The 49,164-nt window shown below is 45.2% G+C and carries 41 protein-coding genes; 13 read left to right on the plus strand and 28 right to left on the minus strand.

From position 1 onward, the window contains the following. The 13 genes from uvrB to ABS362_RS18425 all read right to left on the minus strand — a co-directional run. Positions 1–1,507 (minus strand): excinuclease ABC subunit UvrB (gene uvrB / locus ABS362_RS18365; protein WP_350414373.1); only part of this gene is annotated, 1,507 nt, incomplete at its 3' end. Between the two features lie 203 nt (positions 1,508–1,710). Further along, positions 1,711–2,082 (minus strand): hypothetical protein, encoded by a 372-nt coding sequence (locus ABS362_RS18370; protein WP_350414375.1) that lies wholly within the window; start codon positions 2,080–2,082, stop codon positions 1,711–1,713. 37 nt (positions 2,083–2,119) lie between these two features. Beyond that, positions 2,120–2,569, minus strand: coding sequence for a hypothetical protein (locus tag ABS362_RS18375; protein WP_350414377.1), 450 nt, complete (start codon positions 2,567–2,569; stop codon positions 2,120–2,122). A 22-nt stretch (positions 2,570–2,591) separates the two neighbouring features. Then, positions 2,592–3,041 (minus strand): hypothetical protein, encoded by a 450-nt coding sequence (locus ABS362_RS18380; RefSeq protein ID WP_350414378.1) that lies wholly within the window; start codon positions 3,039–3,041, stop codon positions 2,592–2,594. A gap of 120 nt (positions 3,042–3,161) precedes the next feature. Continuing rightward, positions 3,162–4,859, minus strand: coding sequence for a hypothetical protein (locus ABS362_RS18385; protein ID WP_350414379.1), 1,698 nt, complete (start codon positions 4,857–4,859; stop codon positions 3,162–3,164). Then, complete coding sequence (locus ABS362_RS18390; protein WP_350414381.1) at positions 4,843–5,349, minus strand: RNA polymerase sigma factor; 507 nt, start codon at positions 5,347–5,349, stop codon at positions 4,843–4,845. Before ABS362_RS18390 ends, ABS362_RS18385 begins: the two co-directional genes overlap by 17 nt. 329 nt (positions 5,350–5,678) lie before the next feature. Next, positions 5,679–6,083: a YkvA family protein gene (locus ABS362_RS18395; protein WP_350414382.1), complete on the minus strand. Its 405-nt coding sequence runs from the start codon at positions 6,081–6,083 to the stop codon at positions 5,679–5,681. A gap of 109 nt (positions 6,084–6,192) precedes the next feature. After that, the gene (locus tag ABS362_RS18400; protein ID WP_350414383.1) at positions 6,193–6,930 is read right to left on the minus strand and encodes a shikimate dehydrogenase family protein; all 738 of its coding nucleotides are present in this window, start codon (positions 6,928–6,930) and stop codon (positions 6,193–6,195) included. 6 nt (positions 6,931–6,936) lie between these two features. Continuing rightward, positions 6,937–7,881 carry a polyprenyl-phosphate transporter gene (locus ABS362_RS18405; RefSeq protein ID WP_350414384.1) on the minus strand — a complete coding sequence of 315 codons (945 nt, stop codon included), beginning with the start codon at positions 7,879–7,881 and terminating at the stop codon, positions 6,937–6,939. A gap of 100 nt (positions 7,882–7,981) precedes the next feature. Continuing rightward, positions 7,982–8,764: a phosphosulfolactate synthase gene (locus ABS362_RS18410; RefSeq protein WP_350414386.1), complete on the minus strand. Its 783-nt coding sequence runs from the start codon at positions 8,762–8,764 to the stop codon at positions 7,982–7,984. A gap of 6 nt (positions 8,765–8,770) precedes the next feature. Then, the gene (locus ABS362_RS18415) at positions 8,771–10,168 is read right to left on the minus strand and encodes a tetratricopeptide repeat protein (RefSeq protein ID WP_350414387.1); all 1,398 of its coding nucleotides are present in this window, start codon (positions 10,166–10,168) and stop codon (positions 8,771–8,773) included. An 88-nt stretch (positions 10,169–10,256) separates the two neighbouring features. After that, on the minus strand, positions 10,257–11,231 hold the full coding sequence (locus ABS362_RS18420; RefSeq protein WP_350414389.1) for an NAD-dependent epimerase/dehydratase family protein: 975 nt from the start codon (positions 11,229–11,231) through the stop codon (positions 10,257–10,259). A 26-nt stretch (positions 11,232–11,257) separates the two neighbouring features. Then, on the minus strand, positions 11,258–12,004 hold the full coding sequence (locus tag ABS362_RS18425) for a tyrosine-protein phosphatase (RefSeq protein WP_350414391.1): 747 nt from the start codon (positions 12,002–12,004) through the stop codon (positions 11,258–11,260). A 255-nt stretch (positions 12,005–12,259) separates the two neighbouring features. On the opposite strand from ABS362_RS18425, the gene ABS362_RS18430 reads away from it, so the two are divergent. The 4 genes from ABS362_RS18430 to hpf all read left to right on the plus strand — a co-directional run bounded on the left by ABS362_RS18430 (position 12,260) and on the right by hpf (position 15,015). Then, positions 12,260–13,399, plus strand: a complete 1,140-nt coding sequence (locus ABS362_RS18430) for an acyl-CoA dehydrogenase family protein (RefSeq protein WP_350414392.1) — start codon at positions 12,260–12,262, stop codon at positions 13,397–13,399. Positions 13,400–13,548: 149 nt separating this feature from the next. Then, positions 13,549–13,743, plus strand: coding sequence for a 30S ribosomal protein S21 (gene rpsU, locus ABS362_RS18435; protein WP_199108675.1), 195 nt, complete (start codon positions 13,549–13,551; stop codon positions 13,741–13,743). A 69-nt stretch (positions 13,744–13,812) separates the two neighbouring features. After that, the gene (locus tag ABS362_RS18440) at positions 13,813–14,691 is read left to right on the plus strand and encodes a tyrosine-type recombinase/integrase (protein WP_350414394.1); all 879 of its coding nucleotides are present in this window, start codon (positions 13,813–13,815) and stop codon (positions 14,689–14,691) included. Between the two features lie 24 nt (positions 14,692–14,715). After that, positions 14,716–15,015, plus strand: coding sequence for a ribosome hibernation-promoting factor, HPF/YfiA family (hpf, locus tag ABS362_RS18445; protein ID WP_350414396.1), 300 nt, complete (start codon positions 14,716–14,718; stop codon positions 15,013–15,015). Positions 15,016–15,135: 120 nt separating this feature from the next. Here hpf and metK read toward each other — a convergent pair whose 3' ends face one another. Beyond that, positions 15,136–16,440 carry a methionine adenosyltransferase gene (metK, locus tag ABS362_RS18450; RefSeq protein ID WP_350414398.1) on the minus strand — a complete coding sequence of 435 codons (1,305 nt, stop codon included), beginning with the start codon at positions 16,438–16,440 and terminating at the stop codon, positions 15,136–15,138. A gap of 288 nt (positions 16,441–16,728) precedes the next feature. Here metK and ABS362_RS18455 point away from each other — a divergent pair, with 288 nt between their 5' ends. Continuing rightward, on the plus strand, positions 16,729–17,550 hold the full coding sequence (locus ABS362_RS18455) for a phosphatase PAP2 family protein (protein WP_350414399.1): 822 nt from the start codon (positions 16,729–16,731) through the stop codon (positions 17,548–17,550). Between the two features lie 86 nt (positions 17,551–17,636). Here the strand turns inward: ABS362_RS18455 and ABS362_RS18460 are convergent, their stop codons facing one another. The 8 genes from ABS362_RS18460 to ABS362_RS18495 all read right to left on the minus strand — a co-directional run bounded on the left by ABS362_RS18460 (position 17,637) and on the right by ABS362_RS18495 (position 34,071). Beyond that, entirely contained in the window at positions 17,637–19,148 is a 1,512-nt protein-coding gene (locus tag ABS362_RS18460) for a RagB/SusD family nutrient uptake outer membrane protein (protein WP_350414401.1), read from the minus strand. An 11-nt stretch (positions 19,149–19,159) separates the two neighbouring features. After that, the gene (locus ABS362_RS18465; RefSeq protein ID WP_350414402.1) at positions 19,160–22,300 is read right to left on the minus strand and encodes a SusC/RagA family TonB-linked outer membrane protein; all 3,141 of its coding nucleotides are present in this window, start codon (positions 22,298–22,300) and stop codon (positions 19,160–19,162) included. Between the two features lie 433 nt (positions 22,301–22,733). Further along, entirely contained in the window at positions 22,734–25,139 is a 2,406-nt protein-coding gene (locus ABS362_RS18470; RefSeq protein ID WP_350414404.1) for a prolyl oligopeptidase family serine peptidase, read from the minus strand. A 111-nt stretch (positions 25,140–25,250) separates the two neighbouring features. Then, complete coding sequence (locus ABS362_RS18475; protein ID WP_350414405.1) at positions 25,251–26,918, minus strand: amidase; 1,668 nt, start codon at positions 26,916–26,918, stop codon at positions 25,251–25,253. Between the two features lie 187 nt (positions 26,919–27,105). Further along, entirely contained in the window at positions 27,106–28,662 is a 1,557-nt protein-coding gene (locus tag ABS362_RS18480) for a RagB/SusD family nutrient uptake outer membrane protein (RefSeq protein WP_350414406.1), read from the minus strand. 12 nt (positions 28,663–28,674) lie between these two features. Then, positions 28,675–31,902, minus strand: coding sequence for a SusC/RagA family TonB-linked outer membrane protein (locus tag ABS362_RS18485; protein ID WP_350414408.1), 3,228 nt, complete (start codon positions 31,900–31,902; stop codon positions 28,675–28,677). A gap of 655 nt (positions 31,903–32,557) precedes the next feature. Continuing rightward, complete coding sequence (locus tag ABS362_RS18490) at positions 32,558–33,268, minus strand: hypothetical protein (RefSeq protein WP_350414409.1); 711 nt, start codon at positions 33,266–33,268, stop codon at positions 32,558–32,560. Next, positions 33,259–34,071, minus strand: a complete 813-nt coding sequence (locus tag ABS362_RS18495) for an MOSC domain-containing protein (protein ID WP_350414411.1) — start codon at positions 34,069–34,071, stop codon at positions 33,259–33,261. The genes ABS362_RS18490 and ABS362_RS18495 overlap by 10 nt, the downstream gene beginning before the upstream one ends. Positions 34,072–34,198: 127 nt before the next feature. On the opposite strand from ABS362_RS18495, the gene ABS362_RS18500 reads away from it, so the two are divergent. Both ABS362_RS18500 and ABS362_RS18505 read left to right on the plus strand, forming a co-directional pair. Next, on the plus strand, positions 34,199–35,089 hold the full coding sequence (locus ABS362_RS18500; protein ID WP_350414412.1) for a TraB/GumN family protein: 891 nt from the start codon (positions 34,199–34,201) through the stop codon (positions 35,087–35,089). A 20-nt stretch (positions 35,090–35,109) separates the two neighbouring features. Continuing rightward, complete coding sequence (locus ABS362_RS18505) at positions 35,110–37,068, plus strand: M1 family metallopeptidase (protein WP_350414414.1); 1,959 nt, start codon at positions 35,110–35,112, stop codon at positions 37,066–37,068. Positions 37,069–37,823: 755 nt separating this feature from the next. Here the strand turns inward: ABS362_RS18505 and ABS362_RS18510 are convergent. Beyond that, positions 37,824–38,171, minus strand: a complete 348-nt coding sequence (locus tag ABS362_RS18510) for a TM2 domain-containing protein (RefSeq protein WP_350414416.1) — start codon at positions 38,169–38,171, stop codon at positions 37,824–37,826. A gap of 17 nt (positions 38,172–38,188) precedes the next feature. Continuing rightward, on the minus strand, positions 38,189–38,530 hold the full coding sequence (locus tag ABS362_RS18515; protein WP_350414417.1) for a DUF2752 domain-containing protein: 342 nt from the start codon (positions 38,528–38,530) through the stop codon (positions 38,189–38,191). A gap of 76 nt (positions 38,531–38,606) precedes the next feature. Here ABS362_RS18515 and ABS362_RS18520 point away from each other — a divergent pair, with 76 nt between their 5' ends. The 6 genes from ABS362_RS18520 to ABS362_RS18545 all read left to right on the plus strand — a co-directional run bounded on the left by ABS362_RS18520 (position 38,607) and on the right by ABS362_RS18545 (position 43,345). Further along, positions 38,607–40,061, plus strand: coding sequence for a PQQ-dependent sugar dehydrogenase (locus ABS362_RS18520; protein WP_350414419.1), 1,455 nt, complete (start codon positions 38,607–38,609; stop codon positions 40,059–40,061). A gap of 10 nt (positions 40,062–40,071) precedes the next feature. Further along, positions 40,072–40,431, plus strand: coding sequence for a c-type cytochrome (locus tag ABS362_RS18525; protein WP_350414420.1), 360 nt, complete (start codon positions 40,072–40,074; stop codon positions 40,429–40,431). A 31-nt stretch (positions 40,432–40,462) separates the two neighbouring features. Next, positions 40,463–40,669 (plus strand): YgaP family membrane protein, encoded by a 207-nt coding sequence (locus tag ABS362_RS18530; RefSeq protein ID WP_350414421.1) that lies wholly within the window; start codon positions 40,463–40,465, stop codon positions 40,667–40,669. Positions 40,670–40,737: 68 nt separating this feature from the next. Beyond that, entirely contained in the window at positions 40,738–42,039 is a 1,302-nt protein-coding gene (locus ABS362_RS18535; protein WP_350414423.1) for a hemolysin family protein, read from the plus strand. 70 nt (positions 42,040–42,109) lie between these two features. Continuing rightward, positions 42,110–42,775, plus strand: coding sequence for an energy transducer TonB (locus ABS362_RS18540; protein WP_350414424.1), 666 nt, complete (start codon positions 42,110–42,112; stop codon positions 42,773–42,775). Positions 42,776–42,796: 21 nt separating this feature from the next. Then, the gene (locus tag ABS362_RS18545) at positions 42,797–43,345 is read left to right on the plus strand and encodes a dihydrofolate reductase family protein (RefSeq protein ID WP_350414426.1); all 549 of its coding nucleotides are present in this window, start codon (positions 42,797–42,799) and stop codon (positions 43,343–43,345) included. A gap of 93 nt (positions 43,346–43,438) precedes the next feature. Here ABS362_RS18545 and ABS362_RS18550 read toward each other — a convergent pair whose 3' ends face one another. The 4 genes from ABS362_RS18550 to ABS362_RS18565 form a co-directional block, all read right to left on the minus strand. After that, positions 43,439–43,636: a hypothetical protein gene (locus tag ABS362_RS18550; protein ID WP_350414427.1), complete on the minus strand. Its 198-nt coding sequence runs from the start codon at positions 43,634–43,636 to the stop codon at positions 43,439–43,441. Between the two features lie 301 nt (positions 43,637–43,937). Next, entirely contained in the window at positions 43,938–45,203 is a 1,266-nt protein-coding gene (locus tag ABS362_RS18555) for a DEAD/DEAH box helicase (protein ID WP_350414428.1), read from the minus strand. 122 nt (positions 45,204–45,325) lie between these two features. Continuing rightward, positions 45,326–46,147 (minus strand): sulfite exporter TauE/SafE family protein, encoded by an 822-nt coding sequence (locus tag ABS362_RS18560; protein WP_350414429.1) that lies wholly within the window; start codon positions 46,145–46,147, stop codon positions 45,326–45,328. Positions 46,148–46,349: 202 nt separating this feature from the next. Then, complete coding sequence (locus ABS362_RS18565; protein ID WP_350414430.1) at positions 46,350–48,908, minus strand: lamin tail domain-containing protein; 2,559 nt, start codon at positions 48,906–48,908, stop codon at positions 46,350–46,352. Positions 48,909–49,164: the final 256 nt, after the last annotated feature.

Consider the following 49,164-nt stretch of genomic DNA (forward strand, 5'->3'; position numbering starts at 1 on the left):
GGTTTACCCCGATCAGTACATCAATTATTCCTAAGCGCAACTCACGTAAGATCTCCACACGGTCCAGGGTTTTTACTTCGGAGTGCAGGTATTTTACTTTTATGTTCAGTCTTTCGAGGTACTTGGCCAGCTCTTCCGACATACGTTTGGTAAGCGTAGTTACCAGTACGCGGGCTCCTTCTTTTACACGCTCATCTATTTCATCCAGCAAATCATCTACCTGGTTAGTGCTTGGGCGAACTTCAATAACAGGATCCAACAAGCCGGTTGGGCGGATGATCTGTTCAACTATAACACCCTCCGATTTCTGGATCTCATAGTCGCCGGGCGTTGCACTTACAAACACCACCTGTTTCATCATACTTTCGAACTCATTGAACGTAAGCGGGCGGTTGTCCATGGCAGCCGGTAACCGGAAACCATACTCTACCAGCGCTACTTTCCGGGAACGGTCACCACCCCACATAGCGCGTACCTGTGGCACAGTTACGTGGCTCTCATCTATCACCATCAGGAAATCATCCGGAAAATAATCCAGCAGACAGAACGGGCGTGCCCCTGGCGAACGACGGTCGAAGTAGCGGGAATAGTTCTCGATTCCGGAACAGTAGCCCAGTTCACGGATCATCTCCAGGTCAAATTCGGTTCGCTCTTTTATGCGCTTGGCTTCTACCGGCCGGTCTTCTTTAAGGAAATAATCGTGCTGCGCTACCATATCGTACTGGATTTCGGAAATGGCCTGCTGTAGTGTGTCTTTACCAGTTACGAAAAGATTTGCCGGGTAAAGTGTGATGGCTTTTTCGTCGGCCAGCTTTTTACCACTTGCAGGGTCGATGCGGTGTATCTGCTCCAGCTCATCTCCAAAAAAATAAAAACGGTAAGCAAAGTCAGCGTAAGCCGGGAAAATATCAACCGTATCGCCTTTTACACGGAATGTTCCACGTGTGAACTCAGCTTCGGTGCGACTGTAAAGTATCTGAACAAAGGTATAAAGCAGGTTATTCCGGCTGTAACGCTGCCCCGGTGCTAAATGCAGTACATTCTTACCAAACTCCTCCGGATTACCAATACCATAGATACACGACACAGATGCCACCACGATCACATCCCGACGACCAGATAGCAGTGCAGACGTTGTATGCAAACGTAGTTTCTCGATCTCCTCGTTTATTTGAAGGTCTTTCTCAATAAACACATCGGATGAAGCAATGTATGCTTCAGGCTGGTAGTAGTCGTAGTAAGATATAAAATATTCGACAGCGTTATCCGGGAAGAACTGCTTGAACTCGCCGTATAGCTGGGCGGCCAGTGTTTTGTTGTGGCAAAGCACCAGGGTTGGCTTGCCTGTATTTTTGATAACGTTAGCCATGGTAAACGTTTTACCGGTACCAGTGGCACCAAGCAAAACCTGTACAGGTTCTCCGTTATTTACTCCTTCTGTGAGTTTTGCAATGGCCTTGGGCTGGTCGCCGGTCGGCTGAAACTCTGATGTTAGCTTAAAATCCATTCGTCGGTTTTACGAAATTAACGATAAAGTATAACATCTGAAACTGTACGTAAGTTTAGCTTTTGCAAACATATTCAGGTAAGTTTAAGTATAAAATCACAAGCACAAAAAAAAGCCTGCCGCAGAGCAACAGGCATTTCCAAGTCAGTCAGTTTTAATAATTCAAATCAATATGTAACCTGCTTGTTAAGTATAGTTTATACTTAGTCTTGTATGCTGAATGTCTGGCATACGCGGGTTACTTTTACAGAAGGGTACATAACGTTTATAGCTACGCATCTTGGTCCGTATGCCCCGTTTAACTCGAGGGCCGCATTTATTTTGCGCCCTGGTTGCTTGTATTCTGCCGGCAGGTTATCAGTAGTTACATAGCCATTCTGCAGTTGGCCCAGGTAGTTGTTGCGCTGCCCGCTTTCTTCACTGCTTTCTATTTTCAGGATATACCAGCCTGTTTCACAATCCTCCCCGATCACTTCGACTTTGAGACATGCCGGAGCCGGGGCATCTTCCTGGCAACTTACAGTAAGGGTGGCTAAAAAAAGGTAAAGGAAAACAATGCGTAATGTGTTCTTCATGTTTTAAGTTGTACTAACGGGTTGCGTCTATTGTTACTTATCGGTACAGGTAATAGGTATCGGTAAACCTGGCGTAAGGGTCGTTGCCGGTATAGGTGCAGATCAATACCAGCTTATCAGCCTTACACTCATTTACTATATATTTAGCTGACCAGAATTGCTGGGAAAGTATAAAAGCCCCCGGCAATGTATATTCAGCTTTAAAAGCACTATAGTTGTTGATGCTGCTTGCTGCATCCTGCATCAGAAAAGCGCTGTCGCTCCTGAATTCAAAGTAATCGTTGGCTTTACCGGTATAGTAAGTTGTGTTGCAGTTACTGTTGCGGCAAAGCCTGTAATCTATTTTTTCTACCTTCCATTTTCCCATCAAAGCATTTCGCGTCTGGTCTGCTGAAAGGTTAAGCATTAACTCATCGTCGGTCTGGCAGCTTGCACTCAGCACAGCCAGCAGAAGGACTAAAGCAGCCCCGCAACTGTATATTTTCATAGCCCTGGTACAACTACAAATATCAGATACCAGAGTTAACAACCTGTTGCAGACAGGTAAGCTTTACGATCTTAGCTTTAGGTAGCGCAGCCTGGCAGATGTAAAGATCATTGTACCGGCCATCTTTCTGCACTTCCATATACCCGAACCTGTATTTCTGGCCTACCATAAGGTGCTGTACCGCAGTGGCATTTACCCATGGCTGTATGTAAGTGGTGTCGTTTACCTGTAGCCAGGTATCTTCAAAAGCACCGTAGCCACATGTTACCTTCACTGCAGTTGCTTCAAAAATACAGTCCTGTACCGGAAAGCAGCCACCCATAGTTTCTAACTCTTCTTCCTTATTATCGCAGCCCGACATAAAGATTGAAAAAAGAAGGAGGGCCAACAGTATATACCAACCGGATAAATTTGCTTTCACTATAGCTGCAGTATCCTGAAGGACTGCAGGGGTTAGGCGCATTTTCTTCATAGTTTTATGTAGTGTATAGGTTTGGTTAGAACAGACGGCTATAGTTGCTGCTGGCCTCCTTTCACTATCATGATTCTGAATAGATGCAGATGGTTGCACCGCTTCTAAAAAAAACATGAATTATTTGCCGTCGTGGCCAAGGATATAGTTTACACCCATATTTAAGCCGAGGGTATAGGGCCTGCCCTGGGTGGCTACCGCTTTGTCGTCGGTTAGCATGGAGTTAAAGAAGCTGCGATACTCAGGGCCTACAGACACTGTTACAGCATTAGAGATGCGCTTGCCTACACCCATGCCCAAATTGCCCGAAAACTGAACCTTACGGAAAGGAGAATCATCGGTGGCACTGTAGGTAACGCTTTCTATTTCAGGGACAGATGATTTTATAGTTGTCTGCATCAGGAAATTCACAGCCATGCTGCCTGTTGCGTACCAATACCATTTCTGGCCTAAATTACCTTCTACCTGCATGCCTAATGGCACAGAAAGCATCTGGTAACTATAGTCTACATCAAATGGCTGTTTAGTTTTTACAACGCTTACAGAGTCGGTCGTAAAAGTATCAAGAGATGGCAGGAAAACCGTGGTCGGTTTAAGCTTGGAGCGCTCATTTGTACGCGGATTGAACAGGAACTGCTCTACAATATAGCTCGATCTGGTTTTGCTGGAATTCTGACTATAGCCTAGCCCGGTCAGCATTTTCAACCGCTTCCCGATCCTGAAACCAGCTTTGGCATCCACGTTAAACGACATGGCCGCCTGCGTATTTTCCTTAAACTCGATGCGTGCATCGCGCATATTCTCTTCCGACTCCACAGACATAGAGGGCTTCGGCGGCTCCGGAGGACCAAACGAAGGCACTTTCAATATCTGCTGGGGGGTTACTGTATAGCCCGGAATGTTGATGTTCTGCGTAAAATAAGTAGAACCATAACCCATTCCTACATTCCAGCGGCTGGCAGTAACGGCGGCCTCTTTTTTATCGCTCTCCTCTGTTTTGTTTAGCGCAAGCGCCAGCCCGGTTTGTGTATGCGGGGCTTCCGGGTCATCTGATTTGCTTTCCGGAGTAGTAGTTCCGAGCACGGCATTTCTGCGCAACAAAGGGTTTATAGTTGCTGGGCTTGTATAGTCTGCCGGTACGTTGGCAATAGCCTGGCCGGCCGGCATATAACTTCTTTCCTGCGTTTCAGTCTCAGTTTTATTTTCATTAACTATAGTTGCTGCTACAAGTCCTGTAGTTTCAGTTGTTCCGGCTTTTATAGTTGCTGACGTGTTATTTTCAGCGTTATAGTTGCTCTGAGCTATGGCATATGATCTTTCAGACCGCGGAGCTGCGTTGGTTTCATTGAGATCACGGCTATAGTTCTGAGTTTGGGCCTGGGCTATAGTTGGTGTTTCCTGAGTTTCATATCCTGGCAAGCTATTGTTCGCAGCTGGCTCTAGTAAACTATAGTTACCTGGTTTAGGAGATGTTGATGATGAAGCGCTGTTGTCAGCTATAGTTGCATTACCTGTTTCTGTTGGCTCGGCTATAGTTTTGTTTTGCTGCTGCGTGGTAGTGGCAAGTAATGCAGCCTCCTGATCTTGTTTAAAGTGCAGCACCAACGCAGATCCGGCAAGCAAGAAAAGTATAAAGCATGCTGCCGACAGTTGTCTGTAAAACAACACGCGCTTTTTGTACTTCGCATTCTCCTGCATGGCAAGGGCATGATCTATACGCGACCAGACTTCCGGACCCGGCGTTGCTTCCGCATCCTGGAAGCGTTGCCACATGCTCTGCTCCAGTTCCCCGTAATCTTTTTTATCTGTTGATGACATGCTCCTTGTATGGTTTATCCTGTTGCGCCAGTATACTTTGCAGTATAGCTCTTGCTCTTGAATACTGAGATTTAGAGGTACCTTCCGAGATATCCAGCATCTCGCCGATCTCTTTGTGGTTGTACCCCTCTATAGCATAGAGGTTGAATACCATACGGTACCTTGGCGCCAGGCTCTGGATAATACTTAGTAGTTCATCCATACTATAATCGTTTAGGTTATAGTCGCCGGAGCTTAGGTTCTCCACTTCCTCTGATTCGTGCGATACGGTAAGCAGCGATTTTTGCCGCAAATGTTTCAGGGCCGTATTTACGATGATCTTCCGGATCCAGTATTCCAGCGGGCAATCCCTTTTAAAATTCTGGATATTCGAAAACACCTTTACAAACCCTTCCTGCACAATGTCTTCAGCCTCAAATGTTGTGGGAGCGTAGCGCAGGCAGACCATCATCATCTTTTTGGCATACAGGTCGTACAGGAGCCGCTGCATGTCCCGTTTGCCGGCTATGCAACCCTCAATGAGTTTCTCCTCCTCTGACTTGTTACTGCTTAAAAGTTTCAACTGCTGACCTGATTACGGCCCTCACTCACATGAGCCTAAAAGTATCGCTATGGTTGCAAGGCCGGGTAAATATTTCTTACAGGATATTCGGTTTTACCTAAGTATAAAGCTATCAGTATACTTACAAGTGGTAAATGTAAGAAATTGCAGTGAAAGTAGTGCTATACAAAGAAGTAGAAAGTGCTCAGAATTTAGTGTAAAAAAAGAGCGTACCCCGTTTGAGGTACGCTCCTGAATCTATAACTATAGCAAAACTGTTAGGCAACTCCAAGAAAAAGCAATTTATAAACCAGCACGGCAACTATAGTCGCAAACAGCATCCACACATACCCAATGATACGGTAAGCTATTGTAGCACCGGCAGTTGCACCGCTCAGGGTGTCATAAGCCTCTATGCGTGCATGGTCTAAAACACTTTTAGTAAGTAAATGATAAGAGAACCCAATACCAAGCGTCACAGCCACCACATCATCCAGGAAACCAAACACAGGTACCAGGTCAGGCACCAGGTCTATCGGGCTGATAGCGTAGCCAATGGCAACAGCTAACAGTAAACGCACATACCACTTCACACGCGCATCGCGGTACGATAAGTATAAAGCGTAGATCTCTGCGTTTAAAGCGTTTGTTTTCTGCTTCAGGGTGGTTAGCTGCGTAGTCATAAGGGTGGCGGTTAAAGTGGCTCTCGTTTTCAGGCTTTTACGTGAACCGGCACAGCTTATGTTACAGCATTTGCCAACTATTTTCCAGAAAAATAAATTGCATTTCGTTTCAGGCGTTTTGCCAGATGTGCCAGGCGGCTTCAGCCTGTCCAAATAGCATCGGGAGACCATTTATAGTTTGTGCGCCTGCTGCTTTACCTTTCTCCAGGAACTGTGTCTGCTCCGGGTTATACACCAGGTCGTACAGGTAATGCTGGGCAGAAAGGGCTTCGTAGGGCAATTCCGGGTAATTTTCAGCATCCGGATACATGCCCAGTGGTGTTGTGTTGATGATAAGTAGATATTGCTGCAGAAGTTCAGGTGTAAGGTCGGCGTAAGTTAGCTGACCCTGTTTTGGCTGCCGTGATAAAATTGTATAATATATCTTCAGATCCTGGAGTGCTGCAGCTACAGCTTTGGATGCTCCACCACTGCCCAACACTAAAGCTCTGCTGTTTTGCGTTGCCGGGTAAAACTGCTCCAAAGTATTTCTGAAACCAATGTAATCTGTATTATAGCCTTTGGTTAGGCCGGCTGTTATTTTTATGGTATTTACGGCACCAATGCGTTCGGCGGCATCATCCAGCTCATCCAGGAAAGGAATCACCGTTTGTTTGTAAGGCACGGTTACATTCAGGCCAACCAGGTTGGGTTGGCGTTGCAGTAATTGGGGCAGTTCGGCTATGGTTGGCAGTTCGTATAGTTCATATGCGGCATCGCTTATCCCCTCCCGTTCAAACTTCTCTGTAAAGTAGCGCTTCGAGAAAGAGTGTCCCAGCTTTTTACCGATCAGGCCGTAGCGTCGCATCTTTCCTTATACTGTGGTTGTGTGGTCGTCGGTAACATAATCAATGAAGTAAACCAGCGCAAAACCGAAAACAGCCAGCAGGGTGCCGTACAGCAAATAAGGCTCTTCGCCTGTAAGTTGCAGGTAATCGGTTGGCAGTACATTGGCCTGTACCAGAGGTTTTATTTCTCCATGACGATCGGTATATGTTTCCAGCGTTTGTTTCCAGGGCCATACTTTGTTCAGCGAACCCAGCATAAAACCAGTAAGCAGAGCTATTGTTAAGTTATGATAGCGCTTCAGCATAAAATTAAGCACATGCGAAAAGCTCAGGATACCCACCACACAGCCCAAACCGAAAGTAAGTATAGTTGCTATTTTCAGGTCCTTTACGGCATTCAGAATAAATTCATACTTGGCCAGCAGCACCAGAATAAAACTCCCCGAAATACCCGGCAAGATCATAGCGCAAATGGCAATAGCCCCAGACAGGAAAATAAACCAATACGATTCCGGGGTTTGAGTGGGCGTAGCTATAGTTACCCAATAAGCAACGGCTGCTCCAACTATAAAAGCCAGCACAACCATGGGTGTCCACTTCGTTATCTTTTTGCCTACCACTACCGTAGATGCCACGATCAGACCAAAAAAGAAGGACCACAGCAGTTCCGGATAAAACTCCAGCAGGTACAACACCAGCCTCGAAAGCAGCAGAATAGAGAAACCGATACCAGATAGCAGCCCCACCAGGAAGTTACCGTTGATGTGTTTCCAGAAACCAGCAATGTTAAATCGGAGCAGTAGTTTTACAGCCTCACCATTCACCGACCGGATAGAGTTAAGCAATTCTTCGTAAATGCCGGTAATAAAAGCTATAGTTCCGCCAGATACGCCCGGCACCACATCGGCAGCCCCCATGGCTACACCTTTCGAGAAAAGCAGGAGATATTCTTTAAGTGATCTGCGTTGCATAAATCTGTTTCTGAGCTTTTAAGAGTAAATTTAAACTTGCTCTAACAAAATTGCCCGTTCGGGTACACCGACGGGCAATTTATAGTTTATGTTCTTATAGTTAACCTTTCAGGGCAGTGTCGTCCATGTTCAGGAAATGATGGAAGGTATCACCACGTAAACCTAAACGAATTGTTTCCAGCGGAATAACTTCGCTTGGAGCTATGTTACCAAGGTTTACGTTAGCACCCAGCAATTTAATAAACCATACCTGCTGAGCTTTTTGCGGTGCTTCCCACAATATCTTCTCAAACGGGATCTTCGTCAGGATCTCTTCAACCAGACCACTACGAACCTCACCTGTAGAACGGAACAGACCAACGTTACCACCTTCACGGGCTTCACCGATCACTTTCCAGGCACCGGCATCCAGTTCAGTCTGCATTAGCTGTATCCATTTATAAGGCGGAATGATCTTTTCAGCATCTTTAGAACCTACTTCCGACAAAACAGTTACCTGCTCGGCCAGCGTCTGAATGTACTGCAGCTTTTCGTCGTGGTTCATCTCCAGCGAGCCATCCGAAACTTCTGCAAAGGTCATCTGGTACTTGTCCAGAATGCGGCGGTAGTCTTCAAACTGGTTACGGGCTACAAAAGCCTCAAACAAGGTACCTCCAAAATAAACCGGTATACCGGCAGCACGGTAAGCATCCAGCTTTCGGTCTAGATTAGGCACCACATATGATGTGGCCCACCCCAGCTTTACGATATCTACATATTCACCGGCTACATCCAGAAAGTCTTCCACTTCCCGCACACTCAGCCCTTTGTCCATGGCCATGGTAAAACCCCGCTCGCGTGGCTTAAGCTCGCGCTCCGGCAGGTTATTCAGCGTATAGTTCATCTGATATTATTTGCGATACTGATCTATTAATCTGGCTAATGCCCGCTGCGACTCCAGTTCCGGGAAGAACTCAAATAACAGCTTATGTTTTTCGAAGTCCAAAATTAAGGCATTTTCAAGATAATTGTAAGCTTCGCGGTATTTTCCTGCAGAAAGAAGATAGGCGCAGGCCCTATAATATAGTTCTGCTTCGTCTGGCTGCAGTTCTATGGCATTTAAAATAATATCCGTAGCCTCATCATAATTGCCCTGTTCGTACAAAATGATAGACCAGTTAAGGTAAATATCCTTATCGTTCGGCTGTATCTCAGCGGCACGCGCATAACTTTCCAGCGCCGATACCACATGGCCCACATGATATTCCGCGGCAGCAAGTGCCACCCAGTAATCAGCACTATCATCGTAAAGCTCTACTGCCTTCTTAAAGAAGTGAACAGCCTCGTACCACTTGCCCTGCGCATCCAGTATCACACCGATACCAAACCAGGCCTCGTCCATATCCGGATCCAGGTCCACTGACTTCTGGTAATATCTCCTGGAAAGGTCCCACTGTTGTAGCTTTTCGTAGCACTCGCCAATATTACAGAACACCTCTGCTGATGGCTCGCCGTGTTCCAGCATAGCGTTGAATGCTTCGATCGCCTTGGTATATTCCCCTATAAATACATAAGCATTGGCCATGTTATTATAAGCAGTAATAAAATCAGGCTTAATGATGGTGGAGTAATCGTAAGCGGCAATAGCTTTGTCGTAAGAGCCCATTTTGTTGAGCACATTACCCAGGTTAAACCACGCTACATACGAGTAAGGGTCATCGTCCACGAACTTCTGGAAGAAAGGCAGGTGCTCGCGCAGGCTACCGGTCACTTCCATACAGTAAACTATCTCCTGCATGGCTGCTTCGTTCTCCACGTTCAGCTCAATACACTTTTTATAGTATTTGATAGCCGAGCCAAACTTGCCCCAACTTTGGTATGCCAACCCGATGTTAAAGAAAATATCATCGCGATCTTCGGCAAAGGCCAGGGCTTTCTTAAAGTAATCGATGGCATCGCGGTACTCGCCACGCTGCGAATATATGATACCACGCGTCAGGTGTATATCCGGGTTACCCGATTCTACTTCGGCTACTTCGTTTATCAAAGCAAGGGCATCATCCAGACTGCCGGCCATGGCCAGCAACTGTGCCTTATCTATCTGTAATTCTGATGAAAAAGGGTATTGCGCGATAGCTGCATCGCAGGCCACCAGTGCTTTCTTGTATTCGAAGTTAGCAGTATAGTGGTCTATTATTGTTTCAAAGTCGTTGATGTCAAAAAAAGCAGTGCCATTGTTTCCGAGTGTCTGCTCGAAACGTTGTATCAAATCCAGCTCTTCGCTGTTATCTTCAAAATTATCTTTCATCTCAAATCCCAACCGGCTGCCCAACTGCAGCCTTTGTTACATTACATTTTATACCGGCAAATAGTTTATTGATTGGTATCCCAAAAAGTTACTTTGTGGCCTGCTGCTGCAGTAATTCAGAACAGGTCCAAGCTATAGTTTCGTCTAACTTCCTGAACTCCAACCCAATGGCTTTCTGCACCTTTGCGTTGCTGAAGAAATGACTTTTTGCTGATACACGCGCCGTATCTTTTGTAATAAGCGGTCGCGCACCTGTCAGCCAGCTTCTCAGGCGTTCGGCACGCCATACAAACTCAGCCAATAACGGGTTTACCCTGCGTGAAGGAGCTTTTTTACCCATACAGCCGGCTACCTGTTCAAAAAAGTCTTTGTAAGCCAGCTGCTCTGAATTCAATATAAATCTTTCGCCGGATATTTCCGAGAAGGTGAGCCGTAACATCGCTTCCACTACATCCCGGACATCTACAAAATTGGCTTTACCGCCTGTATAAAAAGAATTGTTGTTGTAAACATATTTAAACAGCCGGGTGCTGCTGCGGTTCCAGTCTGCCGGGCCCAGTACTACCGATGGGTTAACTATAACAGCATCCAATCCTTCTGAAATACCACGCCATACTTCCAGTTCGCCTAAATGCTTTGAGCTGGCATACGCCGAATGATACTCTGCTGCATCCCACTTACTGTTCTCGGTTAACAAATCTTTACCTGGCGGACGGCCAATAGCTGCTATGGAGCTTACATGGCAAAGTTTTATAGCTCCGGCCTCGATGCATGCATCTACTATATTGGCCGTGCCTTCTATATTTACCTGCTTCAGCAGTTCTTTGTCCTGCGGGTCGTAAGAGACCAGGCCTGCACTATGGAAAACATAGTTTACACCTTGTAACGCCTGCTGCAAAAGCACAATATCCTGTATGTCGCCTTCCAGCCATTCTACTTTATCAGCATCGGCTATAGTTGGTATCTGCCCACGGTAAAGTGCGCGCACCTGATGCCCCTGCTTTACCAGTTCCGGTATCAGGAAACTACCTATAAGGCCACTACCGCCTGTTACAAATATCATCTAAGTCGGGCTTACGAAGGTGGGAACTATAGTTGCGGGTTAAGCAATGGCAGCGACAGCAACTTGCTTATATATTTGGAGCTAAGCACTTTCTGCAGCGACGCGATATGTTTTAAACTATGCACATCGGACCCGACAAGGTCTACCTGCCCATTATCAATCAACTTCTCTATCACCGTTTTAGCTGCCGGCGAATAATAACCGGTTAACGAATTTAGGTTTGGCTGCAGCAGCACACCTTGTTCACGCAACTCTACCAGGTCGTTAAACTTACCATAGAAATAAGAATACCGCTCAGGGTGTGCCATTACGGGCTTATACCCTTTAGAACGCATTTTAAATATGGCTTCGCGCAGGTTTAAAGGCTCGTTCAGAAAGGAGGTTTCAAATAACAGGTACTTATCGCCAAAGGTCAGCAACTCTTCGCCATTGTCCAGCTTATCCAGGAAAACTTCATCCAGGTAATATTCGGCAGCACAGCCCAGCTCCATCTCGATACCGGCTTCGGTAATGGCGTTTTGTAAAAGCGCCAGCTTCTCCCGGATGCCTTCCGGTGTGTTGCGGTAAAAGTCGCTCATGATGTGGGGCGTCATGATCAGCTTGCGATAACCCAACTGCTGCATGGCCTGCACCAGTTCCAGCGACCGTTCCAGTGTATCAGCGCCATCATCAAGCCCCGGCAGTATATGCGAGTGCATATCCACACCGATGGCGCCTAACGACTCCAGGGTTGTGGTTTCCGAACCAAATAAGTTTTTTAAAAACTGCTTCATTTACTGATGTTTAGCTAATTCCCCGGCATGCCATCGCATGGATTGTACACGCAGGCGCTTAGCACCTTCAAAATAACGCAAATTAAACGCGCTTTCAAAATAAGTACTATACAGCAGCAACTATAGTTTGCCTGTTTAATACACGCTGTTTTAATAGCTCAAATTGTCTGTTTGCCATTAAATATATAGCTTTGTGAACATACGGTTCTCAAAACCGTTATAAACGCGACTCACAAACCTACAATCTAACTATAAATGGAATTAAAATATACAGAGAACCAGCGCATGATTGCCGACATGGTTCGTGACTTCGGTGCCAAACACATCAAGCCTAAAATGATGGAGTGGGACGAAAGCCAGGAATTTCCGGTAGAGGTATTTAAGAAACTGGGCGAACTGGGTCTGATGGGTGTACTGGTACCAACCGAATATGGCGGTTCAGGTTTCGGTTACCTGGAGTATGTTACAGCTATTGCCGAGCTTTCCAGAATTGATGGTTCTATTGGTCTTTCGATGGCGGCACACAACTCGCTTTGCACAGGCCACATTCTGCAGTTTGGAAACGAAGAGCAGAAACAGAAATACCTGCCAAAGCTGGCAACTGCCGAGTGGATAGGCGCATGGGGCTTAACGGAACCAAACACAGGTTCTGATGCCGGTAACATGCGCACTGTAGCGGTTGAAGATGGCGACTACTATGTGATAAACGGAGCTAAAAACTTTATTACGCACGGTAAGTCTGGTAATGTAGCAGTAGTTATAGTTCGTACCGGTGAGGTTGGCGACTCGCATGGCATGACTGCTTTTGTAATTGAGAAAGGCACACCGGGCTTTAGCGCCGGCCGCAAAGAGAACAAACTGGGCATGCGTGCCTCTGAAACCACAGAGCTTATTTTCCAGGATTGCCGCGTACACAAGAGCCAGATGCTGGGCAACGTAGGCGAAGGCTTTATACAGGCTATGAAAGTGTTGGATGGCGGCCGTATCTCTATTGCTGCTTTATCGTTAGGTATTGCACAGGGCGCATTTGATGCTGCGTTAGCGTACTCGCAGGAGCGTAGCCAGTTCAACAAGCCTATCTCATCTTTCCAGGGCATTTCATTTAAGTTAGCGGATATGGCTACCGAGATTGAAGCAGCCGCTTTACTTACCTACCAGGCAGCCGACATGAAGAACCGTGGCCTGAACGTGAACAAAGAATCGGCGATGGCGAAACTATATGCTTCTGAAGTATCGGTGAGAGTAGCAAACGAAGGCGTGCAGATTTTTGGAGGTTACGGTTTTACAAAAGACTACCCAGCCGAGAAATTTTACCGCGATGCCAAGCTTTGTACTATAGGCGAAGGCACAAGTGAGATACAGAAACTGGTAATTTCCAGATCAATACTTAAATAAGTAGTTAAAAAGTGCTATCTTTGTGGCCCAAACCCACTGATTTAGAATATTTTATAAATAAGCAGATAAAAATCGGGTAAATAGTTGATTTTTAAGCGTAAGCTTTATTAAATTTGCAACCCTAATTCCAAGAGAAGCGAAACAAAGACATGATTATTGTAAACGTAAAAGATAACGAGTCTGTAGACCGTGCATTAAAAAGATTTAAGAAGAAGTTCGAGAGAACTGGTGTGTTGAAAGAGCTTAGATCAAGAACTTTCTTCGAGAAGCCATCTGTTTCTAAAAGAAAGCAGAAGGAAAGAGCTAAGTATAAGCAAACGCTTTTCGTAAAGGATAACTACTAATTTCGTTTCCGAAATAATATATTTTCCATAACTTAGTATAGTTGCTTAAGCAAGCGGCTATACTAAGTTATGGAATTATTTTTTAAGTACCTAGAGTACGAAAAGCGGTATAGTCCGCACACCCTTACCTCCTACCACACCGATCTGGGGCAGTTTTCTGGTTACTTACTCCAGACCTACGAGATCACCGATCCGGCCGAAGCCGATCACACCATCATCCGTTCCTGGATCCTGTCACTGGTTCAGCAAAATATTCAGCCACGGTCCATTAACCGTAAAATTGCCTGCCTTCGCTCCTACTATAAATTCTTATTAGGCCAGGAGAGAATTAAGGCCAACCCCATGCTGCGCATTAAAGCGCCAAAGGTTTCCAAAAAGCTGCCTGGCTTTGTTCCGGAAGAATCTTTTAATAACCTGCTCGATGGTTTTGAATTTGAAGACAATTTTGAAGGGCAGCGCGACAGGTTGATCCTTGAGTTTTTGTATGGCACCGGTATGCGTCTGGCGGAGCTCATCAACATAAGCGAACAGGATATTGACAAATATCAGAAAACAGTGCGTGTGCTTGGCAAAGGCAATAAAGAGCGTATTATCCCGATAAACGAATCTTTATGGGCAAGTATTGAGGCTTATTTAGCACATAAAATAAGCGAGTTTGGCGATAACAATTCTGAAAAGCTGCTCGTTACAAATAAAGCACGCCCCTTGTATCCCAAATTTATATACCGTGTGGTAAAGAAGTATATTAGCTTGATAACTACCTCAGAACATAACAGCCCGCATACGCTGCGGCACTCCTTTGCTACACATCTACTTAATAAAGGAGCTGACCTGAACGCGATAAAAGACTTGCTGGGCCATGCCAGCCTGGCCGCCACACAGGTCTACACCCATAACTCTATTGAGAAGCTTAAATCGATCTTCGAGAAAGCTCATCCTAAAGCATAAGTTAAACCAATAAATTTTACCACTATGAAGCTACAGATGCATTCCATCCACTTCGAAGCTGACGCTCAGCTAACCGATTTTATTCAGCAGAAAGTAGACAAGTTAGAAACATTTTACGACCGGGTAGTAGAAGGTGAAGTGTTTATAAAACATAACAACAGCGACGGTGTTAATACAAAAACTGTAGAGTTGAAACTGTTTGTACCGGGTGCTACCCTGTATTCAGAAGAAAACGCCCCATCGTTTGAAGCTGCCGCTGATGCCGCTGTAGAAGCTATGCGCCGCCAGCTTAAAAAGTTTAAAGAAAAACAAATGGCCCACTAAGGATCGCAAAAAACTCCGGTTATGAACTGATGGATACTATAAGCAGTTCATCAGATACATAAATAAAAACGCCTGCTAACTATAGCAGGCGTTTTTGTTTAAAGTAACTATAGTTTAAAACTATAGTCCGAACTCTTGTTTGATTTTATCAACGTAATCAAGTTTCTCCCAGGTAAAGGTATCAAACTCTTTTACTTCTTTGTGGCCGTTCACTGACAGCTCTACTTTCTTCTTACCTGGTGTTCTGCCCATGTGGCCGTAAGCAGCAGTTTCAGAGAAAATCGGGTTCTGTAAGCCAAAACGCTGCACGATAGCATAAGGACGCATATCAAACAGCTTGTTTACTTTGTCAGCAATCTCACCATCACTCATAACGTTACCATTAGCATCTTTTACTTTTGTAGAGCCATAGGTAGTAACATATAAACCAACCGGCTTGGCAACACCGATCGCATACGCAACCTGTACCAACGCCTGGTCTGCTACACCGGCAGCAACAAGGTTTTTGGCAATGTGGCGTGCAGCATAAGCCGCAGAACGGTCTACTTTAGAAGAATCCTTGCCAGAGAATGCACCACCACCGTGCGCACCTTTACCACCATAGGTATCAACTATAATTTTACGGCCCGTTAGGCCAGTATCGCCGTGCGGTCCACCGATCACAAACTTACCGGTTGGGTTAATGTGGTACGTAATATCGTCGTTGAACAGGTTCTGGATACGCTCCGGCATTAACTTTAATACACGAGGTATCAGAATAGCATCTACATCTTCTTTGATCTTAGCTACCATCTGCTGCTCTGCTTTATCCTTAGCCTCCGGTGTATTGTCTTCAGAAGTTACAAACTCATCGTGCTGAGTCGAGATAACGATCGTATCGATCTTCTCCGGCACGTGGTTATCACTGTAACGAATTGTAACCTGAGACTTTGCATCCGGGCGCAGATAAGTCATTTCTTTGCCTTCTTTACGGATAGCCGCAAGCTCTTCGAGTAACAAGTGCGAAATGCTTAGCGCCAATGGCATATAGTTGTCGGTCTCGTTTGTGGCGTAACCAAACATCATTCCCTGGTCGCCTGCCCCCTGGTCTTCCGGGTTAGCACGTTCTACACCCTGGTTAATGTCAGCAGACTGCTCATGTATGGCCGAAATAACCCCGCAGGCATCTGCATCAAACATGTATTCAGACTTAGTATACCCGATACGCTTGATCACATCGCGGGCAACCTTCTGCACATCTACGTATGCTTCAGACTTTACTTCGCCGCTAAGCACTACAAGGCCAGTGGTAACCAGTGTTTCGCAGGCAACTTTAGACTGTGGATCCTGCTTTAAGAATTCATCAAGAAGTGCGTCAGATATCTGATCCGCTACTTTATCAGGGTGTCCTTCTGACACTGACTCAGAAGTGAATAAATATGGCATTGCTTAAATTTTATGGTACGATTGAAAACTATGGCCCTGAGGTCACTTGCTGCAAAGCTAAAACAATTCCGGCACACTTAAAAAAAACAGGTAGTATACCTTACCAAGCCTATAGTTGGCTAATCGGTCAGAGAGGAATACGAAGACTTATAGTATATAGATATAGTCATCTATAAAAATTTTCGCAAACTATAGATCTATATCCCTATCTAACTATAGTACAAAACCTTTTACATGTGCACCCGTTTCAAAAACATCAATTCCTGATTTAAAACAAAGATTATACTTATGAAATCCATAATATCCTTATTAATAATATTCACACTCTTTATTTCCCCTGCCATGGCGCAGGAGAACGACTCCCCTTACAGAACACGTTTTGCAGTAGATGCTCCTGCAATTGCAGCTGGTATAGGTCTTAGTGCCTATGGTTTAAAGCTGATACAGGACAAAGACGGCTTTACAGAGGCTGAAGTAAATGCGTTGAGTAAAAATGATGTAAATGCTTTTGACAGGTTCAGTGCTGGTTATCACTCTGATAATGCCAAAAAGGTAAGTGATTTTCCGTTTTACGGCTCTTTTGCTATGCCCTTTGCTATGATGCTGAACAAGAATGTAGGCCGTAAGGCCGGGCAGGTGTTTGTGCTTTATGTTGAAACGATGGCTGTAACAGGTACATTATTCACACTGGCCAATGGTAACACAGAACGCGCCCGCCCTATGGTTTATAACGATGAAGTAGACATGAGCGACAGAACAGAAGCCAATGCACAAAACTCTTTCTTTGCAGGCCACACAGCTGCCACTGCTGCAGCCACTTTCTTTGCTGCTAAGGTATTCCACGACTTTAACCCTGAATCCGGGGCAAGGCCTTATGTGTGGGCTGCCGCCGCTGCAGTACCTGCTACAGTTGGTTACCTGCGCCTGAAGGCCGGTAAACACTTCCTGAGTGATAACCTGATAGGGTATGCAGTCGGTGCAGCGTCGGGTATCCTTATTCCGCAGCTACATAAAAAGACAAATAATACAGGCATATCGCTTGCTCCTACTGTAATACCAACCTTTAATGGCGCAGCAGCTCAGGGCGCAAACCTTAGCCTGACTTTCTAAACTATAGTTACGAACTGAGCCAACTATAAAAAACAATAGGGCTACCAATGTGGTAGCCCTATTGTTTTTTTTAATACATACGGTAATTATAGCGGGTTTTGTACCACTGCCGGGTTTGTATCAAGCTCTCTTTTCGGGAAAAGCCATTCCCACTGCTTATCGCCTGCTGGTATAGTATAAAGGTCAGCAATAACTGTTGCAATATGGTTAGCACCTGCTCTGTCCAGAGCGCTGTTTGTACGCTTCAGATCCAAGAATCTGAAACCTTCACCCCAAAGCTCTACACGACGCTGAACTAAAATCTCGTCGATCAATGCCTGGCCTGTGTTTAGCGAAATAACATAATTAGGGTTACGGGTAACAACCAGATCATAAAGTGCTTTTGCTGCCAAAGGATCCTGGCCTAAACGAGCCAGAGCTTCTGCCTCAATCAGGTACATTTCTGCAGCTCTCATGTAAGGCACATCACCAATACTGCTGCCAGAACCACCAGCTGATATAAACTTACGGTTCATAAGCGTTTTAGGCGTGAACGTAGGTAGGATCTGAACACCATTGACATCATATCCTATAGTTTTACCAGCAGCATCTTTAATAGCAGTTGGTGTTGTATCCCATAGTTGCTTACGCACGTCGCTATCAGCTATCGTGGCATACAATTTAGAGTTTATAGCTTTAGGATTACTTCTGATGTTCGTTGAACTGAAGTTTACAGACATGTAAGCAAAGAAGGAATAGAAGTACGTTGTCTGATCTTGGATCTGAGCACTACCCCATATCCAACCTGGCGTAGCCACGTTGTTAAACCCTGACAGCATCTGCGCAGTAGTCTCTAACGGGTAACCTTCTCTAGCTTCTTTTGCAAAATTGGCTGCATCAGCCCATTTACCCATAGTTAAGGCAACGCGCGCTTTCATACCTTTTGCCACATTAACATTGATATGAGACTTAGCGTTACGGCTGGCAGGTAGCAAAGCAATAGCAGCATCCAGATCGCTGTTTATCTGTGCATAAACATCTTCTACAGTTTCACGAGGCTGTCCTTCGATAGTGTTTGTAACCATCACCGGAACACCTAACTGGTTGTTAGTTTGCCCGGCTTTATAACGCTCAGCAAAGATCTGCACTAACTGGTGGTGTGCCCAGGCTCTGTAAGCCAAAGCCTGACCTTTAATTGCTTTCTTGTCAGCTTCAGGACCAGTAGCTTTATCAATATTAGCAATAATCATGTTAGCGTTAGCTATCAGCTTATAGTAAAATCTATAAACGAAAGTAACTGTACCGGCATTCTCATTTCTGTGGGTCAGCCATCTGTGTGTAGCAATCCACCAGCCATTACCAGTTGAGGTATTTACAACATCCTCTCCCAGCATATCCATGTTGATCATCACTGAACCCTGACCAGCCTGGTCCTGGGCATCGTACTGGAAGAACATGGATCTGTGCATGCCGTTGATTGCTGCCCAGCCATTATCGGTAGTTGTAAATACGCTACCTTCAGCTAACCTGTCTGTAGGGGTTGTATCTAAATATTCCTTTTCACAAGACGAGAGCAGGAGTAAGCACGCTGCAAATGCGCTATATAAAACTCTTTTCATTACTTAATTAATTATAGGGTAACGTTTAATCCGAATGTAACGATCTTAGCCGGAGTGTACACATTTGAAGTTGTACCTGAGAAGCTTTGACCCACGTTCATACCTTTTCTTGCTGAACCTAATGTCAGGTTCTCTCCTGTTACATACACATTTGCTCTTCTGGCATATACCTTAGATGAAATGCTCTCTGGCAGGTTGTAAGCTAATGTTACAGATCTCAGGTTGATGAATGAAGCATCGGTTAACCATCTGTCTGATGTACCAGAGCTTAAGCTTGCAGACTGGCTACCTGCCTGAATTCTCGGAACATCTGTGATGTCACCTGGTTTCTGCCAGCGGTTCTGAATATCCTTGTGCCATGCGCCACCTTCGTTATAAGCACCCATTAAGCTGGCATAAGTACCATCATAAACCTGGCCACCTACCTGGTAAGTAACTAAAGCTGATAAGGACAGCCCTTTGTAAGAGAATGTGTTAGTAACACCACCTGTGAAGTCAGGAATAGCTGTGCCAGCATAGTGGTATCTCGCATTCGTGATATCGTTTGTTAATGTATCACCGTTGATGATCTTAATTTTTGTGTCAGTGTCGCTGAACACTTTCGCTCTGTAAAGTGCATCACCATTATCCGGGTTAACACCATAGAAATCTCTTAACCAGAAATCGTACAGAGATTGGCCTACCATAATTTTCTTGGTACCGTTTATGATCTCTTTCTGACCATCAGGCAGTTTTGTGAACTCGTTCTGAAGAGTAGTCCAGTTAGCATCGATATTCCAGGTGAAATCACCTACTTTAACAACATCAGCAGAAACCTGTAATTCTACACCTTTGTTGAAAAGGGCACCAATATTCTGGTTTCTTGTTAACACACCACTTGAAAGTGGAAGCGGAACCTCGAACAGTAAGTTATCAGAGCCTCTGTAGAAATACTCAGCAGAACCATGGATTCTGTTATTAAGCACGCTGAAGTCAACACCAAAGTCGTAGCTGTTGCTGGACTCCCAAAGTAGATCCTGTGAAGCAAGGCTTGACTGAAGGAAACCAGGCTCAGCAGCGTTGTTGAAACCAGGACCAAAGTTATAAAGTGCCTGCCATGCATAGAAGCTACCTATGTCATCGTTACCAACTTCACCATAAGATCCTCTAAGCTTAAGCATGTCTAACCAGCCTGGCATATTGATGAAAGACTCTCTGTCAACTCTCCATGATGCACCAAGCGACCAGAAATCACCCCATCTTACATCCTTATAGAATCTTGATGAACCGTCTTTTCTGTATGAACCAGACAAGGTGTATTTGTCAGCGAATGTATAGTTAAGTCTACCGAAATAACCTTCTGTTCTGTACTTGTCTGTGTAAGAAGTTAAGCTGTTTATAGTTGTGAAGTTTACTAATTCAGTAATACCATCAACTATAATACCTTGCTTGCTACCACCAGAATACTTGTAAGTATAATCGTAGTTCTCATGACCTAACAATACATCAAAATAATGCTGACCAAATGTTTTTGAGTAGTTAAGCAACTGGTTTACTGTATAGCTGGTAGTTGTGCTGTTTGCATTGCTAGCTCTACCGGCAGGGGCACCGTCACCAACCAACGTGTTCTCGAAAGTAAGACCAGTATAGTTAGAAACGTCAACACTTAAGTTCGTAGTGAATTTGAAATCCTTCAGGAATTTGATCTCTCCGTAGGTTCTGCCGCCTAAAACTGTACGGTTGAATAGGTTCTCGTTCAGAACAGTCTCAGCTAATACGTGTCTGCCTGCACTTGCACCAGGGCCACGGCCTACACCTAAGTCATAGATCTTATTGCCTGTATCATCCAGAATGTATGCACCTGTAACAGGATCGTGCTGATAAACCGGGTAGATAGGACCGATATTTCTTGAGAAGTAGAACGGGTTAACATAACCTGTGCTGCTTCCGTCGTTAGCCTGGTTAGACTTAGTCATTGTACCTGAAAGGTTAAGACCTGTCTTTAACCAGTTTGTAGCCTGATTGTTAACATTTACACGACCTGTAAAACGCTCGTAGTCAGATTTGATCAGGTAGCCTTTGTCATTTAAGTAGCCTAAAGACACAAAGTAGTCTGTTTTATCAGCACCACCTGAGAAGCTAAGACCATAATCTTTACGGTTACCAGTACGGGTCAATTCTTTTTCCCAGTCAAGGTCATCACCGTAAAGCAACTTTGCATTAGGGTTAATCTTACCGTCTGTTGTTACAATCTCTTTGTTAGGAACATTGAACGGGTTATACTTCAGGATGCCATAAACATCGTCAGAAGCTTTCTGGTTAGCGGCATCAGCAGTAGTACCACCGGCAACCAATGAGTTTCTGTAAGCTTCCCAAACAAGTGGATAGTATTCAAATGCGTTAACTCTGTCGTACTCTTCCAGGCCTCTTGTAGAGTAACCCTGAGTTACCTTAAAGTTAATTTCGCTTCTGTTGGCTTTACCTTTTTTAGTAGTGATAATCACAACACCGTTCGCAGCTCTTGCACCGTAAAGCGACGTAGAAGCAGCATCTTTCAGAATAGAGATGTTCTCAACATCTTCAGAGTTAAGGTTTGCGATAGAACCTGCATAAGGTACGCCATCAACTACATAAAGAGGTTCGTTGCTTCCGTTGAATGATCCGAAACCACGGATACGGATTGCAACGCCGCTTCCTGGCTGTCCGCTGGCGCCTGATGTCTGAACACCAGCTGCCTGGCCAGTAATAGCATTGGCTATGTTGGTAACTGGTCTCTGAGCAATTTTCTCAGGAGTGATCTGTGATGCAGAACCTGTAAAAGAGTTCTTATCAGCTGTACCGTAAGCAACTACAACTACTTCGTCCAGTTGAGTTTCATCAACTGCCATAGTTACGTTAACTGTGCTCTGATTACCGATAGCACGCTCAACAGCTTTATAACCGATGAACCTGAAAATTAAGATTGTAGCATCCTCAGGAACATTCAAGGTATAAGTACCATCAGCAGTAGTAGCCGTTCCTACTGCGGTACCTTTGACAATTACGGAAACACCCGGTAAGCCCAGGCCATTCTGCTGGTCTGATACTTTACCCGTTACCGTTTTTGTCTGTGCCATAGCGTCCTGCAAAACAGCAGAGAGCATGAGCACAACAAAGAATAAAAATTTTCTCATGTAAAAGATTAGTAAATGGTTAGTGTGTTAAAATAATGCTACCAAATTAGCTGTAAATTTTACAAAACAAAATCCCTTTACTTCTCCAATTTTCACGAAAAAATCAGTGTTTAAACGCTTTATTACGGTAATTTAATAAATCAACCAACCAATATATATTTACTACCTATTATAGTTCCGCCAAAACGAACTTCTTACTATAGTTATATTTAAAAATTACAAATATAGATTTTCTCAGAAAAACTTAATAACTACTACATTTAACCCATAATATTCAGGATTTATCATACACCTTCTGTTATCTTCTTTAAAAAGTATCCCAGGCTTTATTAACCTTAACTTTGCTGTTGCGAGGCAAGACACATAAATAAAGTGCAAAAAAAATACAGATGTAACAATCTGTATTTTTTTTCGTTTAAGGCTTTTTATTTTTTTACTTATCCTTCAGGTTCTCTTCAAACAGTTTATAGATCCGCTTATACTCATCGGTCCAGCTGGCTGGTTCTGTAAAGCCGTGGTCTTCAACAGGGTAAACGGCTAGTTCCCAGTTATCCTTCCCTAACTCTATCAGGCGCTGTGTCAGTCGTACAACATCCTGGAAATGCACGTTGGTATCTACCATGCCATGGCAAATCAGCAATGCCCCTTTCAACCCTTCAGCATAATAAATAGGAGAACTTTTAGCGTAAGCCAGGCTGTCGGTTTGTGGAGTGTTCAGGATGTTGGAAGTGTAGCCGTGGTTGTAGTGTGCCCAGTCTGTTACAGAGCGTAAAGCAGCACCGGCAGCAAACAAGTCCGGTTCTGTAAACATGGCCATCAAGGTAATAAAGCCACCATAAGAGCCACCATAAATACCGATCTTTTTCGGGTCAACGTTATATTTATCAACAAGCAGCTTGGCACCGTCTACATGGTCGCTCAGGTCTTTGCCTCCCATAAACTGGTAGATGCCTGTACGCACATCGCGGCCATAACCTGCACTACCTCTATAGTCAATATCCAGTACGGTATAGCCCTGGTCTACTAAAAAGTTATGGAACATATATTCCCTGAAATAGCTGCTCCACCATTTATGTGCATTCTGTAAATAACCGGCACCGTGCACAAATATCACAGCAGGTCCATTCGCTTTGGCATTCTTTGGTTGATACAGGCGTGCATACACATCGGCACCATCTTCTGCTTTAAAAGAGATCACTTCCGGTTCTCGCCAGTTGTAAGCTTTAAACTCTTCGGTCAGGGAATTAGTGATCTGGCGTGGCTTGGCTCCTTTCTTGTTCTCCATTACAAACAGCTCCCATGGCTTATTGCTATAAGAGTAACGGAAGGCCAGCATCTTCTCATCCGGTGATAGAGTTACTTCGTAGGCACCTGGCTGGGTTGTAAGCTGCACCATGGTACCGCCATTCACGGGCATTTTGTAAAAGTGCTGTTCGCCTGGGTGTACTTTGTTCGCTGTAAAGTACCAGTGCTTCTTGTCATCCGATAGCTGCACATCCGACACTTCGAACTTACCGCTTGTCAAGGCTTTTTTCTTGCCGTTTTTAACATTTACAGCATACAAGTGCGAATACCCGCTTTCTTCCGACTGAAACCATACCGATTCATTATCAGGCATCCAGCCAATATCTCCGGTGCCATAGCCAATACCAGGTCCGTTTATCCAGGCATCATCGTGCTGACGATCTAACAGGTTAAGCTTACCGGTGGCCGGGTCTAAGGAGAGTATCCAGCGGTCTTTGTTATCAGCAGAGCGAGCTACAACTACAGCATGCTTTCCGTTATCAGACCAAACCGGGCCATAGATAACAGTAGCGCGCATTTCAGCTTTTTTGGTTTTAGCATCAGTTCCATCTTTAGCTATAGTTGCTTTTTTGTTCTTCTCCAGTAGGTATGAAGGCACGTCATATATACCTTCCACATCCTTCATACTGATTGCATAAGTAGAGTCGCGATGGGTATCGTACACAAAGAACTCGTATGTGCTTTGCGCATCGCCTACTTTTGTGCGTGTGTTTATGTCTTCGGTGTAGCCAGATGATGTCACGAAATCCGGCACAATAGCCACTTTCGCATTCTTTGGCCTGCTGATCAAATTATAGGTAATAAAGCGCTCATCCGGGCTCAGCACCACGCTGCTTACCTGCTTGTCATCGATATAAATATCAAGCGGGCGGCCTGGGGCATCCGTTTTCTGCTGTTTTTTAAGAGCTGCTTTATCGGCTTCGCGCTCCTTAACTATAGTTAGTAAACCAAGCTGCTGGTTCCGCAACCAGGCACGTTGCGGGTCTTTGTCTTCGCCTTCCGCCTGCTTTTTCCCTTTTCTGAAATCGGTGAGCTGGGCTAACTGGCCATTGGTAATACTCCACGAATACAGGTTATTATCTTTCTGGAAAGTTACTTCACGCTCATCAAATGTAAAGTTCGGGTTGCTTTCGCGTTCTACGGTGTTGGTCACCTGGGTTACTTTACCGCTTTTTATATCCAGCAAAAAGATATCGCCATTCTTCTCATACACCTTCTGTGTTTCGGCATCGTTGTATGTCCCGTAAGGTGACGGCAAACTACGGCGCTCTGCTGCTGCTACTTTTTTAATGTCCTTCCCTTTAGCATTTACCGCATAAAGCGAATCTTTACGGTTAGCATCAGGGTTCCAGTTAAAATATATCTTCTTACCATCTTCTGACCAGAAAATATTGCTCGGCGAGGTCCCGATCCATTTCGGGTCGCGCATGATCTTCTCTATGGTTAGCTCGCGGGCTGGTGTCTGGGCCTGTACTGCACCTGCTGCCAGCATTCCGAAAAGAGCCGCAACTATAGCTTTACTTTTAAAAAACATGATGTTATAGTTTGTGTAGGGTGGTTTCAGGTTCAAATTAATGCAAAAGTCCCGGTTTCTCAAGTTTTAGCCTGCAAACCGGGACTTTCTATAGTTAGCATCTATAATTTACTATTTTTGAGCCAGAAAGGCAGTCGGGTGCTTTTCTTCGTGTGGTGTGATATCCTGGTATAGTTTGGCCAAGGCAAGCAACTCCGCTTCTCCAAATAGTTTACCTATAAACGTTATAGTAGTAGGCATACCATTTTTCTGGAAACCATTTGGCACTACCACGCATGGGTGACCTGTCAGGTTTGTAACTACCAGGTTACTGCTCCCAAACGACGGACTGATATACACATCGATGTCCTTCATTTTTTCCTGCATCTGTTGCACCAGCAATGTCCGTACACGCTGTGCCTGCAGATACTCTACTGCCGGTATAAACCTACCGGCCCTGAAAATATTTGGCCATGCGCTTTTATGTTGCTGCTTCAGGAGGCTGTCTTTTCCGTTACGGGTAAGTTCATCAAAAGCAGCTGCTCCTTCTACCGATATAGTCAGTATCAGGTCATTAACCGGCAGGTCAGGCAACTCCATTGGCACCAGTTCTATTCCTGCTTTCTTCAGATCTTCCAATGCAGCCAGGTCATTTTCTTTAAAGCCATATTTCCCTTCAAAGTCTTTCTTCAGATACCCAACGCGCAGTTTCTTCGGTTCTATTTTCTTGTTATAGTTGAAAGGAGCATTGTAAACAGAAAGGTCTTTCCCGTCAGGCCCATAAATGGAATTGAAAACTATAGCTGCATCTTCTGCAGAGCGTGTTATCGGGCCAATCTTGTCCATCGACCAGCTTAATGCCATAGCACCATGGCGGCTAACTCGTCCAAAGGTTGGTCGTAAGCCTGTAGTGCCGCATGCTGTAGAAGGCGAAACGATAGATCCAAGTGTTTCGGTACCGATGGCATAAGGTAGTAACCCGGCTGCAACTGCCGCTGCAGACCCAGCCGAAGAACCGCTTGAACCTTTGCTCAGATCCCAGGGCGATCTGGTTTTGCCACCGTACCATACGTCTCCCATTGCCAGCGCACCCAAGGTCAGCTTCGCTACCAATACGCCGCCTGCATTCTGCAATCTTTCAACTACTGTAGCATCCATATTTATTTGCTGGTCTTTGTATGGTGTTGCTCCCCAGGTTGTTTTATAGTTCTTAGTAGCCAGCAGGTCTTTTACACCGAACGGGATACCATGCAGCATACCCTTATACTTACCAGCCTTTATTTCCTTATCAGCCTGCCGTGCTTGTTGCAGTGCCAACTCTTCTGTAAGCGTAGTTACACACTCCAGTGTCGGGCCGTATTGCTTCAGCCTTTCCAGGTAAAATTTGGTAAGCTCTTCTGATGTGATCTGTTTAGACCTGATAAGCGACGCCAGCTGTGGAATACTATAGTAAGCCAGATCTTCACGGTTTGCGGGTAGCTTTACTTTCTTTAGTTCTTCGATCTTAAACTTCTCCTGCTCTTTTGGCCATTCATACCCTACCGGTATCGGGTTAAATACGATGGCAGGCGCTACATCATTTGGAAGCGGCACTTTCCTGATTCGCTCATAGCCTTCTTTAAAGTCTTCCAGTTCAGAAGTGGCAGAGTCAAGTTGGGCAGTCGTAAAATTTAAGCCAATCAGCTTTTGTGCCTGCTGTAGCATGGGCACAGTTATCTTTTCGTCTGCCAGTTTGGTTGCAAATGCCCCTAAGCCAAAGCACGAAGCAGCTAGTATTGTTAGTTTTACTTTATGGTTCATAGGTAAAATTTATAGTACAAGATAAGCATAACTATAAAAGCAAACTATAGTTGACCAGGTGTTTATAGATCGCTTAGAACTCCCAAGAGGCTTCACTTCAATTAAAAACTATAGTTATCGGAAAGTAGAATGCATAAAAAAAGGGCCACTCAGTTGAGCGGCCCTTTTGTATTCAAACTAATTCTGATTAGTCGTTCAGTACTGGGTTGTTAAGTACTTCAGCCTGAGGAATCTCGAATGTTAATTCATCTGAATCCCATGCAAAAGTCTCTCCAGGGAAGAACAAGTGGTTAGTACCTCTTGTTACGTTAAGCTTATTACGCTTAACAGCCAGGTAAGCTTTTCCTTCACCCCACATCTCGATACGAGTCTGAAGAATAATTTCGTTAAGTAGAGCAGGAGCAGTTAAGCCATCCAGGTATGCTTCATAAGCATCAGGACCTGTTGTTGCTTCGCTACCAGCTATCTCAACTATTCTTTTCGACATCAACATCATCAGAGCATCTTTTGCAGCATCCACGTTACCAAGTCTGGCGTTAGCTTCAGCATTCAAAAGGATCATCTCTTCAATACGCATGTACACATAGTCAGTAGTTATTTGTCTCTGACCACCTGCTTTTCTACCTAGATCGAAGAACTTGTAAAGCGGACGACCAGAAGTTAAACTGAACTGGTTTCTTCTTAAGTCATCTGTACGGATAGAAGCCTGCAGGCCGTTATCGATCGTTTTAGGGTCACCTGCCCAAGCGTAGCTATAGGTATAGTAGTCTACCTGTCCCCACCAAGACACAAGGTCAAGGCCGTTAGCTAGTGTAAGGTCTACACCCCACATCCAGCTTGGAGTAGCTACGTTGTTAAAGCCAGACTGTGGGTTTGTTAATACACCATTCGCAATCTTACCATACAACTCGCCTTCATTTGTAACACGGTAACCAGCTGCAGTCATAACTTCACCGGTCAGTTCAACTACTTTCTGAAGGTCAGCATTTGTACCTCTTGCAGATAGAGCGTAAGATAACAAGCCTTTTGCTACGTTAGCATCAACCTGATCTTTTGTCAATCTGTTGAAGTCGCTCATATATTCGATCGCCTGTGTAAGGTCATCAATTATAAGATCATAAACTTCAGCAGTAGTTGCTCTTGGCTGGTTAGGAACCTCTGTGTTTGTGTATATAGGAACAAGCTTTTCAGAGCCAGTGCCATAACCTGGAGCATACAGCTGAGATAGGTAGAAGTATGCGTAAGCACGCATTGCTTTTGCCTGACCCATGATGTGACGCTGCTCGCGCTTATCTTCTCCATCCAGATTTGCATCAGTACCACCTAATGCATCAATTACAGTGTTAGCACCGAAAATGATACGGTAGTAGTAACGCCAAGGCATGTAACCTTCGTTCTGTGTATAGTCTTGCGTGTCCTGGTATCTGGCAACACCAGAGTACCATCCGTAAGTAACACCTGCCAGAACCATGTCAGAAGATAGCATATCCATATAGATATCCCAGCTCTTCTGGCCAAAGTCATCGTGGCTAAGGTTTGTACCACCTGTACCTGTGTTGTACATAGTAGAGTATAAACCAGAAATGTTACCATTAAGCAAACCCGGGTCAGTTTTAGCCGCTTCAGCAAGCTGCTGCGGAGTAATTTCGCTCCCTGAAGGCTTTACGTCCAGGAAATCTTCGCTACAACCGCCCAGAAAAAGCGAGAATACGGTTGCACCTATTATATATAAATTTTTCTTCATGATAATCAGAAATTAAATTTTGATTCTTAAGCCTGCAGTGAAATTAGATAATGGAGAATATCTGTATGTGCTAGAGCTACCTGCTTCATCAGTTGAAGGGTTGAAGCCTTCACGGGCAGTATGAATCCAAAGGTTATCACCAGATACCCAAACAGACAGACCACCTACACCATACTTGCTAACAAAGTTTGTTGGCAGTGTATAGCTCAGACGCACGTTGTTTAATACCATGTAGTTCGCTTTTGTTAAGAAACGAGTAGATGGAGAGTTGAAGTTCGGATTGAACTCGTTGTTCAGAAGAGGTACATCTGTAACATCTCCTGGCTTCTGCCATCTTGCCATGATATCCTGGTGCCAGTTGTTAGAACCAGCAAGGTCATTGTGCATTAACAGTGCATAAGCTCCATCGTAAGCATAGCCACCGAAGCTATAAAGCATCTGAGCGCTCAGGTCAAAGCCTTTGTAACCAGCTGACAGGTTGAAAGCACCACGCACATCAGGAATAGCAGACTTACCATTATACTTCAGTGTACCATCTGCATATTTCTTAGTAGTAGCCATTTTCAGGTCACCTCTGTTTACATCAGGGTTCTTATCCAGGTAATCTTCTAAGTTATCAATACCTTCACCATCAGCTTCGTCGTACGCACCATTACCATTTAAGTCATTGTAAGTCACATTCCACATTGGCATACCATCAGCCGGGTCTACACCAGCCCACTCACGCATGTAGAAGTCGAAGATTGAATGGCCTTTACCCCATCCAAAGTTACCTTGTGGGTCAATCGCTTTGTGCTTACCTGTAGTAGGCTCGATAGGCATTTCAGTGATCTCGTTTGTGAACTTCTCACCATTGATGTTCAGGCTTAAACGGTAGTCTTTGCCTTCAAACACATCACCAGTCAGGTCAAACTCGATACCTTGGTTACGGAAGTTACCATCGTTCACCTGGATCAAAGCATAACCAATTGAAGGTCCTACTCTTCTGTTGAAGATAAGGTCAGTAGTGTTTTTAACGTAGTAGTCAATTGAACCTGACAGGTATTTGTTCAGTTCGAAATCAACACCAGTCTGGAACATTTTTGAAGTTTCCCAAGTCAGATCAGGGTTACCTTTTGTCTGGAAAGAGAAAGCTGGGTTATCGTTCAGGTTGTCTATCTGGAAGATGTCGTAACCTGGGTAGTAACCTAAACCTGCCTGATCACCCATTAAACCATAGCTAGCTCTTAACTTTAAAGAGTTAAAGATGCTCTGATTAGCCATAAAGTCTTCGCTAGAGATCATCCAGCCTAAACCAACTGAGCCAAATGTACCCCACTTGTTATCTCTGATGAATTTAGAAGAACCATCTCTACGGATAGTACCTGCCACAAAGTATTTCTTGTCGAAGTCGTAGTTCAACTGAGCGAAATAACTTTCAAGGGATCTCTCCAGTGTACGACCGCTTGAAGGGTTCTGAACGATTGCGTTGCTCAGGTCTTCAATGTTAGGATCTACCAGGTTGTAACCAGAAGCAGTTAACAAGTTATTTTCATAGTTGTTAGCTTCGTGCGCTGCTAGAGCTTCTACATTATGTGAGCCAAAAGACTTGTTGTAACGCAACAGGTTTAACACGTTGTAGCTCAATGCATCTGTTCTCTGGTGGAATAAGCTACCATTCTGTGAAGCTGAACCACCATAGTACTTGTTACCTTTGTTTAGAAACTTGTTATTGTAGTACTGCGCACCTAATCTGTTCTCAAGTGTTAGCCCTTCCAGGATGTTAACGTTTAAGCTAACATTACCATTCAATTCGTTACGGTTGCTTCTGTTAGTATCGTAAGTTGCATCAGCAATTGCGTTTGTAAGCGCACCGAAACCACGGTCAGTACCATAATCGTACTGGTTGCCACCAAAGATAGGATCAGAAACGAAGTTACCTTCACCATCTCTTAAGAACAGCGGGTAGATAGAAGGAATGTTGTCATTAAACCAGAAAATGCTACCAGAGTCAGAGCTCTGACCATTGTTGTTGGTTTCTGATCTTGCGTAGTTGAAGTTAAATGCACCTGTCAACCACTTGTTGATTTCCTGGTTAACATTTAAACGTGCAGTTAAACGCTGATAGTCAGAGTTAATGATATAACCAACATCGTTCAGGTAACCGAAAGATGTATAGTAGTTAGTTTTACCACTAGAACCACCGAACTTAACGTTTACTTCAGAGCGGTTAGAGTTCTGGAAACCATAATCTTCCCACTTCTCAGGAGTGTATTTTCTTGTAACACCTGGTCTTACTGTTCTTGTAACAGGGTCGATCAGATCAGCTACATCTTCAACATTCCACATGTTATAAGCAGGATTGATACCGTACTGTGGATCGAATAAGTAGAAGTTAGCCCAAGCTTCAGGATCATCTTCGTAAGCTATACCTTCGTTGTATAAAGACTCCCAAGTTAAGCCGATGTATTGCTCCGGCGACTTGATAGTATTGTAACGAGGAAGTAATGCTACGTTTGTACCGAAGTTAGCATCAGCCTCTATGTAGTTCTTTTTGCCTCTACCAGTTTTAGTAGTAACAACAATTACACCGTTAGCACCTCTTGAACCATAGATAGCAGTTGCTGCAGCATCTTTCAACACTGTAGTTGCCTCGATATCTGAAGGGTTGATAGAGTTAATGACACTTTCGTCCTCTACAGGAACGCCATCAATTACGTATAATGGATTACGGTTACCGTTAACAGAACCAATACCACGGATACGCACCCGACCTACTGTACCCGGCTGACCACTTGTGTTGATAACTCTAACACCAGCAACCTCACCAGCAAGGGCAGAAGTTACGTTAGCTACCTGCTTGTTCTCTAGTCTTTCAGCACTTACAACTTTTGCAGTACCAGTAAACGATTGCTGTGTTGTAGTAGAATAACCTACAACCACAACTTCAGAAAGGGTTTCTGAAGCCTGGCCAAGCTGCACGTTAATGGCAGATTGGCTACCTACAGCAACCTCTTTGCTATCGTAACCTACATAACGGAACTCAAGTACAGCGTCGTTTGATGGAACAGCGATCGAAAACCCGCCATCAATACCAGTGGCTGTACCAGTGGATGTACCTTTTACCAAAACAGTAACGCCTGGTAAACCCTGACCTGTTTCCTGGTCAGTTACCTTACCCGTCACTGTTCGATTTTGTGCCAGCACTTGTACTACAAGCGCAAACACAAAAATGAAACTGAGCAGTAAACTCTTCTTCATGCTAGAATGTGTTAAATGAATAGTTATAGATTAGTTTGTGTACCAAATATAGTCAGACCTCCTGTATTTCAAAATACTTAATCAGTTATTTAAAATATTTTTTAATTAAATGTAATTATTTATGCAATTTTTATGATTTATCAAATCACCATTCACAAGATGTTATTAATCATTCACATCAAAGTTTAAACATCTTACTATAAATCAGTTGAATGTGAATTTTGCTTTCATCATAAAATACATTCTTATTTTACTGAAGCGGTAAGCTAAACTATAAAGCGATTTGCAATCAAAAGCACTTTAATGGAATAGTTACATTAATCTCTGCAGCTTTATATTCAGATGGTTAAAGCGATCAACCTAATCGGAAAGAATAACAGCCTTTTAGGAAGGGGGAGTTGAGAGGTAGATGCCCAGCAAATTTTTGCAGTCTTATATATATAAGGTGTAACCTGCAGTACCTGATCAATTTCGGCAGCAAGAGCCGATCTCTTTGATATGCTCCAGCGTTGCATTACTTTTCGCAGCAGTGGCGATAGCACCCACACCCATAAGGCAACTATAATAACCGCTCTTATAACTATACTATAGGCTGTGTTATACACTATAAGATCAAAGTACACGCTTGCAGCCAGGATACACAAGACACTGATAATTAACAAAGGCAGGAACCGCTGCCAGGCTCTTTTTTTTTACGTGGCAAAACAGTAACTGCTTCAGCAGCGGTATTAGAGTAAGCATTAAGATCGATTTTATGTTGCTGCTTTTTAAGCATAGCAGGTAAGCGGCCAGCCAGCCAGCCTATAAAAATCCCCATCAGCACATGCAGGCCAATGTAACCTATAACTATATAGAGGACATAGTCGCCTTCGGCAAAGCCGGCTTTTTTAAGAATATAGTTTACAAACCCGTGCGCCACCTGGTACAGATCGGCACCGAACATGACAAGCATTACCACCAGCCGCTGTAGCGCTGACTGCAATTGTGTAAGCACGCCCAACAACAGGCAACTCAGTTTAAAGTAACTTTTAGCCTGAAAGAGCAAATACCCTAAACTCCCTTGAATAAAAACAGCCAGGTAAGCACCCGGCGGTGTATGCGGGCTCAGGATTCCTTTGACCAATATGACCAGCACTGTGGCTTTAAGAATGGCTTTACGGGAAGGGCAATGATGCGCAAGCAAACTGATACAGAGTACGGCAGCCCCGCCAACAAACAGACCAGTTCCGGGCAAATGAAGCGCGTGAAGTACGCCACCTAAAAAAGCTTCGCACATAGCCCAGAGTGCTGTTATCCGATAAAAAACATTTACGTTTTGAGGAATAGCAGTATCAGCTACTGATGGCCGGGACATTACTATTTCCATAGCTGTACCTGCACCTGATCGCCAACCTTAATTTTGCCATTGCCTTCATGCACCAGATTCTGCCCGAAAAGAACTTTATTGTTTTGCGTACGATATGTTGCCAGCGTTCTTAGCGGCTCTTCTCCTTTTATACCTGTCTGTTGATCCACGGTGGTAAGTACACAACGCGCGCATGGCTTGGCAGCCCTGAAATTCACCTCTCCTATAGTAAAGGTATCCCATAGGTCTTCGTCGTGTGGCTGGCCACCGGTAAAAACGATGTTCGGACGGAAGCGATTCATGGGCACGGGCTTAGCCAGTTTGGTGTTGAGGTTATTCAGAGCCTCCTGCCCTATTGTTAAAAAGGGATAGGCATCGGCAAAGCTTACCACTTCTTCCTCAAAAGCATAGGTAGGGTCAACTATACGGCGGGTGTTTTCGGGCATGTATACCAGCCGTGCAAACATACCAAGCGCTTTCGAGAACCACATCGTTACTTCGCCATTCACCTCGCGGGCGGTACAGGTATCGTCCCAGATCGTAACTGAAACTTCTTTGCCTTCTGCCTGCTCAAAAGGTATGAGAAGTGGCTCCAGCAAACCTTGCTTATGGCTAACCAGTAAGCCGTTTGGTTGCAACTTAACCTGCAACAGCGCCATTTGGGCAAATTTGCGCTGCGACAGGAAACCGCCCTTTTCATCTACCAGCATCCAGCGCCTGTCGTGTTGTAGCCCACGCTCCTGAACTTGTGCCTCTTGCAGACTTATACCGCCCAACGATTTTATCGGGTAAATGTAAAGGTTGCTTACTATGTAGGTTGTCATGCCTGTTTGCTGTGTTAAACTATAAAGTTTACTAATTTCATTATTTTTTTACAAAGGTATTCGGGTTCAGGTATATATATTCATACTATTAAAATATTATCTTTACAGAAGAACTAATTTCACCCTTATGAGAAAATTATACTATCGCCCGTTTTTAGTGCTTTTGCTGGCATTATGTATAACTGTTCCTTCGCTTGGCCAGGCTCCAGCAGCGCAACCCAAGGCATTGCTCTGGGAAATCAGCGGCCAGGGGCTAAGCAAACCATCGTACTTATTCGGAACGATTCACGCTATCTGCCCTGAAAATTTTAATATGCCTGAAGTTGTAAAGAATAAGCTTGCAAACACAGAGCGCCTGTCGCTGGAAGTGGATATGGATGCGCCTAACTTTATGGTAGAGTTGCAACAGGCCTCTATATTACCGAACGGAAGCTCGTTACGCAGCTTTTTTTCTGATGCAGACTATAGTTTGCTGAACAACCATTTTAAGCAGACTCTGAAAATAGATTTGGCCCAACTGGACCGCATGAAGCCTTTCATGCTACACTCCATGTTGTTGTCGCAGTTAACACAGTGCCAGGCAGTATCGTATGAGCAAAGCCTGATGGAAATTGCCCAGAAGCAGGGAAAAGAAGTAATTGGCCTTGAGACCGTTAGCGAGCAGCTAAGCGCGATAGATGAGATGCCGGCCAGCGTACAAACTACCATGCTGACCAATATGGTGAGCAACATGGATGAAGCCCGCCAGAGCTACCGCGACATGGTGCAACTGTACCTGCAACAGGACCTTGCCGGACTGGATGCTCTGGCGAGAGAAGAATATAATGATGAAGAATACAGGGAGTACGAGCAGGCTTTCCTGGTGAACCGTAACAAACGCTGGATACCGGTTTTGGAACGCGAAGCCCGCATACAGCCTACTTTTTTTGCTGTAGGCGCCGGTCACTTAACTGGTAAAGACGGTTTACTGGAACTGCTTCGTAAAAAAGGATATACTGTGCTGCCTGTAATGAGATAAACTATAACGTTGCGCCAACTATGAAACAGATTATCCTGCTGATGTCACTTTGCATTAGTACCTTACATATTGTCACGGCGCAACCACAGTTTAAAACACAAGCACAACACACCTGCGCCGATAGCAGGTTATTGGGTACAACCCGCATGGCTGTTGCCACTCAGCAGCACATGCAGCTCATGAATATGTATGATGTTACCTTCTATGGTCTTGACCTGGCTCTGGAGCGAAACAGCGCATATATAACCGGAAGCGTAACCACACATGCCACTGTAAAATCCAGCCCGCTTTCTGTTTTTGCTTTTGAGCTGCACCCCAGCTTTACTATAGAATCTGTAACTATAAACGGAGCCCAGCAAAGCAATTTAACCCGTAATGGCAGCGATGTATCTGTAAACCTTAGCACTATAGTTGCTGCCAAAAGCAAGGTAGTAGCTGTTATAAACTATAGCGGTAACGCCCCAAACGGTGGGAATGCTGCTATCGGTAATGGATTTAATACGGCCCGCGTAAGCCGGTGGGGAAACGATGTGACCTGGAGCCTGAGTGAACCATATGCTGCTTACGAATGGTGGCCAACAAAACAGGTGCTTACCGATAAAGCCGATTCGGTGCACGTAGCCGTTACCACCAGCGCTGAGAATAAAGTTGGCTCAAATGGCTTACTGACTAACACGCTAAACCTGCCCAACGGCAAAGTTCGTTACGAATGGGAAAGCCGCTACCCCATCGATTATTACCTGATCTCAGTGGCTGTGTCGGATTATGATGAGTATGTGCAGTTCGCGAACCCGGCCGGTGCTGCAAAGCCAGTTCCGGTTGTAAACTATATCTACAAAGGCTCCCTCGACACCTATAAAAACCAGATCGATTTTACGCCTCCGCTGATAGAGCATTTTTCAGAGCTGTTCACGCTTTACCCGTTTGCTGCAGAGAAGTACGGCCATAGTATGGCACCCATTGGCGGCGGCATGGAGCATCAGACCATGACAACCCAAAGCACGTTTACCTTTACTCTTACTGCTCATGAGCTGGCCCATCAATGGTTTGGCGACAATGTTACCTGTGCTTCGTGGCAGGATATCTGGCTGAATGAAGGATTTGCGTCTTATGCGGAGTACCTGGGTCTGCAACATTACTCTGCCGATGCCGCCCAGAGCTGGATGACCGATGCACACAACAGGGCAAGATCCGCTACACAAGGCAGTCTGCGCGTTCCGGATACCACAAACGTAGGTCGCATTTTTAACTATAGTTTGACCTATAAAAAAGGGGCTGCTGTGGTGCATATGCTGCGCTACGAAATAAATAACGACGCCCTCTTTTTTAAAGCATTACAGAACTATCAAATAAAGTTCGGTAGTGGAACTGCCTCTACCGCCGACCTGCAACGGGTAATGGAACAAACTACAGGCAAAAAACTGGGTTACTTTTTTAAGCAGTGGTATGAAGGCGAAGGATACCCTGTTTTTAACGTGGCCTGGAATCAACGCGACAGGAAAATGGTACTTGTATCGGAGCAGGCAACCACAGGTAAAACGCCCTTTTTCAGAACAGATATTACCTACCAGGTACAGACCACATCCGGCACCGAAACGTTCAGGGTAAGGCAAACCAAGCCAACGCAACAGTTTGTTTTCACTGTTGATGGCGAAGTGCTGGGCGTAACCATGGACCCTGAGAACTGGATACTGAAGGAGGTAAATCAGATCGTTAAAAACAGCAACCTTCCTGTGCCAGACTTTGCACCTATTGTATCTCCTAATCCCGTATCTGGCAACTTTGCAACTATAACCGACCTGAATTTTACGCCAACAACCGTCGTGATCTTCGACCGCATAGGTAGAAAAATGGGCACGCAAACTATAGTTCAGCAGGAAAATATACAGCTACAAGTATCGACCCTGCCGGCAGGCTTATACTTCGTTCAGTTCTCGGACGGACAGCAAACCCGACAGGTGAAGTTTGTGAAGCTATAGTTCTATAGTTGCTTTAATTCAAACACCCCCAACCCCTCAGAGCTACGCTCGCTACCTTCGAAATGTCTTCTCAGTAGTCTAAGACGGGGAGCTTTTCTGCTTTTTACTTTGTCATCTCGAACAGCGAGAGAGATCTGGTACATTTAACCCACCCCTGCCCCTCCCGAGAGGGGAATTTTTGCCTTTGGTATAGTTAGCATTATAGTTCTATAGTTACAGTCCAAGATTCGGACAGGTCGCGACCTGTCCCTACGGAATTACAACCACGATAAAATTCGAAGCTTACCGGTTCAAACTATAGATAGGTGGTTACTATGCGAAATATCGCAGTCTTTGGGTTGAGCGCCTTGTGAATATCTGGTGCCGAAAGGCATTGCGAGGCACGAGCAAAAGAGATTCGCACAGCGCGATGCCCGAAGACGGGGCCTCCCGGCCGTGAGGGCACCAAAGCCTGACTGAAACGATAGATAAGTAAAGCTCCCAGGATTAGAGGTGATTTGAAAGGATAGCTTGGGTTCGGATTGCAGTAAAATCGAACTATAGTACAGAAGCTAGCAGGAGCTGCGCACATTGCTAGGTTTTACAATAGTAGGACGTATAAGATTTCTCACAGCTACGCTGGCTCTCTTCGACTCTCGTTTCGAGAATGCTCAAAATGACAAACCAGAAATTTATCCTGGCATTTAAGTTAAATCACAAAAAAGCGCAACCGGGATATACCAACTGCGCTTTTTTGCAACTATAGTTTCACACAGTTAATATCTTAACATAGCTTTAACTGTCTGTGCTTCTTTTACATTATACTCATAGGTCAGGCGCTTATAATTTATAAGATCCAGGATAGTACCTACGAAGCAAAGACCGCCGGTAAAAAGGTATAGCAAACCCATCCCGATCTGACCCAGGTAAAAGCGCTGCAAACCAGCTATCAGGAAGAAGCCAACTATAATAAGGATAAGCACCTCCTGTGGTTTCTTGCGACGGGCACGGTAAATGTTGGCAAACTGCTGCATTTCGGCATAGGGCATATCTCCCAGCATTTGCTGCACAAACTGTAATTCATCCGGCTCCAGTTCGGGCATCAGATCGAGTATTCTTGACATAGTATAGATTGTTTAGATTAGTCTGGTACACAATAATAACAGTTGGCCTTTTTACTCTGGCACTGCAGGTAAAACAATTTACCACAACGGAAAACCAATAAAAGCACAGCCGGGATACCTATCGGATGCGCCTGCCACGACGCTACAATCTCACCCCGGAACAGCCACGCTATAGCATGACCGAGTCCGCAGCCCGGGCACCATTCCAGCACATAACTGAACGGGCAAAAGCTAAACAAATGCGCCCCATCAGGATCCATCAGGGCCATTGCCAGTAAAGCGGCTATCCAGGCTAAAGCTTCAGGCAAATACAAGCTTTGCTTTGCGGATACTACAGAACGACCGGCAGCTTTCAGCATCTTTTAACTTAACTGGTTTTAGAAGCGTAACCAACTATAATTCATTAAATATTAACAAAATAAATTAATATTCAAAATGCAGCTATTGTTCCGCTCTGCCATACTTCTTCTTATCCTTGTTTCGGTAGCCGGGTGCTACCGGATGCGCTCCTCAAACGGTGGTGCCCAGGGAACTAACCTTATTACAGACAGACCTCTGAATGCTGCTGACATTGAATTACCTGTCGGGTATAAAGCTGAAGTTATAGCCAGTGACCTGACTTTCCCGACGGATGTCGCGTTTGACAATGCAGGCCAGGTGTATGTGATAGAGGCAGGCTATTCGTATGGAGAAGAATTTCTGGAGCCGAAACTGATACGGATTGCCCCGGACGGTAACAAAACTATAGTTGCAACTGGAGAAAAGAATGGCCCCTGGACGGGTATTACCTACCATAACCGTAACTTTTACGTAGCAGAAGGCGGCCAGAAGAAAGGTGGCAGAATTCTGAAGATAACGGCAGACGGAACTATAACGGTACTTGTCGAGAACCTACCAAGCCTTGGCGACCACCACACAAACGGGCCGGTTGCAGGCCCTGATGGGAAGCTATATTTTGGCATTGGAACAGCTACAAACTCCGGTGTGGTTGGCCCCGACAACTATGACATGGGCTGGCTGAAACGTAACCCTGATTTTCACGACATCCCCTGCCAGGACATTACCGTAACCGGACAGAATTTTACAAGCACACATCCCGAAACAAATCAAACTATAACTACAGGCGCTTATCAGCCTTATGGTACTGCTGTTAAAGAGGGACAGGTGATACAGGGCGCGCTGCCGTGTTCAGGGTCTGTGCTTCGGATAGATGCAGATGGCGGAAATATGGAACTGGTGGCCTGGGGTTTCCGGAACCCGTTTGGGTTGGCCTTTGCACCGGGCGGAAACCTGTTTGTAACCGATAATGGCTACGACGAGCGCGGCAGCCGGTCGGTGTGGGGAGTAGGCGATTACCTGTGGCAGGTACAGCAAGGACAATGGTACGGCTGGCCCGATTTTGCCGGCGGCCTGGCTTTTAACGGAGACCGGTTCGAGACACCATCCAAAGAAGCTCCGAAACCACTCCTCACACAACATCCCAACAAACCACCACATCCTGCTGCCACCCTGGGCGTACATTCGTCATCAAACGGACTTGATTTTTCTACTTCGGCATCTTTCGGCCACCCCGGCGAAGCGTTTATTGCCCAGTTTGGCGACATGGCCCCTAATGTGGGCAAAGTACTGGCGCCTGTCGGGTTTAAAGTGGTCCGGGTAAATGTTGCAAATGGCGTAGTTACCGATTTTGCGGTTAACAAAGGAAAAAAGAATGCGCCGGCATCTATGTTAAAAACCGGCGGCCTGGAGCGCCCGGTGGCTGTAAAATTCTCGCCGGATGGCACTGCACTTTACATAATAGATTTTGGTGTGATGCACGTTAAGGATGGCAAAACCACGCCGCTGAAAAACACAGGTGTAATCTGGAAAGTGACCCGCAACACACGCTAAACTATAAACTATGAAAATACTGCTATACACAATACTGATTTGTTTATTTTTGATCGCCTGCGGAACTGCCAAGCGCGGCGAACCCGCCTACGCCCCTGTTCATGCCTCTGAGCCGGCTATTGCGCAGGGGCAGGTTGTATTCAACACTTTTTGCACCAAATGCCACCCTGGCGGCGAAGCTGGTCTGGGGCCGTCTTTTAACGATAAACCATTGCCGGGTTTCCTGATGCGCTTCCAGATACGCAACGGGCTTGGCGTAATGCCGGCATTTAAGGAAGAGGTTATTTCAGATAACGACCTCGACAACCTGATCGCGTACATTAAAACTTTACGCAAGGCAAAGAATGACAAAGCTGTGCAGGCTCCGTAAGAATAAAGCATAACCTTAAAATCTAAAAGCTATGGAATGTAATGTAGGATTAACAGAACAGAAACTGCGCGTACTGGCAGGGTTGGCCCTGATCGGATTCGGGGCATATTATAACACCAAAGCCTTGGCCGCTTTAGGCATTATACCTATACTAACCGGCATGATCCGTTATTGTCCCATAAATCAGGCGATCGGGTACAATGGCTGCACCAGTAAGAAGGTAGAAGACTTTACCTGATCACCTAAAACTATACTTAAACCTGAACCCACCCATCAGCCAGCGGGGCTGCCACTTTACTAACAACTATGGAGATCATCATTATACTTATACTTACCTTACTGAATGGCTTTTTTGCTTTATCCGAGATCGCGCTGGTATCAGTAAAACGGAGCCGGATAGAGCAGAAAGCCGCCCAGGGCAGCAGCAGCGCAAAAGATGTTTTAAAACTACTCGATGAGCCTGAGAATTTCCTGTCGTCGGTGCAGGTGGGTATAACCCTGATAAGTATTGTAGCAGGTGCGTATGGTGGCGCTGCCTTATCTGAGAAATTCACGCCGGTGGTGGCCAGTATCAGTGCACTCGCCCCTTATGCCGAAGAGATCTCTATTGTAGTTATAGTTGGCCTCATCACGTATTTCACGATCGTTATCGGTGAGCTTATTCCTAAAACTATTGCCCTTAACAACCCTGAGCGTATTGCCCTGGCAGTAGCTCCTATCATAAAAGTCTTTACCAAGTTTACTTTTCCGCTTGTTAAATTACTTTCCGGTTCTACCAACCTGGCCATAAAACTACTGGGCATTAAACAGGATAAAAGTGGCGCATCGCTTACGGAAGAAGAACTGCGCCACCTCATAAAAGTGGCTGGCCGCGAAGGGGTGCTCGAAAAAGAAGAAGAACGCCTGCACGACAACCTTTTTTACCTGTACGAGCAACGCAACCGCAGCCTGATGACCTACCGCACCGAAGTAGAATGGCTCGACATTAACCGGCCAATTGCAGAACTCCACCAGATCATCCTGCAAAGTGCACATACCAAGTTCCCGGTGGGCAAAGGCACCCTGGATAATATTGTAGGCGTGCTAGCCGTAAAAGATTATTTTGAACAGGTAGATAGACAGGGCGTGCTGCTACAGGATATACTAAAACCACCGCTTTTTGTGTCGGAGTCGATGTACGCGATGAAAACGCTGAAAATGTTCCAGCGCAAAAAGCAGTACCTGGCATTGGTCGTTAATGAGTTTGGAGCTGTGGAAGGCTTGATAACCCTGCACGATATTATGGAAGCTATAGTTGGCGACCTGCCCGACGTGGACGAAAGCGGCGACCCGGAGCTTTTCCGGCGAGAAGATGGCTCTTACCTAGTAAATGGCGCCATGCTGGTACGCGAACTTAACCGCGAACTTGGCCTGGAACTGATACAGGAACAGTCGGAACGCTATGCAACCCTGGGCGGCTTTATTCTTTACACCCTCTCCAAAATACCGAAGGTAGGCGATACTATAAAACTGCGCACACACGAACTTGAAGTAATAGACATGGATGCCAGCCGCATAGATAAGGTGCTTGTGAAAGCAATTCCAACCGCACCAGAAGCAGCTGTTTAAACTATAGTTTGTTGTAAAATATGAATGCCAGGAAAGTATTATCTTGCGATCATACTTTAGCCAACTTTATATGAAAGCAATTTACTCCCTGCTTATTTGCCTGTTAACTTGTTACGCAGCTTACGCGCAAGTCAATACACCTGACCTCAAAACGAAAGCTATTAAAGAAAAGCACTCCGAGTACACCTTACAGTACAACGTTCTACAGGAAAACCCTGCTATAAAACACGGCCCATATACTATGACCAGCCAGAACTGGAGATGTGAAGGCAACTATGAAAATGGGAAAAGAAGCGGCGTTTGGGCTTTTTATGGTTGGAACGGCATGACGGACTATAAATATGATTTCACTAACAACCAGGAATTACAGTCCAAATCACTTGTTAATGAATTAGAGGTGTATGAGAATGGAGCGTACGTAAAAATGGAAGTAGGCAACAAACCGTTCCTTATTGGCGGCGAAGGCCGTATGCTGGCTTTTATAGTTAAAAATTTAAGATACCCAAGCCAGGCTTTCCGTGCAAATGCCCAAGGTTTGGTAGTTATTACTGTTGAGATAAATGAGGCCGGCGAATTAACTAATTCCGAAGTAAACCAATCCGCAGGTCATGGTATGGACGAAGAAGCATTACGTGTGGTGCGTTCGTTACCAAACGAATGGATACCGGCCATGATAGATGGAAAACCCGTAAAAAGCAAACACCATATTCCTGTTCGTTTCTCAATCAGAAGATGATCTAAACTATAGTTTGCAAGTATGAGAAAGCTGATACTATACATTGCCGCCAGCCTGGACGGCTACATTGCCCGCACCGACGGAAGCTTTGACTGGCTCGAGCACGAAGCCTTTGCCTTAGAAGGAGAAGACTATGGTTACAGCGACTTTATGCAGACTATAGATACCACACTGATGGGGCACAGCACCTATAAAGCTATCCTGGGGATGGATATGCCCTTTCCGTACACCGATAAAACCAACTATGTTTTCAGCCGATCAAGCCATGAGGATACGGAACAGGTACAATATGTAAATGATGACCCAATAACGTTTGTAAAGCAGTTGCAGCAACAGCCAGGCAAAGACATCTGGCTTATTGGCGGCGGACAACTGAACACACTTTTCTTTAATGCCGGAATGATTGATGAGATCATACTGACCTATGTGCCCTTTGTGTTAGGCAAAGGCATACCTTTATTTGCACCTATTGCCACCGAACAAAGGTTGCAGGTAACAGAAACCCAAAATTATAAAAACGGATTTGTGCAGCTGAGATTAAGCCAGGCAGGAACTACAGGAGGGGCATAAAAACCAAAACCACTCAGTGTAAATACATGGTGGTTATTGGGTTAGTAGATTGATGGTATTGGTTCCTGCAAATTAGCAGGTAATGTGTTTCGCTTACAGGCAGCTCTGACCGGGGGCGGTACCCGGACCATTATCAGATTTCATATCAGGTGTTTGGTCCTGGCGCAGTCTGTTTCTTTCTTCCGCTTCTTTTTTGTGCTTGATGCGCTCTTCTTCAAACATCGGCTCCTGTAGCGATTCTGCATAGCTCCTGCTTACATTAATGCTGTCATCCACAGTTCTTTCATTCATATCTCCTGTGTTGTAAAATATCCCATCTAAGGGCTTTCTCCTATTCCTTCTCATCACGTCCTCCTTTCAAATTTGTGCAATAAAATACCGCACCTGTTGGTTAGTGTATAATATGTTATACGATACAAATACAAGGTTGTGCAATTAAAATCAGGAAATCGTACCATAATCATTTTACCTATAGTTTACATTTAAGCACAAAACTATAGATCGGGCTAAACCTTTATCAGCTACAGATAAAAAATAGCCTGCACAGATCACGACTGCACAGGCTATTCATGTTGGTAACTATAGCTGTGGTTTACTTCTTTTTCTTTGCTTTCGCCTTGGCCTTTTTAGCTTTGGAAGCTTTTATTTTTTCTTCGGTTTCTTCCGCTTCTTTTATCAGCGATTTCCAGTCGTAGGTGGCCGCAGCGCTGAAATCTATAGTTGCTTCGTAGTCTTCTTTATCAACTGTAAGCACTTTAATCTCCTTGGTCAGGTATTCCTGTATCTCTTCCAGAATCGGTTTCTCTTCGGGTGCACAGAAGCTGATAGCAATTCCTTTTTCGGTGCCACGGCCCGTACGGCCTACGCGGTGTACATAGTTCTCAGGCTGCTCCGGCAAATCATAGTTCACTACATAATCTACGCTTGGTATATCTATGCCGCGCGCACTCACATCGGTCGCGATCAGCAGCTTTACTTCGCCCTTTTTGAACTGGCGCATTACTTCAGTGCGGTCCTTCTGCTCTTTGCCTCCGTGTATGCTAATCGCTCTAATACCCACTCTGTCCATGGCTGCAACTACACGTTCGGCGCGCACTTTAGTACGCACAAAGGCCAGTATTTTTTTGTCAGGATTCTCGTTTACCACCCGCTCCAGGAAAAAGCGCTTATCATCCATATCCACGTACATCACCGAGTGGTCTACGTTTTTGGCTACAGGGTCTTTTGGCGATATCTGGATACGAACCGGCTTATTAACCAGCGAGTAGGCAAGTTCTTTTATCTTTTCGTTGATAGTAGCCGAGAAGAATAGCGTCTGGCGCTGCCGTGGCAACTTGGAGATAAGCTGACGAATGTCGTGTATAAACCCAAGGTCCAGCATGTGGTCGGCTTCGTCCAGTATCAGCACTTCTACGCGGTTCAGTTTAATGTAGCCCTGACTTACCAGGTCAAACAAACGGCCCGGTGTAGCAACCAGTATATCAATTCCTTCTTCCAGCTTCGCGATCTGGGGCCCTTGTTCCACACCACCAAACACACTGAATGTATTTACGCGGGTGCCCTGGCCAATTTCGTTAAACACTTCCGTTATCTGCAGCGCCAGTTCGCGGGTAGGCACCATCACCACGCATTTAATACCATCGTCGCGGCGGCGGTTTTTACTGAACTGCAGCCTGTCGAGAACCGGAATAGCGAACGCTGCCGTTTTACCGGTACCAGTCTGGGCAATGGCCAGCACATCCTCCCCTTTCATAATGGGCGGAATGGCTTTAAACTGGATGTCGGTTGGCTTTCGGAAGCCCAGCTTACTCAGGCTGTTCTTTATTTCGTCGGATATGCGGTAATCTTCAAACTTCATGCTCGTGGTATCTATATGTGGCCCTGCCTGTATTTACGGCTTTACCAACATACAAAGGTACGGCTAATTGCTGAAATGTAAGTTCTATTAATTCTGAAGGGTTGCTCAACTATAGTTGGCGTTTAACTTTTCCGGATAACCCATTCCTGCACGGCAGTACTCAGTTTTTTAAAGTCGGAGCCGCCGGTGCCGTAGGTGTCGTAAGCAAATTTTATGATGATGCCTGTAACCACTATCAAAAACAAAACACGTACAAACCCGACGCCCCGTTTTAGGGCGGTACGCGTACCAAGCTGTGAACCAATTACACTGCAAATGGCCATCGGGATAGCTACATCGTACAGCACATGTCCTTTGTAAATAAAGTAGCCCAGTGCCGATAAATTAGTAGCCACATTCACCACCTTAGCTGCCGCCGATGCTGCCAGGAAGTTAAACCCGAACAAGCCTATGAAAATAAAGATGAGAAAACTGCCGGTGCCCGGCCCGAAAAAGCCATCGTAAAAACCAATGGCAGCGCCTATCAGCAATCCGTATAGTTTTTCTTTTGCATCCGTCAGTTTAGGGGCGTGCAGCGAGCCAAAGTCTTTTTTGATGAAAGTATAGATCGCCACTACTATTAACAGGACAAGAATTAATGGCTTAAGCAGGTCGGCATCGATGTGACTTAGCGCGCGGGCTCCCAGGAACGAGAACACAAAAGCCGCCACTGCTGCCGGAAGAATTGCCCAGTAATTGATTTTAACGCTGCGTACATACTTTACCATAGCCGAAGTTGTACCGGCTATACCGGCAAACTTACCTGTACCAAAAGCAGTCGGTAAGGGCACACCTGGCAAAAACACCAACAAAGCCGGTAACTGTATAAGGCCTCCCCCACCTACCACCGAATCAATAAAGCCTGCCATAAACGCAAACAGGCACAGGTAAAAAATATTCTCCACCGATGTAAAATTCTGAACTACAGAAAAAAGTGGCGCAAGTTAAGGGTTAAATTGATGACAAGAACTAAGATTTTTAAGATTTAAAAGATGATAGGATCAGGCTGCACCTGGCTTAACAGAATTTCAAAATAATATTCAGTCTGGTCTTTCCCCATCAATTATGGTCTAGATAAATCTCAAAATTCATCAAACCTTAAAAGTTTTAGTTCAGACGGCCACCCACCACTACTTTCTCTTTGTGTTCGCTTTTTTCTCCATTCAGGCCAAAGAGTTCTATGTAGAAAACATAATAGCCAATGCCAGCCTTGGAACCATCCTGTTTCAGCCCGTCCCACCTAAAAAAGCCACTTGTGGCTAGCAGTTCGTTACGCACCAGTTTACGGACTTCTCGGCCCTGCGCATCAAAAATTGTAATGTTGACTGTGAGCCCTGTTCGGTTGGTGTTATAGTTTATAGTTGCGAAATCATCAAGCCCATCACCGTCCGGAGAGAAAACCTGTGGCTCAACTATAAACTGCTGCTTTGCTGCTACTCCGACTTGAGTCTGCGAGTTTTTATAGCCCGGCGTGGCAAAAACGGTGGTCGCTGCCGAATGGAAATTAGTAGCTATAGTTGGCCCGTCCAGCCGTATACGTTCCAGCGACACCCCGTTCAGGTCGTCTATCAGGCCATGGTGCATATCCGAACTATAACTGAAGCGGTCAGCAGTTTTTCCGTCGGGTTGCAGCACCACTACCGTACCGGAGGCATCGGGGTAACTGGGCAGACTGGCCATTTTTAAAAACGCTTTATCATTGGCAGCTGGGTAATTTTGTTTTATGTTGTCGGGATTAGATGTTAACACTACATACTGGCCCGGAGCCAGTACATAGTTGGCAGTAGTTATAGCTCTGATATTGCTGATGGTATCGCCGCTGGTGTTGGCCAGTTTCCAGTCTTTCAGGTTAATGTATTTGTCGCTGCGGTTTACCAGTTCAACAAAATCCACGCCGTTGGGTCTTGGGTTAAACAGAACCTCATTGATAACAACATCGCCGGGATCAGGCACAGATGGCAGCGCAAAAGTGGCTGTTAAGGGTTGAGAAGGCAGGTTTCCAGCACAGTCGGTAATTCCGGTAGCGGTTATAGTATACAGTTGCCGTTCCTGCATCGGGCTGGCAAATGTAACTATAACCTCGGTAAACAGTGGCCCCTGCACTTCTACTTTGCTAACAGCTATAGTTGGACTGATACTATAGTTGGCTATGGTTGTGGCTCTGGTACTGTCTAACCGTTCGTTGAACCTTAGCAAAACCTGCGTCGGCGAAATGGCGGTAGCATCAACTATAGTTGGCGGAGTGTTGTCGGGCCGGGAGGCTGCTACGGAGTTGGGCTGTGCTGGCGTGCCTCCTTTGAGATTAACAGAAGCTGTCCAGTTGTCAGAGTCGGCGCAGGGGTTTGTAACGTCTATCATCTCCAGGCTCCATCCGCCTTCGCGCTTGCTGTTGTCTTTATACCAGGCATCGCTATAGTTTACCGCATAGATCAGTTTTCCATCAGGTCGGCGTAGTTGCAGCAGCTCACCAGCATTGTTAAGCCCCGGAAAGTTGCTGATACCTATTACTTTCCCAAACTGTGTAAAATTACTTACCTGCGTGTTGGGCACCACCACCGCATATTCTCCGGGCAAAAGCTGCACGTTAGGTAAAGTGGTGGTTGAGGTTGCATCTGATAATTTTACGCCCTGCAGGTTCAGCACTTTATCGGTTGTAGCGTTGTAAACCTCCATATACTCCTGTACAGGCAGGCCAACTACAGGGGTTTCGTCGGCCATAATTTCGGTTATCAGCAGCTCGTTATAGTTGGGTGTTACAGCAGGTGGAACAAAGCTGAAGTTTCGGGTTATCGGAGTCGTGATGATGTTTCCGTAGAGGTCCTGTAGGTTGGTTATAGTTAGCGAATTGCTGCCGGTGCTAAAGTTCTGCGCAAAAACCAGCCGTACGGTACCTGCTTCGGCGAGCTCAGCTATAATTGGTTTTTTAGTTCCGTTAAGTGTGTAGTTAGCTATAGTCTGGGCCTGTTGCGGCGAAAGCGGTTCGTTAAAGTATAAACGCACTTCCTGTGTGGATATGGTTTGTAGCTCTTCTAAAACAGGCGGTTGCGCATCGATAACTATAAAATCATCAAAGTAAAAGTTCTTGCTGTTAGCTGACGTGTATTTTACCAAAATGCCCAAATAACCTGATCGCTTGTGCGTGGCATCTGTTACCGTTCCCTGGCTAACGAAACTCTGGCCAGTGCCGCTTACATCTATATTCAGCTCCCAGCCATAGTTTATGTTTCGGGTTACGCGCACGCGCACTGTGTTATTGGTGGTAGCTATAGTTCCGTCCTGCCCGTTTATGATCATGATAGCTGTTTTGCCGGCATCTTTGCGGTACAGGCTTACTTCGTCGGCGGTGTTGCCGATGCGCACAAAATAACCGTTCAGGCTGGCTGCGTTCAGATCCGGATTATCAGCTACAAAGTAAACGTCGGTATAGTTGGTAGCGGAAGTTGCCAGTTTCAGGTTTGCCCAGAACTCCCAGGTGGTGCCAACTATTGCCTGCGAAGGTGTAACAAGCTGGAGTGTAGTTCCGGTTACGGCTGGCCCGTTGCTTTGCAGTTGGTTCTGGGCATTGACAATAAAACTGCCCGCATCGCCGGTCCAGGTTGGGTTCTGGGTAAAATTGCCATCAGAAAAAGTTTCCTGTAGTTGGGCAGTGGCGAGGAATGGAAGCAACAGCAGCAAGAGGACTACTAAGCTTCTTCGGTTTCTCTTATTGCTTTGTATAATGTTGGGTCCAACCGCCCCTACTCCTCCATGTCTAAGGAGGGGAGTTTTTATAGCTGCTCTGTTGAGTAAAACAATTACTTTTTGTGTAAACCCTTCTGGTAAAGTTTGTTTCATGCGCAGAAATTGTGGAGAAAACTTACGTAATTTGCAGCCGCATGTGTAACCCAAAGACGCTCAAAGGAGCTTCGCACACTGTAAGATC

Origin of the sequence: Pontibacter populi (assembly GCF_040278685.1) — a bacterium.
Classification (GTDB): domain Bacteria; phylum Bacteroidota; class Bacteroidia; order Cytophagales; family Hymenobacteraceae; genus Pontibacter; species Pontibacter populi.

What these genes read in the sequence shown, in the direction of transcription:
- ABS362_RS18370 (WP_350414375.1), bottom strand. Translation starts at nt 2,082, where the DNA reads ATGAAGAACACATTACGCATTGTTTTCCTTTACCTTTTTTTAGCCACC.
- ABS362_RS18375 (WP_350414377.1), bottom strand. Translation starts at nt 2,569, where the DNA reads ATGAAAATATACAGTTGCGGGGCTGCTTTAGTCCTTCTGCTGGCTGTG.
- ABS362_RS18380 (WP_350414378.1), bottom strand. Translation starts at nt 3,041, where the DNA reads ATGAAGAAAATGCGCCTAACCCCTGCAGTCCTTCAGGATACTGCAGCT.
- ABS362_RS18385 (WP_350414379.1), bottom strand. Translation starts at nt 4,859, where the DNA reads ATGTCATCAACAGATAAAAAAGATTACGGGGAACTGGAGCAGAGCATG.
- ABS362_RS18390 (WP_350414381.1), bottom strand. Translation starts at nt 5,349, where the DNA reads ATGCAGCGGCTCCTGTACGACCTGTATGCCAAAAAGATGATGATGGTC.
- ABS362_RS18395 (WP_350414382.1), bottom strand. Translation starts at nt 6,083, where the DNA reads ATGACTACGCAGCTAACCACCCTGAAGCAGAAAACAAACGCTTTAAAC.
- ABS362_RS18400 (WP_350414383.1), bottom strand. Translation starts at nt 6,930, where the DNA reads ATGCGACGCTACGGCCTGATCGGTAAAAAGCTGGGACACTCTTTCTCG.
- ABS362_RS18405 (WP_350414384.1), bottom strand. Translation starts at nt 7,881, where the DNA reads ATGCAACGCAGATCACTTAAAGAATATCTCCTGCTTTTCTCGAAAGGT.
- ABS362_RS18410 (WP_350414386.1), bottom strand. Translation starts at nt 8,764, where the DNA reads ATGAACTATACGCTGAATAACCTGCCGGAGCGCGAGCTTAAGCCACGC.
- ABS362_RS18415 (WP_350414387.1), bottom strand. Translation starts at nt 10,168, where the DNA reads ATGAAAGATAATTTTGAAGATAACAGCGAAGAGCTGGATTTGATACAA.
- ABS362_RS18420 (WP_350414389.1), bottom strand. Translation starts at nt 11,231, where the DNA reads ATGATATTTGTAACAGGCGGTAGTGGCCTTATAGGTAGTTTCCTGATA.
- ABS362_RS18425 (WP_350414391.1), bottom strand. Translation starts at nt 12,004, where the DNA reads ATGAAGCAGTTTTTAAAAAACTTATTTGGTTCGGAAACCACAACCCTG.
- ABS362_RS18430 (WP_350414392.1), top strand. Translation starts at nt 12,260, where the DNA reads ATGGAATTAAAATATACAGAGAACCAGCGCATGATTGCCGACATGGTT.
- rpsU (WP_199108675.1), top strand. Translation starts at nt 13,549, where the DNA reads ATGATTATTGTAAACGTAAAAGATAACGAGTCTGTAGACCGTGCATTA.
- ABS362_RS18440 (WP_350414394.1), top strand. Translation starts at nt 13,813, where the DNA reads ATGGAATTATTTTTTAAGTACCTAGAGTACGAAAAGCGGTATAGTCCG.
- hpf (WP_350414396.1), top strand. Translation starts at nt 14,716, where the DNA reads ATGAAGCTACAGATGCATTCCATCCACTTCGAAGCTGACGCTCAGCTA.
- metK (WP_350414398.1), bottom strand. Translation starts at nt 16,440, where the DNA reads ATGCCATATTTATTCACTTCTGAGTCAGTGTCAGAAGGACACCCTGAT.
- ABS362_RS18455 (WP_350414399.1), top strand. Translation starts at nt 16,729, where the DNA reads ATGAAATCCATAATATCCTTATTAATAATATTCACACTCTTTATTTCC.
- ABS362_RS18460 (WP_350414401.1), bottom strand. Translation starts at nt 19,148, where the DNA reads ATGAAAAGAGTTTTATATAGCGCATTTGCAGCGTGCTTACTCCTGCTC.
- ABS362_RS18465 (WP_350414402.1), bottom strand. Translation starts at nt 22,300, where the DNA reads ATGAGAAAATTTTTATTCTTTGTTGTGCTCATGCTCTCTGCTGTTTTG.
- ABS362_RS18470 (WP_350414404.1), bottom strand. Translation starts at nt 25,139, where the DNA reads ATGTTTTTTAAAAGTAAAGCTATAGTTGCGGCTCTTTTCGGAATGCTG.
- ABS362_RS18475 (WP_350414405.1), bottom strand. Translation starts at nt 26,918, where the DNA reads ATGAACCATAAAGTAAAACTAACAATACTAGCTGCTTCGTGCTTTGGC.
- ABS362_RS18480 (WP_350414406.1), bottom strand. Translation starts at nt 28,662, where the DNA reads ATGAAGAAAAATTTATATATAATAGGTGCAACCGTATTCTCGCTTTTT.
- ABS362_RS18485 (WP_350414408.1), bottom strand. Translation starts at nt 31,902, where the DNA reads ATGAAGAAGAGTTTACTGCTCAGTTTCATTTTTGTGTTTGCGCTTGTA.
- ABS362_RS18490 (WP_350414409.1), bottom strand. Translation starts at nt 33,268, where the DNA reads ATGGAAATAGTAATGTCCCGGCCATCAGTAGCTGATACTGCTATTCCT.
- ABS362_RS18495 (WP_350414411.1), bottom strand. Translation starts at nt 34,071, where the DNA reads ATGACAACCTACATAGTAAGCAACCTTTACATTTACCCGATAAAATCG.
- ABS362_RS18500 (WP_350414412.1), top strand. Translation starts at nt 34,199, where the DNA reads ATGAGAAAATTATACTATCGCCCGTTTTTAGTGCTTTTGCTGGCATTA.
- ABS362_RS18505 (WP_350414414.1), top strand. Translation starts at nt 35,110, where the DNA reads ATGAAACAGATTATCCTGCTGATGTCACTTTGCATTAGTACCTTACAT.
- ABS362_RS18510 (WP_350414416.1), bottom strand. Translation starts at nt 38,171, where the DNA reads ATGTCAAGAATACTCGATCTGATGCCCGAACTGGAGCCGGATGAATTA.
- ABS362_RS18515 (WP_350414417.1), bottom strand. Translation starts at nt 38,530, where the DNA reads ATGCTGAAAGCTGCCGGTCGTTCTGTAGTATCCGCAAAGCAAAGCTTG.
- ABS362_RS18520 (WP_350414419.1), top strand. Translation starts at nt 38,607, where the DNA reads ATGCAGCTATTGTTCCGCTCTGCCATACTTCTTCTTATCCTTGTTTCG.
- ABS362_RS18525 (WP_350414420.1), top strand. Translation starts at nt 40,072, where the DNA reads ATGAAAATACTGCTATACACAATACTGATTTGTTTATTTTTGATCGCC.
- ABS362_RS18530 (WP_350414421.1), top strand. Translation starts at nt 40,463, where the DNA reads ATGGAATGTAATGTAGGATTAACAGAACAGAAACTGCGCGTACTGGCA.
- ABS362_RS18535 (WP_350414423.1), top strand. Translation starts at nt 40,738, where the DNA reads ATGGAGATCATCATTATACTTATACTTACCTTACTGAATGGCTTTTTT.
- ABS362_RS18540 (WP_350414424.1), top strand. Translation starts at nt 42,110, where the DNA reads ATGAAAGCAATTTACTCCCTGCTTATTTGCCTGTTAACTTGTTACGCA.
- ABS362_RS18545 (WP_350414426.1), top strand. Translation starts at nt 42,797, where the DNA reads ATGAGAAAGCTGATACTATACATTGCCGCCAGCCTGGACGGCTACATT.
- ABS362_RS18550 (WP_350414427.1), bottom strand. Translation starts at nt 43,636, where the DNA reads ATGAATGAAAGAACTGTGGATGACAGCATTAATGTAAGCAGGAGCTAT.
- ABS362_RS18555 (WP_350414428.1), bottom strand. Translation starts at nt 45,203, where the DNA reads ATGAAGTTTGAAGATTACCGCATATCCGACGAAATAAAGAACAGCCTG.